46 protein-coding genes and 5 pseudogenes (1 of these 51 cut by a window edge) are annotated in these 52644 nt (G+C 65.3%); 35 read left to right on the plus strand and 16 right to left on the minus strand.

Features of this window, described 5'->3' with window-relative positions:
* The 7 genes and pseudogenes from NG696_RS07235 to NG696_RS07265 form a co-directional block, all read right to left on the minus strand.
* A protein-coding gene (locus NG696_RS07235; protein ID WP_252574929.1) for a ribokinase crosses the window boundary here: on the minus strand, positions 1-798 show its 5' portion. 129 nt of this gene lie to the left of the window's left edge; the window shows 798 of its 927 coding nt (coding positions 1-798); the start codon lies at positions 796-798; its stop codon lies beyond the left edge, outside the window.
* Entirely contained in the window at positions 795-1739 is a 945-nt protein-coding gene (locus tag NG696_RS07240) for a substrate-binding domain-containing protein (RefSeq protein ID WP_252563976.1), read from the minus strand. Before NG696_RS07240 ends, NG696_RS07235 begins: the two co-directional genes overlap by 4 nt.
* Before the next feature lie 61 nt (positions 1740-1800).
* A complete protein-coding gene (locus tag NG696_RS07245; protein ID WP_252563974.1) occupies positions 1801-2772 on the minus strand; it encodes an ABC transporter permease in 972 nt (323 codons plus the stop codon).
* Between the two features lie 62 nt (positions 2773-2834).
* The gene (locus NG696_RS07250) at positions 2835-4388 is read right to left on the minus strand and encodes a sugar ABC transporter ATP-binding protein (protein ID WP_252574931.1); all 1554 of its coding nucleotides are present in this window, start codon (positions 4386-4388) and stop codon (positions 2835-2837) included.
* Position 4389: 1 nt separating this feature from the next.
* Complete coding sequence (locus NG696_RS07255) at positions 4390-5421, minus strand: LacI family DNA-binding transcriptional regulator (RefSeq protein WP_252574933.1); 1032 nt, start codon at positions 5419-5421, stop codon at positions 4390-4392.
* A 213-nt stretch (positions 5422-5634) separates the two neighbouring features.
* Positions 5635-6117 (minus strand): SRPBCC family protein, encoded by a 483-nt coding sequence (locus NG696_RS07260; protein ID WP_252574957.1) that lies wholly within the window; start codon positions 6115-6117, stop codon positions 5635-5637.
* A gap of 6 nt (positions 6118-6123) precedes the next feature.
* Positions 6124-6474 (minus strand): annotated as a pseudogene (locus tag NG696_RS07265) (ArsR/SmtB family transcription factor); the annotation flags it as partial.
* 173 nt (positions 6475-6647) lie between these two features.
* Here NG696_RS07265 and NG696_RS07270 point away from each other — a divergent pair.
* From NG696_RS07270 to NG696_RS07310, 9 genes and pseudogenes are all read left to right on the plus strand, one after another.
* Entirely contained in the window at positions 6648-7052 is a 405-nt protein-coding gene (locus tag NG696_RS07270; RefSeq protein ID WP_252574958.1) for a tautomerase family protein, read from the plus strand.
* 187 nt (positions 7053-7239) lie between these two features.
* Positions 7240-8274, plus strand: a complete 1035-nt coding sequence (gene iolC, locus NG696_RS07275) for a 5-dehydro-2-deoxygluconokinase (RefSeq protein ID WP_058932781.1) — start codon at positions 7240-7242, stop codon at positions 8272-8274.
* The gene (locus NG696_RS07280) at positions 8271-9194 is read left to right on the plus strand and encodes a Cgl0159 family (beta/alpha)8-fold protein (RefSeq protein WP_252563961.1); all 924 of its coding nucleotides are present in this window, start codon (positions 8271-8273) and stop codon (positions 9192-9194) included. The genes iolC and NG696_RS07280 overlap by 4 nt, the downstream gene beginning before the upstream one ends.
* Positions 9195-9228: 34 nt before the next feature.
* On the plus strand, positions 9229-11157 hold the full coding sequence (gene iolD, locus NG696_RS07285; RefSeq protein ID WP_252563958.1) for a 3D-(3,5/4)-trihydroxycyclohexane-1,2-dione acylhydrolase (decyclizing): 1929 nt from the start codon (positions 9229-9231) through the stop codon (positions 11155-11157).
* Positions 11158-11186: 29 nt separating this feature from the next.
* Positions 11187-12695: pseudogene (locus tag NG696_RS07290) on the plus strand (CoA-acylating methylmalonate-semialdehyde dehydrogenase); the annotation flags it as partial.
* Between the two features lie 178 nt (positions 12696-12873).
* Positions 12874-13791, plus strand: a complete 918-nt coding sequence (locus NG696_RS07295) for a sugar phosphate isomerase/epimerase family protein (RefSeq protein ID WP_252574935.1) — start codon at positions 12874-12876, stop codon at positions 13789-13791.
* Between the two features lie 28 nt (positions 13792-13819).
* Positions 13820-14833, plus strand: a complete 1014-nt coding sequence (locus NG696_RS07300; protein ID WP_252563952.1) for a Gfo/Idh/MocA family protein — start codon at positions 13820-13822, stop codon at positions 14831-14833.
* Positions 14834-14947: 114 nt separating this feature from the next.
* Positions 14948-15820: a sugar phosphate isomerase/epimerase family protein gene (locus tag NG696_RS07305; protein ID WP_056346707.1), complete on the plus strand. Its 873-nt coding sequence runs from the start codon at positions 14948-14950 to the stop codon at positions 15818-15820.
* A gap of 32 nt (positions 15821-15852) precedes the next feature.
* Positions 15853-17295, plus strand: coding sequence for a sugar porter family MFS transporter (locus NG696_RS07310; RefSeq protein ID WP_252563950.1), 1443 nt, complete (start codon positions 15853-15855; stop codon positions 17293-17295).
* Between the two features lie 179 nt (positions 17296-17474).
* On the opposite strand, the gene NG696_RS07315 is transcribed toward NG696_RS07310, so the two are convergent.
* The 4 genes and pseudogenes from NG696_RS07315 to NG696_RS07325 form a co-directional block, all read right to left on the minus strand.
* A complete protein-coding gene (locus NG696_RS07315; protein WP_374208643.1) occupies positions 17475-18152 on the minus strand; it encodes a Gfo/Idh/MocA family oxidoreductase in 678 nt (225 codons plus the stop codon).
* Positions 18150-18461, minus strand: a pseudogene (locus NG696_RS21085) (Gfo/Idh/MocA family protein); the annotation flags it as partial. The pseudogene NG696_RS21085 and the gene NG696_RS07315, both read right to left, overlap by 3 nt.
* Before the next feature lie 146 nt (positions 18462-18607).
* Positions 18608-19627 (minus strand): sugar phosphate isomerase/epimerase family protein, encoded by a 1020-nt coding sequence (locus NG696_RS07320; RefSeq protein WP_252563947.1) that lies wholly within the window; start codon positions 19625-19627, stop codon positions 18608-18610.
* The gene (locus NG696_RS07325) at positions 19624-20811 is read right to left on the minus strand and encodes a Gfo/Idh/MocA family protein (RefSeq protein ID WP_252563944.1); all 1188 of its coding nucleotides are present in this window, start codon (positions 20809-20811) and stop codon (positions 19624-19626) included. The genes NG696_RS07320 and NG696_RS07325 overlap by 4 nt, the downstream gene beginning before the upstream one ends.
* 154 nt (positions 20812-20965) lie before the next feature.
* On the opposite strand from NG696_RS07325, the gene NG696_RS07330 reads away from it, so the two are divergent.
* The 8 genes from NG696_RS07330 to NG696_RS07365 all read left to right on the plus strand — a co-directional run bounded on the left by NG696_RS07330 (position 20966) and on the right by NG696_RS07365 (position 29318).
* Positions 20966-21979, plus strand: coding sequence for a LacI family DNA-binding transcriptional regulator (locus tag NG696_RS07330; RefSeq protein ID WP_252574937.1), 1014 nt, complete (start codon positions 20966-20968; stop codon positions 21977-21979).
* Between the two features lie 148 nt (positions 21980-22127).
* Positions 22128-23123: a substrate-binding domain-containing protein gene (locus tag NG696_RS07335; RefSeq protein WP_205630641.1), complete on the plus strand. Its 996-nt coding sequence runs from the start codon at positions 22128-22130 to the stop codon at positions 23121-23123.
* A 64-nt stretch (positions 23124-23187) separates the two neighbouring features.
* Positions 23188-24255 (plus strand): ABC transporter permease, encoded by a 1068-nt coding sequence (locus NG696_RS07340; protein ID WP_058929934.1) that lies wholly within the window; start codon positions 23188-23190, stop codon positions 24253-24255.
* 13 nt (positions 24256-24268) lie between these two features.
* The gene (locus NG696_RS07345; protein ID WP_058929933.1) at positions 24269-25204 is read left to right on the plus strand and encodes an ATP-binding cassette domain-containing protein; all 936 of its coding nucleotides are present in this window, start codon (positions 24269-24271) and stop codon (positions 25202-25204) included.
* A gap of 103 nt (positions 25205-25307) precedes the next feature.
* Positions 25308-26306 carry a Gfo/Idh/MocA family oxidoreductase gene (locus NG696_RS07350; protein WP_252563935.1) on the plus strand — a complete coding sequence of 333 codons (999 nt, stop codon included), beginning with the start codon at positions 25308-25310 and terminating at the stop codon, positions 26304-26306.
* Positions 26303-27364 (plus strand): Gfo/Idh/MocA family protein, encoded by a 1062-nt coding sequence (locus tag NG696_RS07355; protein ID WP_252563932.1) that lies wholly within the window; start codon positions 26303-26305, stop codon positions 27362-27364. Before NG696_RS07350 ends, NG696_RS07355 begins: the two co-directional genes overlap by 4 nt.
* Positions 27365-27402: 38 nt before the next feature.
* Positions 27403-28521, plus strand: coding sequence for a Gfo/Idh/MocA family oxidoreductase (locus tag NG696_RS07360; protein ID WP_252563929.1), 1119 nt, complete (start codon positions 27403-27405; stop codon positions 28519-28521).
* Positions 28521-29318 (plus strand): TIM barrel protein, encoded by a 798-nt coding sequence (locus NG696_RS07365; protein WP_252574939.1) that lies wholly within the window; start codon positions 28521-28523, stop codon positions 29316-29318. The genes NG696_RS07360 and NG696_RS07365 overlap by 1 nt, the downstream gene beginning before the upstream one ends.
* Positions 29319-29327: 9 nt before the next feature.
* Here the strand turns inward: NG696_RS07365 and NG696_RS07370 are convergent, their stop codons facing one another.
* Positions 29328-30350, minus strand: coding sequence for a LacI family DNA-binding transcriptional regulator (locus tag NG696_RS07370; protein WP_252563923.1), 1023 nt, complete (start codon positions 30348-30350; stop codon positions 29328-29330).
* A gap of 134 nt (positions 30351-30484) precedes the next feature.
* On the opposite strand from NG696_RS07370, the gene NG696_RS07375 reads away from it, so the two are divergent.
* Positions 30485-31519, plus strand: a complete 1035-nt coding sequence (locus NG696_RS07375; RefSeq protein ID WP_252563921.1) for a Gfo/Idh/MocA family protein — start codon at positions 30485-30487, stop codon at positions 31517-31519.
* Between the two features lie 77 nt (positions 31520-31596).
* Here NG696_RS07375 and iolB read toward each other — a convergent pair whose 3' ends face one another.
* Both iolB and NG696_RS07385 read right to left on the minus strand, forming a co-directional pair.
* A complete protein-coding gene (iolB, locus tag NG696_RS07380) occupies positions 31597-32490 on the minus strand; it encodes a 5-deoxy-glucuronate isomerase (protein ID WP_252563918.1) in 894 nt (297 codons plus the stop codon).
* 16 nt (positions 32491-32506) lie between these two features.
* A complete protein-coding gene (locus NG696_RS07385) occupies positions 32507-33247 on the minus strand; it encodes a GntR family transcriptional regulator (protein WP_252563916.1) in 741 nt (246 codons plus the stop codon).
* Between the two features lie 184 nt (positions 33248-33431).
* Here NG696_RS07385 and NG696_RS07390 point away from each other — a divergent pair, with 184 nt between their 5' ends.
* The 5 genes from NG696_RS07390 (at position 33432) to NG696_RS07410 (ending at position 38418) form a co-directional block, all read left to right on the plus strand.
* On the plus strand, positions 33432-33920 hold the full coding sequence (locus NG696_RS07390) for an SRPBCC family protein (RefSeq protein WP_252574941.1): 489 nt from the start codon (positions 33432-33434) through the stop codon (positions 33918-33920).
* Positions 33921-34049: 129 nt separating this feature from the next.
* Positions 34050-34757: a FadR/GntR family transcriptional regulator gene (locus NG696_RS07395; RefSeq protein ID WP_104062788.1), complete on the plus strand. Its 708-nt coding sequence runs from the start codon at positions 34050-34052 to the stop codon at positions 34755-34757.
* A 199-nt stretch (positions 34758-34956) separates the two neighbouring features.
* Positions 34957-36342: an MFS transporter gene (locus NG696_RS07400; protein ID WP_252574943.1), complete on the plus strand. Its 1386-nt coding sequence runs from the start codon at positions 34957-34959 to the stop codon at positions 36340-36342.
* 26 nt (positions 36343-36368) lie between these two features.
* On the plus strand, positions 36369-37142 hold the full coding sequence (locus tag NG696_RS07405; RefSeq protein WP_058929921.1) for an SDR family NAD(P)-dependent oxidoreductase: 774 nt from the start codon (positions 36369-36371) through the stop codon (positions 37140-37142).
* 106 nt (positions 37143-37248) lie between these two features.
* Positions 37249-38418, plus strand: coding sequence for an LOG family protein (locus NG696_RS07410; protein ID WP_252574945.1), 1170 nt, complete (start codon positions 37249-37251; stop codon positions 38416-38418).
* Here the strand turns inward: NG696_RS07410 and NG696_RS07415 are convergent.
* Positions 38379-39518 (minus strand): VIT1/CCC1 transporter family protein, encoded by a 1140-nt coding sequence (locus tag NG696_RS07415; protein ID WP_252563905.1) that lies wholly within the window; start codon positions 39516-39518, stop codon positions 38379-38381. The two genes, NG696_RS07410 and NG696_RS07415, sit on opposite strands and share 40 nt — an antisense overlap.
* Before the next feature lie 268 nt (positions 39519-39786).
* Between NG696_RS07415 and NG696_RS07420 the strand changes: the two genes are divergently transcribed.
* Positions 39787-40011, plus strand: a complete 225-nt coding sequence (locus NG696_RS07420; protein ID WP_252563902.1) for a hypothetical protein — start codon at positions 39787-39789, stop codon at positions 40009-40011.
* A 106-nt stretch (positions 40012-40117) separates the two neighbouring features.
* On the opposite strand, the gene NG696_RS07425 is transcribed toward NG696_RS07420, so the two are convergent.
* Positions 40118-41659 (minus strand): sodium:solute symporter family protein, encoded by a 1542-nt coding sequence (locus tag NG696_RS07425; protein WP_252574947.1) that lies wholly within the window; start codon positions 41657-41659, stop codon positions 40118-40120.
* Between the two features lie 284 nt (positions 41660-41943).
* Between NG696_RS07425 and NG696_RS07430 the strand changes: the two genes are divergently transcribed.
* The 11 genes and pseudogenes from NG696_RS07430 (at position 41944) to NG696_RS07480 (ending at position 52535) form a co-directional block, all read left to right on the plus strand.
* Complete coding sequence (locus NG696_RS07430) at positions 41944-42519, plus strand: helix-turn-helix domain-containing protein (RefSeq protein ID WP_058929916.1); 576 nt, start codon at positions 41944-41946, stop codon at positions 42517-42519.
* Between the two features lie 144 nt (positions 42520-42663).
* Positions 42664-43728 (plus strand): agmatinase, encoded by a 1065-nt coding sequence (gene speB, locus NG696_RS07435; RefSeq protein WP_252574949.1) that lies wholly within the window; start codon positions 42664-42666, stop codon positions 43726-43728.
* 5 nt (positions 43729-43733) lie between these two features.
* Complete coding sequence (locus NG696_RS07440) at positions 43734-45440, plus strand: thiamine pyrophosphate-binding protein (RefSeq protein WP_252574951.1); 1707 nt, start codon at positions 43734-43736, stop codon at positions 45438-45440.
* Positions 45441-45561: 121 nt separating this feature from the next.
* A complete protein-coding gene (locus NG696_RS07445) occupies positions 45562-45831 on the plus strand; it encodes a winged helix DNA-binding protein (RefSeq protein ID WP_252574953.1) in 270 nt (89 codons plus the stop codon).
* A 1-nt stretch (position 45832) separates the two neighbouring features.
* Positions 45833-47406, plus strand: a pseudogene (locus tag NG696_RS07450) (MFS transporter); the annotation flags it as partial.
* Between the two features lie 185 nt (positions 47407-47591).
* Positions 47592-47923: pseudogene (locus NG696_RS07455) on the plus strand (ABC transporter transmembrane domain-containing protein); the annotation flags it as partial.
* Positions 47903-48076: a hypothetical protein gene (locus NG696_RS07460; protein WP_252574959.1), complete on the plus strand. Its 174-nt coding sequence runs from the start codon at positions 47903-47905 to the stop codon at positions 48074-48076. The pseudogene NG696_RS07455 and the gene NG696_RS07460, both read left to right, overlap by 21 nt.
* Positions 48077-48123: 47 nt before the next feature.
* The gene (locus NG696_RS07465; RefSeq protein ID WP_252563883.1) at positions 48124-48540 is read left to right on the plus strand and encodes an acyl-CoA thioesterase; all 417 of its coding nucleotides are present in this window, start codon (positions 48124-48126) and stop codon (positions 48538-48540) included.
* A gap of 116 nt (positions 48541-48656) precedes the next feature.
* Complete coding sequence (locus tag NG696_RS07470) at positions 48657-48908, plus strand: PLDc N-terminal domain-containing protein (protein WP_141139620.1); 252 nt, start codon at positions 48657-48659, stop codon at positions 48906-48908.
* 71 nt (positions 48909-48979) lie between these two features.
* Positions 48980-51214: an McrB family protein gene (locus NG696_RS07475; RefSeq protein ID WP_252574955.1), complete on the plus strand. Its 2235-nt coding sequence runs from the start codon at positions 48980-48982 to the stop codon at positions 51212-51214.
* Between the two features lie 31 nt (positions 51215-51245).
* The gene (locus tag NG696_RS07480; protein ID WP_252564104.1) at positions 51246-52535 is read left to right on the plus strand and encodes a 5-methylcytosine restriction system specificity protein McrC; all 1290 of its coding nucleotides are present in this window, start codon (positions 51246-51248) and stop codon (positions 52533-52535) included.
* Positions 52536-52644 lie beyond the last annotated feature (109 nt).

Here is a 52644-nt window from a genome sequence, read left to right on the forward strand (position 1 = left end):
TAGGCGGACGCTGAGGGCGCCGACAAAAGCATCGCCTGCGCCGGAGCTGTCCACAGCGCTGACCCGCGGGGCAGGCACGACGAACGTGCCGGCGTCGTCCGAACAAATGGCGCCACTGGCGCCTCGGGTCAGCACAACTGAAGCTATGCCCTGCGCCCGGAGCGCACTGACCAATGCTTCGTCATCGGCGGGATCTACCGCCTCCGGATCCAGCTGTGAAAGCACCAGCTCGCCCTCGTGTTCATTGACCACCAGGGGATTTGCCGAGCGGATGACGGCAACGTCAATGGACACAACCGGAGCCAGATTCAAGAGCACCCGGCCGGACGCCAACGCGGCCGCTGCAGCGATTCCGTCGGCGGGAATTTCACCCTGCAAAATCACGACGGCGGCTTCCGCTATCTGCGCCGCTGCAGCCTGAACGGCTTGAGCGTCCATCGAGGCGTTGGCGCCGGGGATAACCACGATGGTGTTTTCGCCGCCGTCCGCTACACAGATGAGCGCCAGCCCGGTTGGGCCGTCCACCGTCCTGACACCACCTAGATCCACGCCCGCCTTGCCCAGCAGACTTGTGGCCAGGGCGGCGCTCGCATCGCCTCCCACCGCCCCAACGAGGCTAACAGTGGCCCCCAACTGAGCGGCGGCCACGGCCTGATTTGCGCCTTTGCCGCCGGGCAGCAGCATGATAGAGCTGCCCAGCAGGGTCTCGCCCGGGAGCGGATGGCGCCCTACCCGGACCACCTGATCAATGTTGATGGAACCGACTACGGTGACTTTCCCGGCCTGCTGTTCTGTCACTTGCTGAATTCGCCAACGTTGGCTTTGTTCACGGTGACAACGCTTACCGGTACGGCCGCTTCAACCTTTTCACCTTTGAGGATCTTGGCGATCTGCTCGACTGCCAGCTGCCCCAATTTCGCCGGCTGCTGGGCAATGGTGGCCACGAGGGTGCCCTTCTTGATGGCTGCAAGCCCATCCCTGGTGCCGTCAAAGCCTACGACCTTGACATCGGCACCTGCTTTGGCGCCCAGTGCCTGGACAGCGCCCAAAGCCATTTCGTCATTCTCGGCGAAGACACCGGTGACGCCGGGGTTGGCCTGCAACAGGTTGGTGGTGACATCCAGGGCCGCAGTCCGGTCAAAGTTGGCGGTCTGCTGAGCCACGATCTTGATGTCCGGGAATGCCTTCATGCCCTCAGCGAAACCGGCGCCGCGGTCGCGGCTGGCGGAGGTTCCGGCAACACCCTGGAGGACGATGATGCTGCCCTTGTTGCCCAGTGCGGTGGCGAGTTCAATGGCAGCCTGCTTGCCGCCGGCGACGTTGTCGCTGGCCACGAGCGAGCTCAGGGTCACGCCGTTAACCGTGCGGTCCACGGCCACGACGGGAATGTTTGCTTTGGTCAGGGCCGATACGGATGCCGAAGCGGCGTCTGAATCGACCGGGTTGACGATCACGGCTTTCGCACCGGCCGTCTGGGCGTTGGCCAGCTGATTGGCCTGGGTGGCTGAATCGTTCTGGGCATCAACAACATCCAGCTGGATGTTGGCCGTCTTGGCTGCGGCCAAGGCGCCATCGCGGACCTCAACAAAGAACGGGTTGTTCAAGGTGGAAAGGGCCAGAACTGCTTTGGGATTGCTGCCGGTGGCAGAATCGCCGCCTCGGTTGCAGGCTGTGGTTCCTGTGAGGAGCAATGCGGCAGTGGCTGCAATGGCCACGGTGCGGGGGAGTGAGAGCTTCATTGTTCTTTCCTTTTTCCTGGGAGGTTGTTTGTTGTGAGCAGATGAAAGTCGCGGGAGGTTGCTAACTGGAGCGGGTTTTGCGGCGAAGAACGTCGATGCCGACGGCCAGGGCAATGACCAGGCCGATCACTACTTGCTGCCAGAACGATGTGACGTTCAGCAGGTTCAGGCCATTGCGGATGACCACGAGCACGAGTGCTCCGACGATGGTTCCGGAGATTCTCCCGAGACCACCTGCAAGCGATGCTCCACCAATGACGACGGCGGCAATGGCGTCAAGTTCATAGCCCGCAGCGGCCTGCGGCTGGGCTGAGTCCAAGCGGCCGGCGAGCAGCAGGCCGGCCAAGGCAGCGAACAGCCCGGCCAAGGCGAACACGGTCACGGTGATTTGTTTGACTGGCAGGCCGGAAAGCCGGGCAGCCTCGGCATTGCCGCCAACGGCATACATGGAGCGGCCAATGACCGTTCGGTTCAGGATGAAGGAGGCGACTCCGGCAGCGATGACCATCACAATGATGGGTGTGGGGACAGGGCCAATGCTTCCGCCGAGAAAGGAAACTTCCGGAGCGGTTTTGATCGGCTTTCCGTCCGAGATGACGAGCGTCAGGCCGCGGGCGATGCTGAGCATGGCCAAAGTGGCGATGAACGATGGCAGTTTTCCGTAGGAACTGGCTAGGCCATTGACCATGCCAACCACCAAGCCGGTCAGCAGGCCGATCAGGAGTGCGAGCCCACCAGGGAGTCCCGAGGAAACGAACATGTATCCGGAGACCATGGCGCTGAGGGCTGCCACGGAGCCCACTGAAAGGTCAATCCCGCCGGCCACAATGACGAAGGTCATGCCGAACGCGAGGATGGCAATGGTGGAAACCTGAATGCCAATATTCAGGAGGTTAGGGCCGGTGAGGAAATCCGGGGTGATGATGAACAGTGCGAGGGCCAAGACCAACAGGCCCACCAGAGCGCCATTGTTTGCCAGGAACTTCTTGATCTCGAAGCCCGGCTTAGGCTGGGCCTGGGTGGCTGTTGACATTTTGGGTTTCCTTATCTGGTTTGGCGCGTCTTGTGAGTGCAGTGGGGTTGTTGAGGCCTGGTTCATGGCTTTACATCCGTTTGGGGGTCCATATCCCGCGCGGCGAGTGTCATGACGGCGTCCTGCGTGGCATCGGCGGCTGAGAGTTCGCCGGCAATTTCGCCGTCGCGCATCACAAGAATGCGGTCACTCATTCCGAGTACTTCGGGAAGCTCGCTCGACACCATCACGACGGCGCCGCCGGCAGCCGTGATCTGGTTCATCAGTTCGTAAATTTCCACTTTGGCCCCCACATCGACGCCGCGGGTGGGCTCATCCAGCAGCAGAACCGTGGAGCCGGCCATGATCCAGCGGCCGAAGACAGCTTTCTGTTGGTTGCCGCCGGAGAGGGACCTGATGGGTTGGTCGATGTTGTGCATCCGGATCCGCAGGGTCTTGGCAATCTCCTCGGCCTTGCGTCGCTGTCCGGCAAAGTCCGCCAGGCCCAGCTTCGAGCTGGATTTCAACGTTGCGTAGCCAAGGTTTTCGTTCACGGAGGCGTCCAGTACCAGCCCCTGGACCTTACGGTCTTCGGGAACGTGACCGACGCCGGCAGCAATAGCCGCGCCGACGTCGCCTTTGGGGAGCCTCGTGCCGCGTATGCTCACGGTACCGGCGTCGTGGCGGTCGACGCCGGCGATAGCGCGGATGACCTCCGTTCGCCCTGCTCCGACCAGGCCTGCGATTCCGACGATTTCGCCGGCCTTGACGCTGAAGGAGATATCGCTGAACCGACCCTTCGAGCCCAGTCCTTCGACGCTGAGGACGTTCTGGGCTGCGGCGTCCTCCTCAGCGCGTCGAGGAAACTGCTCGTCGATGCTGCGGCCAACCATCAGCCGGACCAGTTCGGCTTCGGGGGTTGAGCCAGGCACCTCGGCGATGAACTCGCCGTCGCGCAGGACACAGACGGAATCGCCGATCTCGGCAATCTCCTCAAGATGATGGCTGATGAACAGCATGCCCACCTGGTGCGTCCGGAGCTCCTCGACGACCCGGAACAGGTTCTCTGTTTCATGCTTGGTAAGGGCCGCCGTCGGCTCATCCAAAATCAGCACCTGGGCGTCAATACTCAACGCCTTGGCAATTTCCACCAGCTGCTGCTGGGCGATTCCCAATTCACCGACCAAAGTGTCGACGTCAACGTTGAGACCAATCCGGTCCAGGGCAGCCTTGGCTTGGCGGCGCAATTCACGCCGGTCCACCATGCCGTACTTCTTCGGTGTGCGCCCCAGCATGATGTTCTCAGCAATACTCATGCTGGGCACCAGATTCAGTTCCTGGTGGATGGTGGCAATGCCATGAGCTTCTGCCGCACGGGTATTGGGGAGCGTGACAGCCTTGCCGCCAATAAGAATCTGACCGTTATCCGGCTGGTAAACGCCGGCCATGATTTTGATCAGAGTGGATTTTCCTGCGCCGTTTTCACCGAGGAGCACCTGTACTTTGCCTGGATAGACATTGACGGTGACGCCTTTGATGACAGCGACTGGGCCGAAGGACTTGCTGATGTTTTTAAGTGTGACCAGCGGCTGGCCCGGGTTCTGCGCGGCGTTGCGGTTGGCGGATTGACCAGTCATATCAGTTATTCCTCTGGGGGTTCAGCGGAGACGGAAAGCGGTGGGAGGAGGACTCGCGGATGATGAGCTCACTTGGCAGCGAGACGGAAGCAGGTTGGCCGCCGCCGATGACGTTCACCAATAGCTCGACGGCAATCCGGCCCATGTCTTCAACGCTGTGCGAAATGACGCTCAACGGCGGATTGAGCAGAGCAAACCAATCGATATTGTCGAACGCAACGAGGGCAATATCATGGCCGATCCGCAGGCCTATCTCATGCAATTTGGAGACGCAACCGGCAGCCATGGGGCTGTCGGCTGCGAGGATGGCCGTGGGCGGGTAGGTGAGCTGAAGCAGCTGTTCAGTGGCGGCGGCGCCGCTGGCAATCTGGAAGTCTCCGAATACTGTCAGCGCCGGGTCCTCATCCAGTCCAGCCGCACGCAGCGCATCAGCGTATGCGCCATAGCGCTCCCGGCCCGTGGAAATCGATTGCGGTCCGGCGATGTAGCCGATCCGCCGGTGCCCCTGGTCCGCAAGGTGCGCCACAGCCTGCTTTATTCCCTCGCGGCTGTCCGTCGTGACGCTGGGGACATCAACACCCTCCACGCTTCGGTCAATAAAAACCATGGGGATCCCGCGGTTGAGAAGTGAACGGATGGAACTGCTGCCGTCACCTTGAGGTGCCACAATCACACCGTCCACACGCTGATCAATGAGCGTATCGAGGAAGCGGTTCTGCTGGTCTTCGAGTTCGTTGGCGTTGCCGAGCAGGATGACGTACCCCGCTTCAAGAGCTGCCTGCTCAACTGCGTGCGCCAGATCGGCGAAAAAGGGGTTGCGCACGTCCGAGACGAGGAGACCAACAACATTGGTTCTGGTGGATCGGAGGCTGCGGGCCTGGGCGTTGGGGCGGAAGTCCAACTGCTCGATGGCCGCGGTAACCTTTGCTCTGGAATCGCTGGACGTCGAGGGGTGTCCGGACAGCACCCGTGATGCCGTAGCAGGGGAGACTCCGGCCAGGGCAGCGACATCCTTGATGGTGACTGTGGACATCGCAGACACTCCTTCGTGTGGGCCTACCCGGCACTGATTCCTGCCAGGTCGTCCATGGAATCGTTTCCATGGAATGGATTCCATGAGTGTAGATCACGGTCTCAGATAGTGTCAAGCATCACTGAGGCCCATGGGTTTTCCCGGCAACAACGACGGCCGGTTACCTTCTCCGGGAAGGTAGCCGGCCGCCGTCGTACTCGTTTAAGGTCTTTTCTAGACCTTGGCGCCGCTGAGCAGTTCGTCGAGCCGCTCGTAGCCCTCGGTCATGCCGCCTTCCATGCCGGACTGCGCCATGCCGTCGTGGGCCTCCTGCGTGGGGTAGACGGAGTGGCCCCGGACGCGGGATCGGCCTTCGCCGAGATCCTCGAAGGTGAGGAACTCGATGCTGACCACGTCGGGGTAGCCGTCGAATTCGAAGGTCTGGATGGCGAATTCGTTCTCGCGGACGGTGTGATAGACGCCGCTGAATTCGTAGGCGACGCCGTCTGGCCCCGTGTGTACGTAGCTGTAGCTGCCGCCGGTCCGGAAATCGAAGTGGTTGAGTTCCATCTTCATGCCACGCGGGCCGAGCCACTGGACGATGAGGTCCGGGTCCTTGTGAGCGCGGAAGACGTCCGCCACCGGGAAGTCGAACTCCCGCTCGAAGTCGATGAAGGGGAGTCCTTCAGGAATGGTGAGATTCAGCGGATTGCTCATGATGATTTCCTTTAGGTGGTTGCCGCCGGTTGCGGCATTGGATCTGAGCACGGCATCCAGGCTGCGGAACTGCTCTTCGCGGACCAGCCGGTACTGGTCGATCCACGCTGTGAGAGCCTCCGGCCGTGCGGGATCCAGGTGGACGGGCCGGCGCTGGGCTTCCCAGCTGCGGGTGACGAGCCCCGCCTGCTCAAGGACCTGGATGTGCTTCGAGACCGTCTGTTTGGTGATCGCGAAGGGTTCCGCCAATTCGTTAACTGTGGCCTGCCCGCGGCTGAGCCGGGCGATGATCCGCCGCCGCACGGGGTCGGCCAGGGCCATAAAGGCCGAGTCCAGGGTGCCCTCGTCGGGGTTCATCGTGCTGCAGGCCTTTCTTGATCGGTTAATAAACGAATTTATTGATCAACTATCTGGTTGTTTAACCACACTCCCGGCCCTGCCTGCGGGGAAGGGGTGTTTTGGGGATTGTCCTTGCAGGCTATCTCGAAAGTTTGTTAGTATGTCAGGACAAACTTCAGGGAGATGAAAAAATGCCGCTGGTACGAATCGATGTTAATCAAGGGCGCACTGCTGAACAGTTGCAGCGCCTGAGCACGGGAATCCACGATGCCATCCTCGCGGAGTATGCCATCCCGGAGCGCGATTACTTCCACGTGCTCACGGAGCATCCGCAGGGCCAGATTGTCGCCCAGGATGCGGGACTCGGCTTCGAGCGCACCCCCGATGTGGTGATGATCCAGATCTTTACCCAAAGCGGCCGGAGCCAGGCGGCCAAGCAATCGCTGTTTGCGGCGATCGCCGACCGACTGGCGGAACTTGATGTTGCCGGTGAGGACGTGTTTATCGGATATGTGGAGAATGCCGCCGGTGACTGGTCGTTCGGCTTCGGGCGGGCGCAGTACGTCACGGGTGAACTGGCGGTCCCCCGGAAGTGATCCCGAGGGCGTGAATTCAGCGCGTTGTGCAGGTTGTAAATATGTCAGTACAAACCTTTGACAGGACAATGATTCTAGGGCAAGGTAGTGGTTGTGGCCCCGCTCACGGGGGCCCGGCCAGGAACCCGAGCTCTAGCTCTTGCAGTACAGGGGTATGGAGCTCAAACCAGAAAGGTCCGCGATTACCGTGACCCACGAACTGCTCACGATCGGGCGCATCAGCGTTGATATCTACCCGAACGACATCGGGGTGGATCTGGAGGACGTGACGTCCTTCGGAAAGTACCTCGGAGGTTCCCCGTCCAATGTGGCCGTGGCCGCGGCGCGGCATGGCCGCAACGCAGGCGTCATCACGCGCACCGGCGACGACGCCTTCGGAAAATACCTCCACCGTGAACTGCGCAAGTTCAACGTGGACGATACATTCGTTACGCCGGTGAAGGAATGGCCCACCGCGGTGACGTTCTGCGCCATTATGCCGCCGGATGATTTTCCGCTCTACTTTTATGGGCGTTTCCCCACGGCGCCTGACCTGCAGATCAAGGCCGCGGAGCTGGACCTGGTAGCCATCCGCGAGGCCGGGATCTTCTGGTCGACGGTGACTGGTTTGTGCCAGGAGCCCAGCCGCGAGGCCCACCTGGCCGCCCATGCTGCCCGTCCCCGGACCGGTCTCAAGGAAGGCCAGTACACCATCCTGGACCTGGACTACCGGCCCATGTTCTGGGCTTCCGAAGAGGAAGCCCGGGCCGAGGTTGCAAAGATCCTGCCGCACGTCACGGTGGCTATCGGCAACGACAAGGAATGCGCCGTTGCCGTGGGCGAAGGAACCCCTGACGAACAGGCCGACCGGCTGCTGGCCGCCGGCGTCGAGATCGCCGTCGTCAAGCTTGGGCCGGAAGGTGTGATGGCAAAGACCCGCACCGAACGCGTTGTCTCCGCGCCGGTCCCGGTGGAAACCCTCAACGGCCTTGGTGCCGGCGACTCGTTTGGTGGAGCCTTCTGCCACGGACTGCTGTCCGGCTGGCCGCTTGCCCAGGTCCTCGATTACGCCAACGCCGCGGGCGCCATTGTGGCCTCCCGTCTTTCCTGCGCCGACGCCATGCCGACGCCGGAGGAAGTCACCTCGCTGCTGGCCGAACGCGGCCGCCTGGTACCCGCCCTGGCCGGTGCCGCCGCCTCACGCCCGTCCCACACCACAGTTTCCGAAGGAGCAGCGTCTTGAGCGCCAACGATGATCCCCGCCGCTACCAGCACCTGAGCGCCCTCCGGCTCGAAGACCCCGACGCCGTTGCCCGCGCGGCAGCCACCCGCCGGCGCCATCCGGGGCTGAAGTACGGTGTGCAGAACTTCATCGTTGCCGCCGACCACCCCGCCCGCGGAGCCCTCTCCGTGGGGAACGATCCGGTGGCCATGGCGGACCGCCGCGATTTGTTGGACCGCCTGCAGATCGCCCTGGCGAATCCCGCCGTCGACGGTGTCCTCGCGTCCCCGGACATCATGGACGACCTGCTCCTGCTGGGGGCGCTCGAAGGCAAGCTGGTCTTCGGCTCGATGAACCGCGGTGGCCTGGCCGGGCTCGTCAACGAAATCGATGACCGCTTCACCGGCCACACGGCCGCAGCCTTGGAAGCCCTGGGCGCCGACGGCGGCAAGATGCTGACCCGCATCTGCCTCGGCGACCCGGACACCGCCTCCGCCCTGGAAGCCACGGCTCGGGCCGTCGACTCCCTCGCCGCACGCAAGCTGATCGCCATGGTGGAACCGTTCCTCTCGATCTGGCAGAACGGCAAGGTCCGCAACGACCTCAGCCCGGACGGGGTCATCAAGTCCATCGCGATCGCCCAGGGCCTGGGCTCCACGAGCGCCTACACCTGGATGAAGCTGCCCGTAGTGGCCGAGATGGAACGCGTCATGGCGGCCACCACGTTGCCCACCGTGCTCCTCGGCGGGGACCCGGAAGGCACCCAGGACGAGGTCTTCGCCAGCTGGCAGGCCGCCCTGGCCCTGCCCGGCGTCCAGGGCCTCACCGTGGGGCGGACGTTGCTGTACCCGGCCGACGGCGATGTGGCAGGCGCCGTCGCCACCGCCGCCTCGCTGCTCAAGTCGCCGGTGCTGCAGTCATCAGCGAAAGTATCGGAGTAACGTCTCAATGAGTACAGGAACAGCAACACGCAGAATGACAGTCGCCCAGGCCGTCGTCGAGTACCTTTCCCGGCAGTACACGGTCGATTCCATCGGGGGCGCTGAGTACCGGGAACGGCTGATTCCGGGGACGTTCGGCATCTTCGGCCACGGCAACGTTGCCGGCGTCGGCCAGGCGTTGAAGCAGTACCAGCAGCTCGATCCGAGCATCATGCCGTATTACCAGGGCCGCAACGAGCAGGCCCAGGTGCACCAGGCCGTCGGCTACGCACGCCACACCCGGCGCCGCCAGACGTTCGCGATCAGCACCTCCATCGGTCCGGGTTCCTCGAACCTCCTCACCGGCGCCGCGCTGGCCACCACCAACCGCCTGCCGGTGCTGCTGCTGCCGAGTGACACTTTCGCCACCCGCGCCGCGGACCCGGTCCTGCAGCAGCTGGAGCAGCCCTACGCCTACGACATCACGGTCAACGACGCCTTCCGCCCGCTGTCCAAGTTCTTCGACCGGGTCGCCCGCCCGGAACAGCTGTTCTCGGCCTTCCACCACGGCCTGCGCGTCCTGACGGATCCGGCCGAGACCGGTGCCGTGACCATCTCGCTGCCGCAGGACGTCCAGGCCGAGGCCTTCGACGTGCCTGAGGAGTTCCTGGCCGAACGCGAGTGGCGCATCCGCCGCCCCGAGGCCGAAGACGAGGACATCCGCCGCGCCGCTGAGGCCATCCGTGCCGCGAAGCGCCCGCTGATCATCGCCGGCGGCGGCGTCCTCTACGCCTACGCCAACGAGGAGCTGGCGACGTTCGCCGAGCTGACGGGCATCCCGGTGGGCAACACCCAGGCCGGCGTCGGCGTCCTGCCGTGGGACCACAAGTTCTCGCTCGGGGCCATCGGTTCCACCGGCACGACGGCGGCCAACGCCATCGCTGCCGAGGCGGACCTGATCATCGGCATCGGTACGCGCTATGAGGACTTCACCACTGCCTCGCGGACCGCGTTCCAGAACCCCGACGTAAAGTTCATCAACATCAACGTCGCCGCCATCGACGCGTACAAGCATGGCACTTCGCTGCCGATCGTGGCGGACGCCCGCAAGGCACTGGTCAAGCTGAACCAGGCCTTGGGCGGCTACCGTATCGGAGCGGACCTCGAAGCGACGATCGCCGCGGAGAAGAAGCGCTGGGACGCCACGGTGGACGAAGCCTTCGATACCCGCTTCACCCCGCTGCCGGCCCAGAACGAGATCATCGGCGCCACGTCCCGGGCCATGGACGCGGCGGACGTCGTCATCTGCGCCGCAGGCTCCCTGCCCGGTGACCTGCACAAGATGTGGCGCGTCCGGGACCCCTTCGGATACCACGTGGAATACGCGTACTCCTGCATGGGCTACGAAATCCCCGGCGGGCTAGGCGTCAAGCGTGCAGCGCTGGCAGAGGCCGCGCGCGGCGGGGCGCAGCGCGACGTTGTGGTCATGGTGGGGGACGGTTCCTACCTGATGATGCACACCGAACTGGTGACCGCCGTCGCCGAACGGATCAAGCTGATTGTGGTCCTGATCCAGAACCACGGCTACGCCTCCATTGGATCCCTGTCCGAGATGCTGGGTTCGCAGCGGTTCGGCACCCAGTACCGGGCGCTGAACGAGGAGCAGCACAGCTTCGACGAAGGCGAGACCCTGCCGGTGGACCTGGCCCTGAACGCCGAAAGCCTCGGCGTGAAGGTGATCCGGATCGAACCGGGGGAGAAGGTCATTGCCGAACTCGAGCAGGCCATCCGGGACGCCAAGGCCGCGCCTGAACGCAGCGGGCCCATCCTGATCCACGTCGAATCCGATCCGCTGCTGGACGCGCCCAGCTCCGAGTCCTGGTGGGACGTTCCGGTCTCCCAGGTCTCGGACCTCGACTCCACGCAGCAGGCCTTCAAGACCTATACCGACCACAAGAACCGCCAGCGCAAACTGCTCGGTTAGACCCCACAGACCAAAGGAAGTCCAACACCATGTCAACGACGACCGTCACCACCACCATCAACCACTTCATCAACGGGGCAGAGACCGCCGGCGTTGGCACCCGCACCCAGCCGGTCTACAACCCGGCCACGGGCGCCGTCTCCGGCGAGCTGCGGCTGGCCAACCGGGCGGACCTCGATGCCACTGTTGCCGCTGCCCGTGCCGCCGCCGACTCCTGGGGTGACATCTCCCTGGCCAAGCGCACCGCAGTGCTCTTCAAGTTCCGCGAGCTCGTCGCGTCCCATGTTGGCGAGCTCGCCGAGCTGATCACCGCCGAGCACGGCAAGGTCCTCTCCGACGCCAAGGGCGAGATCGGCCGCGGCCTGGAGGTCATCGAGTTCGCCTGCGGCATTCCGCAACTGCTCAAGGGCGACTACTCCGACCAGGTCTCCACCGGCATCGACGTCTTCTCGTTCCGCGAGCCCCTGGGCGTCGTCGCCGGCATCACCCCGTTCAACTTCCCGGTCATGGTGCCGCTGTGGATGGCGCCGATGGCCATCGCCACCGGCAATGCCTTCATCCTCAAGCCCTCCGAGCGGGACCCCTCCGCGTCGATGCTACTGGCCAAGCTGTGGAAGCAGGCAGGCCTGCCCGACGGCGTCTTCCAGGTCCTGCACGGCGACAAGGAAACCGTCGAGGGTCTCCTGACCCACCCTGACGTGGATGGCATCTCCTTCGTGGGTTCCACCCCGATCGCCCAGTACGTCCACGAGACCGCCACCAAGCACGGCAAGCGCGTCCAGGCCCTGGGCGGCGCGAAGAACCACGCCATCATCATGCCCGACGCCGACCTGGACAACGCGGCAGACCACCTCGCCGCCGCAGCGTTCGGCTCCGCCGGGGAGCGCTGCATGGCCATCTCCGTGGCCGTCGCCGTCGGTGACGCCGCAGACCTGATCGTGAAAAAGGTCGAGGAGCGCGCGCTCGCCGTCAAGGTCAACAACGGCACCGCTCCCGACGCCGAAATGGGCCCGGTCATCACCCCGGCCTCCAAGGAACGCATCGTCCGGATCGTCACCGAAGCCGAAGCTGCGGGAGCGGCGATGGTGGTGGACGGCCGCGACCTGGTGGTCCCCGGCCACAAGGAAGGCTTCTGGGTCGGCCCCACCGTCCTGGACCACGTCAAGACCGAAATGACCGCCTACACGGAGGAAATCTTCGGACCGGTCCTCGTCGTGGTCCGGGTGGAGGACCTGGACGCAGGCATCGCCCTGATCAACGCCAACCCCTACGGCAACGGCACCGCCATCTTCACCTCCTCCGGCGCCAACGCCCGCAAATTCCAGCGCTCCGTCACCGTCGGCATGATCGGCATCAACGTGCCCCTGCCCGTACCGGTCGCCTACCACTCCTTCGGCGGCTGGAAAGCCTCACTCTTCGGCGACAAGCACATCTACGGCCCCGAAGGCGTCTCCTTCTACACCCGCGGCAAAGTCATCACGTCACGCTGGCCTGAAGCCAGCCACGCCTCCGGCGCCTCCTACAACTTTCCCTCCCACGCCGACGACAGCCACCAAGTCCGGCACGATGGAATCGCGGAGGGACTCCCTGACGAGCTGGCCGTAGGAGAGGACGCCGTCCCTGGACGGGCCGACGATGCTTCCGAAGGGCGCGGACGGCGGGACTGACCCACGCCCGACCCTACCGGCCCGACAACACAGAAAAGACAACGCTGTCATGACAGACAAAGAGAACAAACTCATCATCGGCACCGCGCCGGACTCCTGGGGCGTCTGGTTCGCCGACGACCCCAAGCAGACCCCGTGGGAACGGTTCCTCGACGAAGTGGCCGAATCCGGCTACAAGTGGATCGAACTGGGCCCCTACGGCTACCTGCCGAACGATCCCACGCGGCTGGCCGAGGAGCTCAAGGCCCGCGATCTGAAGGTCACCGCAGGGACGGTCTTCACGGCATTCCACCGCGGCGCCAAGCAATATGACGAAGCCTGGGAGCCGGCCCGCAAGGTGGCCGAACTGACGGCAGCCATGGGCGGCGAGCACATTGTGGTCATTCCCGCCATGTGGCGCGACGATGTCACCGGTGAGGCAGTGGAGAACGGCGAGCTCTCACAGGAACAGTGGGCTGACCTCTTCGCCGGCCACAACCGCATGGGCAAAGTCCTGCTGGAGGACTTCGGCCTGAAGCAGCAGTTCCACTCACACGCCGATTCGCACGTTGGCGCGCAGCAGGACATCGAGACCCTGCTGGCCTCAACGGACCCCGAATACCTGAATCTGTGCCTGGACAGCGGCCACGCCGAGTACTGCGGAGCGTCCAGCCTTGAGCTGATCAAGAACTACCCGGACCGCATCGGCTACCTGCACCTGAAGCAGATCAACCCGGACATCCTCAAGAAGGTCAATGCGGAAAACATGACGTGGGCCGCTGCCAACCTGGCCGGCGTCATGACCGAACCGCCCAACGGTCTTCCGGACCTGCGTGCGGTCATCGAGGCGGTCGAAGGACTCAACCGTCCGATCTTCGGCATCGTGGAACAGGACATGTACCCAGTGGCCTTCGACGTCCCGATGCCCATTGCCAAGCGCACCCGCAACTACCTGCTCTCGTGCGGCTCCCGCACCAGGGTCAGCTAGTACCCCCTGATACCTAAAGGACAGAACAATGACTGATACTCTCCGCGTTGCCGTTATCGGCGCGGGCCGCATGGGCGCCGACCACATCAAGCGGCTCAGCACCCGCATCCACGGCGCCGAAGTGGCCGCCGTCGTCGACGTCGACCTCTCCCGGGCGCAGGCCGCCATCGAAGGGATCGACGGCGCCGTGGCCCTGGCCAGCGCCGACGAGGCACTGAACAACGGCGACGTCAACGCCGTGCTGATCGCCACGCCGGGCTTCCTCCACGAGGAAATCTTGTACAAGGCACTGGAGAAGGGCTTCCCGATCCTGTGCGAAAAGCCGCTCACCCCTGACGCCGAAAGTGCGTGGAAAGTTGTCCAGGCCGAAACGGCGCTGGGACACAAGCGCATCCAGGTGGGCTTCATGCGCCGCTTCGACGCCGAATACGCCGCCCTGGGCTCCGTCATCCGCGACGGCGAACTGGGCGAGCTGCTGATGCTCCACCACCAGCACCGCAACCCCACCACGCCTGCCGGCTTCACCAACGAGATGCTGATCAACGACTCCGTGGTCCACGAGTTCGACGCCATCCGCTTCTTCACCGGCGAGGAAATCACCTCCGTGCAGGTCCGCCTGGGCAAGGCCACCCGCAACGCCCCGAGCGGCCAGCACGATCCGCAGCACGTACTGCTCGAAACCGAATCCGGCGTCCTGGCCGACGTCGAGATCTACGTCAACGCCAAGTTCGGCTACGAAGTGGCCACCCAGGCCTCGTTCGAGGACGGCATCGTTAGCATCGGCGGGGACAAAGGACCCTACACCCGCAGCGCCGGCCGCTGGGGCGGGAACGTCACCCCCGGCTTCGAGGAGCGCTTCGGCGCAGCGTACGACGTCGAGGTCCAGGCCTGGGCGGACGCTGCCCGCCGCGGCGAAATCGGCGGCCCCACCGCCTGGGACGGCTACGCCACCGCAGCCTGCTGCGAGGCCGGCGTCGAGGCCCAGAAGTCGGGCGAAAAGGTCAAGGTCCAGCTGAACGCTAAGCCGGACCTTTACAGCTAAAGCCCCGCCCGCTCCCGTAGTTTTTGTCCAGATAATGCGACTTTGAGGCCCTTTCGGCGCATTATCTGGACAAAAACTCAGTTAGATCACTGACTCATTCACAAAGGAGTGACCATGAAAATCGCCCTGGACCCCACCCCGTTCCACCACAGCCACAGCCTGCTGGAATTTCCGCGCGTGGCCGCCGATCTCGGTTACAAGTACCTGCAGCTGACTCCGCACGCGGACATGATCCCGTTTTACAACCACCCCAAAGCCGACGATGAGCTTGTGGCCCAGATGAACAAGGCCTGCAAGGATGCCGGCGTCGAAATCGCGTCGGTGCTTCCCGTGCTGCGCTGGTCGGGTCCGGACGAGGATGCCCGCGAGGCAGCGGTCCGCTACTGGAAGCGCGCCATCCAAATTGCCGTGGACCTTGGCGTCAGCACCATGAACACCGAATTCAGCGGCCGCCCCGAAAAGGCCGAAGAATCCGAGCGCGCATTCTACCGCTCCATGGAAGAGCTGCTGCCGATCATCGAGCGGGAGGGCCTGGATGTCCTGATCGACCCGCACCCGGACGACTTCGTCGAAGACGGCCTGGCCGCCATCCGCGTCATCCGTGGCATCAACTCGCCCAACATCGGCATGGTCTATGTTGCCTCGCACTCGTTCCACATGGGCAACAAGCCCCTTGAAATCATGCGGGCAGCGGGGGACAGGCTGCGCCTGGTCCACGTCTCGGACACCATGGACCATCACGCCTCCCACGGCCTGCGCTACATCACGAATCCGCCCGGAAACGCCGTGCGGGTGCACCAGCACCTGAAGATCGGCGACGGCGACGTGAACTGGGACGAGTTCTTCGGCGGGCTCAAGGAAATCGGCTTCCTGGACAAGGACAACACCGTCATGGTGTCCAGTGTCTTCGCCGAAGACGACAACGCCGAGGACGTGTCCCGCTACCAGCTGGAGACAATGCGCAACTACGTCGCTCAGGCCAAGTAGTGGTGGGGAAGACGGACCAAAGCAACGGAACCATGACGAATCCCGGCACAGTCCAATCCGACGCGCCCGGCACCACCAAGCCGAACAACCCGGCCAAACCGGCAAATCCGAAGAAGTTCATGCGGAAGGTGGCGCTCTTCTCCACGTTCGGCGGGCTCCTGTTCGGCTACGACACCGGCGTCATCAACGGCGCCTTGCCGTTTATGCAGCGGGACCTCGGACTGACGCCGCTCACCGAAGGGCTGGTCACGTCCACGCTCCTGTTCGGCGCGGCCTTCGGCGCCATCAGCGCAGGCCGGCTCTCGGACCGCTTCGGCCGGCGTAAGACCATCATGGGACTGGCCCTTATCTTCGTCATGGCCACCATCGCCTGCACCATCTCGCCGAACACGGAGCTGCTCATCGCGGCCCGGACATTCCTGGGCCTGGCCGTGGGCGGCGCCTCCGTGATTGTCCCCGTGTACCTCGCGGAAATGTCCCCGGCGGCCCAACGCGGCCGCATCGTCACCCAAAACGAGCTGATGATCGTCACGGGCCAGTTCCTGGCCTTCACCTTCAATGCAGTACTCGGCAACGCTTTCCCCGAAGAAACGCACGTGTGGCGCTGGATGCTGGTTATCGCCACGCTCCCGGCCGTGGTCCTGTGGTTCGGCATGCTGGTCCTGCCGGAGAGCCCGCGCTGGCTGGCGTCGGCCGGCCGCTTCGGGGCCGTCCTTGAGGTGCTGCGCTCCACCCGCGCCGCCGGCGACGTCTCCGCGGAGTTCGACGAGGTGCGGCAGGCAGCCCGGGAGGATTACCAGGCCAGGATGGGCACGTTCAAGGATCTCACCGTTCCGTGGATCCGCAGGATCTTCGTGGTGGGCCTGGGCATGGCGATCATCAACCAGATCAGCGGCGTCAACGCCATCATGTACTACGGGACGTCCATCCTGTCCTCGTCCGGATTCGGCGACCAAGGCGCCCTGATTGCCAACGTCCTCAACGGCGTCACGTCGGTGGCGGCCGTCGTCGTTGGCATGTATCTGATGACGCGGGTGCCCCGCAAGCCCATGCTGATCGTGGGACTGTGCGGCACGGCGTCGTCCCTGACGGCCATCGCGCTCGTCTCCATGCTCCTGCCGGAGAGCACGTTGCGCGGCTACCTAGTGCTGCTGTTCATGGTGACATTCCTGGCTTCCATGCAGGGCTGCATCGGCACTGTCACCTGGCTCACCATGTCCGAGATATTCCCCATGCACGTCCGCGGCATCGCGATGGGCATCTGCGTCTTTGTGCTTTGGATGATCAACTTCCTGATCGGGTTCTTCTTCCCGCAGATGGTCTCGTGGATCGGGGTTTCGGCGACGTTCTTCATCTTCGTGGCACTGCAGCTGAGTGCCATTGTCTGGGTCAAGCGCGTCGTTCCGGAGACCAAGGATAAGTCCCTGGAGGAGCTCGAGCACCTGTTCAAGCAGCGCTCAGGCGTGTCTGTCTAAGGTGACGCCGCACCCCAAGGTGACGCAAAAACGCCCGACGCCGGCCGGCGTCGGGCGTTTTTACGTCCAGCGGGTGCGGGGCCATGGACGCTCTCTCACTTCCTGCAGGAAAATCCGGATCCCTCTCTCACCAGGTGAGAGAGGGATCCGGGAAAACGCGCAGGAAGTGAGAGAGGGTGCTAGAGCGCGACCACCGCGTTCTCCAGCGCACTGCGGCGGGCCGCATCCAGCACTTCCAGGGTGCGGATTCCTTCGGTTGCCGGTACGGGCTCGGGTCCGTCGCCGCGGACTGCGCGGGCGAACTCTGTATAAAAGCCGGCATAGTTCCCCTGTGCCGAGGCAATGGCCTCGCGGCCGTCCCTCGTGGACAGCATGCCCCAGTTTTCGGCCGAGTCGATGCCCCACGTTGCCGGTTCCTCGATCGGACGGCGTCCCGACATCAGGGCGTCCGCCTGAACGTCGGCGCCGGAGGCGACGTAGCTGCCCCTGCTGCCGTAGGCCCGCAGCTCCCGCGTGGTGGAATGGTTGAGTTTGCTGGCGGACACCGTGGAGACGGTTCCCGACGCATGCGTCATGGTGACAACAAAGCCGCAGTCCGTCCGTTCGCCGAAACGATCGGTCCAGTCCAGGGTCGCGTGCACGTGGCTCGCTGGCCCCAGCAGCCACAGCATCTGGTCAACCAGGTGGCTGCCCAGGTCCCGCAGGAGACCGCCGCTGGCACCAAGTTCAAGGCTGTCAGCGTTGTCCTGGTCCATGGTCGAATGCACCCGCCACGTCTCACCGAGTTCCCCTGAGGCCAGCACGTTTGCGAGTGTGAGGATATCCGCGTCGCGGCGCCGGTTGTGGTAGACGTTCAGGACAACGCCGGCCCGCGTGGCGGCCTCGGCGAGTTCACGCGCAGCCTCCGCATTCGGGGCGAAGGGTTTGTCGGCCACAACGTGCACGCCCGCTGTGATGGCTTCCATAACCAGGTCACGGCGGGTGTGGGGCGGCGTGGTGATGGTCACCGCGTCCACGCCGGCGTCGAGCAACTCGGCCAGACTCCCATAAACAGGCAGGCCCGGGAAGTCCGCTTCCGCCTGCGCCCGTTTCGCTTCCGAACGGGCCACAATGCCCACCAGCTCGACTCCCTCGGCCGCTTCAATGAACGGGGCATGGAAGTACCTGCCGCCTGCTCCCTATCCGACAATGCCAATACGCATGTTCGTTTCCTTCTCTTTTAGGGATGGCCTGCCTCCGGTCACAGCAAGGGGGCGACGCATATGCGCCGCCCCCTTGCTGTTCACAGGCCTTTGCCTGACGAATTGGTTGGCTAAGCCGTCAGGTTCAGCGAAGACCTGAGCGCGGCGTCAGCATCCCGCAGCACCTTGGCCGCCACCTGCAGGCCCTCGATCCGGCCCAGTGAGACGTCCTCGTGCTCGATGTTGACCAGCATCTCCGGGTCTACCTCGTGCAGGGCCCGGAGGAACTCTGTCCAATAGGCGGTGTTATGCCCGCGGCCCAGAGCCACGAAGTCCCAGGCAGAGTTCTTGGGCCACTCGTTGGCCCACTCGTCGCCGCCGAGGTTGGTGCGGTTTTCCTCCGGCGCGAGCCGGCGGAAGCTGTTGTCCAGCACGCCGTACAGCGCAGCGTTTTCGGTGTTAACACGGACATCTTTCGCCGCCGCCTGAAAGACGAGCGGTCCGAGTTCGCGCACGACGGCAACCGGGTCCATCTGCTGCCAGAACAGGTGGGAGGCATCCAGTTCGACGCCGACATGCGTTGCGTTGGTCAGCTCGATCAGCTTGTGGACGTCGGCGGTGTTGAAGACGAGGTTCTGCGGGTGCAGTTCGAGAGCCACCTTGACGCCGTGGTCAGCGGCCAGGCGGTCGGTTTCCTTCCAAAACGCTGCGGCCACGCCCCACTGGTAGTCCAAGACGTCCAATGCTGCCGAGTTCCAGGCGTTGACCACCCAGTTGACGGTGGTGGCTCCGGGCTCTCCGCCGGGCAGGCCGGACATCGTAACTACCCGGTCCTGGCCGAGGCGGCTGGCCAGACGGATGGAGCGACGAATATCTTCGGCGTGCTTCTCGCCGATCTCACGGTTGGGGTGCAGCGGGTTGCCGTTGCAGTTGAGTCCTGCGATGGAAACTCCGGTGCCCTCGAAAAGGGCCAGGTAGTCGTCGCGGGCGGCGTCGCTTTCCAGGATCTGGTCCATGGTGGGGACGTGCACGGCGGGGAGAAAGCCGCCAGTGTTGATCTCGATACCGGTGAGGCCAAGCTCGGCAATGACCTTCAGTGCTTCGGGAAGTGGCCGGTCATGCAGGACTGCGTTGTAGATACCGAGCCTCATAGCGTGATCTTCTTTCCGTTGTTGAGGGCGGATTCGGCCACTGCGCCGAGCAGTTCCATGTTGCGCACGCCTTCGTCGAACGTGGCGCAGCGGGGGAGGGACTCTTCTTCGCTGAGACCGGCGACCTCTTCGAGGAACGCGCGGGCCTGGTAGCCGAAGGCGTCGTTCTGGCCGAAGCCGACTTCGGGGGCGTCCATGGCAAGACCCCCGGCGATGTAGGGGTGCCCCGGGCCGAGGATGACCTGGCGGTAACCGTTCTCGTTGCCGGAACCGTCGTTGAGGAACAGCTGGATCTCGGCCGGGCGGCGCTGGTCAAATTTGGCGGCACCGTTCTCGCAGAACACCTCGAACTGCAGGCTGTTGGCGTGCCCGGCCGCAACCCGGGAGACCTCAAAACTGCCGGCGCCGGTTCCGAACTCCGCGTTGAAGGCTGCGTAGTCGTCGTTCTCGACGGCTTCGAAGGTGTCGCTGACGGCAGCATGGTCGTGGCCCATAACGGCCGCGAGCGGCAGGGGCCGCTTGTCGATCACGGTGCTGAGGCTGCCGCCGGTGATCGACTTGATGTCGCCACAGAGGAACTCGGAAATGTACGTCAGGTGGCTTCCAACATCGGCGAGCGCACCGGAGCCGGGGCCGCCCTTGTAGCGCCAGCTCATGGGAGCGGAGGGGCTGAAGCCGTAATCGGTCCAGTAGCGGCCGCTGAAGTGCAGGACATTACCGAGGACGCCGTTGCGGATCAGGTCCCGGATGTAGGCGATGCCGGGGGTGCGGCGGAACGTGAAGCCAATACGGGCGATCGTTCCGCCGGCCTCGGCCGCGCGGGCTGCCTCGGCCATGGCGCGGGCGTCTGCCAGGGAGTCGCTCAGCGGCTTTTCGCACAGCACGTGCTTGCCAGCCGCGAGCAGGCCCTCCACCACTTCGCGGTGGAGCGAGTTGGCGATGACCACGCTGACGACGTCGATGTCATCGGCTTCGGCGATTGCCTGCCATGACGTGTCGTTGCGTTCGTATCCGAAACGGCGGGCGGCCAACGAGCCGAATTCGGCGTTGACGTCGCCGATCGAGACCAGGCGCACCGGGGGAAGTACCGGGCTGTAGAGGGCAGACGCGGTGCGGTATGCAGCAGCGTGGGCTTTGCCGGCCATGCCTGCACCGATGACGGCGACGCCTAGGCTTTCAGCCATTGATTTCTCCTTTGAAATTCAGCCGCGGCGGGAAGTTCCAACGGCATTTTGTAGCGCTACAATTTAGTGCACTGGATCTGAGCGTATCCATGTATGTATGTCCTGTCAATCAACTGGCGGATATCCTCAAGGGCAGACACGAAAGGCACCTCCGATGACGTTGCACAGCCCCAAGGCACGACGCCCGACGATCTATGACGTGGCGAAGCAGGCGGGCGTCTCGCCGTCGCTGGTTTCACTCGTACTGCAGAATCCCGCGAGGGTGAGCGACAAGCGCCGCGAAGCCGTCCAGGCGGCCATCTCGGACCTCGGGTACCGCCCCAGCCGCGCCGCCACTACGCTTGCCAGCAGTCGCACGAAGAGCATTGGGCTGGTGATTGACGACTACCGGAACCTGTGGTTCGTCGATCTGCTGCGGGGGATGGAGTCTGCGCTGACGGAACATGGCTACCAGGTCATGCTGGCTGATTCCCGCCCCGGGGAGAACCGCATCCAGGAAGCTGCCGACGGTTTGCTTGCCATGCACGTTGACGGGCTGGTGATAGCGGCGGAGCCAAGCGCGTCAATGTTGGCTGGGGCGGGGGTTCCGACGGTCGTGGCTGGGTGGCGCGATGGTGTGCCGGCCGGCGCTGATCTGATTACCAACGACGACGACGGTGGCGGCGGCATGGCGGCCAGCCACCTTCTGGGGCTCGGCCACATCCGGATAGGCCACCTTTCCGGAGCCGGCGGTGCCGCTGCGCACCGGCGCGCGGGCTTCCTCAGCCGGCTCCGGGAGTCCGGCGCCGAACTTCGGATTGCGGGGGAGGCCGGTGGCACGTCCGAGGAGGATGGCTACGCCTCGACGTGCTGGCTGCTGGACCACTATCCGGACACCACTGCCATCTTCGCCGCCAATGACACCATGGCCTTGGGTGCCTTGGGTGCCATCAAGGCGCGCGGGCTTGCGGTCCCGGCGGACATCTCCGTGATCGGATACGACAATTCAACCCTGGCAAAGTCGCGGTATCTGGAGCTGACCTCAGTAGACAACCGAAGCGATCTGGTGGGCGTGGATGTGGCCAAGGCGCTGCTTGCACGCATTCGCGACGCCGCGGTTGGCCCGCAACGCAAGCTGATTGAGCCGGCCCTGGTTGTTCGCGGGACCACGGCGCGGCCGGCATTTTAGGGCGGCCGCAGTAGGCTCCTAACGTAAAAACATCCTAATGTCAGGACAAACTATTGACATTCGTGAGTTGAATCACCATGATCGAGGTAGACAGTGCTCCGGCAGTTGCAGAGTGGCAGCCCGGACCCTGAGATCAAAGGAGATTAACGTGGCTAATTTTTCTTGGCGCAAGGCGGCTCTCGTGGCGGCAGTTGTTCCCATGATGGCACTCAGCGCCTGCTCCAGCACGGGCGGGAAGCCGGTTGAGGGCGGCGGCGCCGCCGGCGGCGGTCAGGTGGCCACCACAGACCGCATGAAGGTGGCTCTCATCACCCACGCCGCGGCAGGCGACACCTTCTGGGACATAGTCCGCAAGGGTGCCGAGGAGGCCTCAGCGAAAGACAACGTGGAACTGCTCTACACCAGTGACCCGGAGGCCGGACGCCAGGCCCAGCTCGTCCAGCAGGCCATCGATCAGAAAGTCGACGGCATCGCCGTTACCCTCGCAACCCCGGAGGCCCTGAAGGACGTCCTGAAGAAGGCCACCGATGCCGGCATTCCGGTGGTCAGCCTCAACGCCGGCGAGTCCGTGTCGGCGCAGCTCGGCGCATTTACGCACTTCGGCTCGAATGAGCAGCTTGCCGGCCAGGCGGTGGGCACCAAGCTCGCCGAACAGGGCTTCAAGCACCCGGTCTGCGTCATTCAGCAGCAGGGCCACGTTGGCCTAGAAGCACGGTGCGCAGGCGTCAAGGCCAAGGTTCCGGGTGCGGAGATTCTCTACGTCGACGGCAAGGACATGACCGGCGTCCAGTCCACCGCCACCGCGAAGCTCCAGGCAGCCAAGGATGCAGACGTCATCATTGGCCTCGGCGCACCGATCACCCTCACGCTGCTCAAGTCCGTCGCGGACGCCGGCAGCTCTGCGAAGGTTGCCAGCTTCGACCTGAACGCAGAGCTCGCCCAGAAGATCGTGGATGGTGACGTGATCTTCACCGTGGACCAGCAGCCGTGGGCCCAGGGCTACATGTCGGTCGACTCGCTGTGGCAGGCCAAGCGTGGCGGCTTCAAGCTTGGCGGCGGCCAGCCGGTCTTGACCGGTCCCACCATCGTTGACCAGTCCAACGCTTCCGACGTTCTCAAATTCGCCCAGCAGGGCGTCCGCTAGATCCGGGACTCAGGCCGTGCGGCGGGCAACCGCCGCACGGCCTGACCAACAAGGAGTTCTTCCTATGGCAAAAACAGCAACCCTGCCCCCGGCACCGGCTTCAGCAGCCGGGCCACGTGGCGATGAGAGAATTGGGCGGCGGAACCCGCTCCAGACGCTCCTGGGCCGTCCCGAAGTCGGCGCGCTCGTAGGAGCGGTGGTCCTGTTCGTCTTCTTCGCGTTGGTTTCCCCGACGTTTACCCAGCCCAATGCCTTGGCGACCATTCTGTACGGCAGTTCCACGATCGGCATCATGGCGGTGGGGGTTTCCTTGCTGATGATCGGCGGGGAGTTCGATCTTTCCACCGGTGTCGCGGTGATCTCATCGGCACTGACGGCGTCGATGTTCAGCTGGTACTTCAGCACGAATATCTGGGTCGGGGTTCTCCTGGCCCTGGTGGTCTCCGTGGGCATCGGTTATATCAATGGCTGGATTTTGATGAAGACCAAGCTGCCCAGCTTTATCGTCACCCTGGCCACGTTCCTTATGCTGACCGGCCTGAACCTGGGCCTGACCCGGCTGATCGGCGGCTCCGTGTCGTCGCCGTCGATCTCCAGCATGGACGGCTTCGCCTCCGCCCGCGCGGTGTTCGCGTCCTCGGTCTCCATTGGCGGCATCGATGTCAAGATCACGGTGTTCATCTGGATCGCGCTGGTCGCCGTGGCCACCTGGGTGCTGATGCGGACCCGGGTGGGGAACTGGATCTTCGCCGTCGGCGGGGACGAGAATGCGGCCCGCGCCGTGGGTGTGCCGGTCAAGGCTACGAAGATCGGATTGTTCATGGGCGTGGGCTTCTGCGGCTGGATCCTGGGCATGCACAACCTCTTCGCTTTCGATACGGTGCAGTCCGGTGAGGGTGTGGGCAACGAGTTCCTGTACATCATCGCCGCGGTGATCGGCGGGTGCCTCCTGACCGGCGGCTATGGTTCGGCGGTGGGCGGCGCGATCGGCGCGTTCATCTTCGGCATGGCCAACAAGGGCATCGTCTATGCCCAGTGGAACCCCGACTGGTTCAAGTTCTTCCTGGGCCTGATGCTGCTGCTGGCCACCATCATCAACCTCATCGTCAAGCGCCGCGCGGAACTCAAGTAAAGGGGCCGGAGAAATGAACGCCAAAGAGATCGACCAACAGACCCTGCTCAAGGATGAAAAAGATCCCCTCACCCACACCCCCGTCCACTTGCTCTCCCTCGACGGAGTAGGCAAGCACTACGGCAACATCATCGCCCTCTCCGATGTGACCATGGCCGTGGACAACGGCCGTGTCACCTGCGTACTGGGCGATAACGGTGCGGGCAAGTCCACCCTGATCAAGATCATCGCCGGACTGCACCAGCACGACGCCGGGGTGCTGAACATCATGGGCGAGGAACGGAAGTTTGGTTCGCCCCGTGACGCCCTTGACGTGGGCATCGCCACCGTCTACCAGGACCTCGCGGTGGTGCCCCTGATGCCCATCTGGCGGAACTTCTTCCTCGGTTCGGAGCTGACCAGCGGTTTCGGCCCGTTCAAAAGCATGGACGTCGAGAAGATGAAGGCCATCACGCTCAAGGAACTTGCCGAGATGGGCATCGACCTCCGCGACGTGGAACAGCCCATCGGCCAGCTGTCCGGCGGTGAGCGCCAGTGTGTCGCGATCGCCCGCGCCGTGTACTTCGGCGCAAAGGTCCTGATCCTGGACGAACCGACGGCGGCGCTGGGCGTCAAGCAGTCCGGCGTCGTGCTCCGCTACATCCTGCAGGCTCGCGACCGGGGACTCGGCGTCATCTTCATCACGCACAACCCGCACCACGCCTTCCCTGTCGGGGACCGGTTCCTCCTGCTCAAGCGCGGCAAGTCGATCGGCTACTACGACAAGAAGGACATCACCCTGGACGAGCTCACCGCCCAGATGGCCGGCGGTGCGGAACTGGCGGAACTGGCCCACGAGCTCGAGCAGCTCGGCGGACACGGCGACGTGGTCAAGGAAGTGCAGGCAGAGGTCGCTGACGTTACTCACAACCGAGAGACGTCAACGGAAAGCAGCCCCCGGCACGTGTAACAGGACCGAGGCGGGGCCCGCCGGAAAACCGGACGGGCCCCGCCCGCCGTGCCACGGCGCGAAGGTCACGGCAAAGATAGCGAAAAGTAGACGGGAAGACAGTATGCCGATCCGGGTAGGCGTCATCGGCGCCGGAATCATGGGTGCCGACCACATCAGGAACCTCTCCGGTACCATCGGCGGCGCCGAGGTGACCTTCGTGGCAGACCTCGACGCCGGACGTGCCGCAGCAGCTGCGCCGCCGGCCGCCCGCATCACCACGGAACCGTCGGAGCTGATCAACTCCAGCGAGGTGGACGCCGTCGTTATTGCTTCGCAAGACTCCACGCACGCCGGACTTGTGCTGGAGTGCTTCGAGGCGATGACGCCCGTGCTGTGTGAAAAGCCGCTGGCTCCCACCCTGCTGGAAAGCCGGGAGGTTGTGGCGGCCGACGCCGACATCGTCGCCGCCACCGGGGCGTCCCTGCTGTCGCTAGGCTTCATGCGGCGCTTCGACCCTGGCTACGTGGCGCTGCGCCAGTCTGTGCAGGGCCGCGCCCAGGGGGAACCGCTGATGGTCCACTGCACCAGCCGCAATGCTGCCGCCGGCCCGGGTACCACTGCCGAATCGGCCATCACCAACTCGGCCATCCACGAGCTGGACATCATTCCCTGGCTGCTGGGCTCTCCCATCACGGAAGTCTCATGGCAGGCGGGGCAGAGTTCCCGCAACGCTGAAGGCGGCCTGCAGGATCCAGCCTTCATGCTGCTCCGCACCGCCGACGGGACCCTGACCACCCTGGAGCTGTTCCTGAACGCCCAATACGGTTACACGACGCGCTGCGAAGTCGTCTCCGAACGCGGTGTCACCGGGCTGATGGACGCGGCTCTGCTGGGTGTCAAAGAGGATGGCATCCGGCGGACCGCCGTGCCCGCGGACTGGCGGCCGCGGTTTGCCGATGCGTACAGGCTGCAGCTGCAGGCGTGGATCACGGCGCTCGGCCAGGGTGGTCAGCCGCCGCTGGCCGGGGCAATGGATGGCCTCCACGCCTCGCTCGTGGCGCACGCAATGATCCGCTCCATGCACGGCGACGGCGCCTACACCAAGGTCAGCTACGCGTGAGCGTCCGGAACCTGCCGGCGTCCGCCGTGCCCGCCTCCCGGGATGCCCCGGTGCTGCGCTGGGGAATCATGGGGCCCGGTTGGATTGCCGAACGGTTCACCGAGTCGGTCCAGGCGCACACGGACCAGGTGATCGCCGCCGTCGCGTCCCGCTCGCTCAGCCGCGCCAAGGCCTTCGCCGAATCCTTCGGCATTCCGACGGCCTACGGCAGCTACGAGGAGTTGACGGCCGATCCGGGCATCGACATCGTCTACGTGTGTACTCCGCACACCGGACACCACCAGGCGGCGGTCCTGGCACTCGACGCTGGCAAGCACGTGCTGATCGAGAAGCCCATCGCACTCAACGCCGTACAGGCACGGGACATCGCCGCTCGTGCCGAAGAGGCGGGCGTTTTTGCCGCCGAGGCCATGTGGAGCTTTTTCCTGCCAAAGTTCGATGTGATCCGGCAGGTCCTGGACGCCGGGACCCTGGGCGCCATCACCACGGTAGTCGCGGAATACGGTGAATACTTCGAGCCCACCCACCGCATCTTCGACCGGGAACTGGCGGGCGGCCCCCTGCTGGACCTCGGCACGTACCCGCTGGCCCTGGTCACCGAGGTCCTGGGCCGGCCCGAACGGCTGTACGCCATCGGACAGCCGCACCCGTCCGGGGTCAACGCCCAGCTCTCTGCCGTGATGCAGTTCGCCAGCGGCGCCCAGGCCGTAGTCAACACCCATGTCCACAACTTCACACCCACCGGCGCCACGATCGTAGGATCCGACGCCACGCTGACCATCGACGGACCCTTCAACATGCCGGGCGGCTTCGACATCCGCTACCCGGACGGGACCCGGGTGCGGTACGAGGAAGCGGACGGTGCGCACTTTGAGGGCCTGCACTATGAGGCCGCCGCGGTGGCGCGCGCCGTGGCCGCCGGCCGCACCCAGGCCAGCCAACGGACCCTGGCGGCCTCCATCCGCACCCTGGAGGTTGCCGATGAGATCCGCCGGCAGCTAGGCGTGGTTTTCCCCGGAGAAGCTGCCCTGCCGGGCGAAGCCGCTGCCCGACCCTGATTCATCCATCTGCATACAACTACCGAAAGGACCGGCTCATGGCCTACCTTACTCAAAACCCCGCTGGTGTTCCTGCGCCCGTCCGGATCGGGCTCATCGGCTCCGGCTGGATGGGGGCGTTCCATGCCGAAAGCATTGCCCGCCGCGTCCCCGGCGCTATCCTGGCGGCCATCGCCGACCCCAATGTGGAATCCGCGCAGGCCCTTGCCCAATCGCTGGGCACCGGAAAGGTCACGGCCGACGCCGCAGACATCCTGGCCGATCCGGAGATCGACGCCGTGGTGATCGCGAGCCCGGCCCGCTTCCATTCCGCCCTGATCACCCAGGCTGCCGTCGCGGGCAAGCACGTCTTCTGCGAGAAGCCCGCGGGCCAAGGCCTGGACGAACTCGACGCCGCGCTGGCCGCCGTTGAAAAAGCGGGGGTGCATTTCCAGATCGGCTTCAACCGACGCTACGCGGATGACTTCCAGGCCGCCAAGAAAGACCTAGCGGCCGGCATCGCCGGCCAGCCCCAGCTCCTGCGCTCACTGACCCGCGATCCGGGCAACGGAAGCATCCCGAACGCGGCCAGAGTCCCCGCGTGGACTGTCTTTCTGGAGACCCTGATCCACGACTTCGACACCCTCAACTGGTTCAACGAAGGTGCCGAGCCCGTAGAGGTCTACGCCGTGGCGGACGCCCTCGTGGAACCGGAGCTGCGCGATCAGGGCTTCCTGGACACAGCGGTGGTGACCATCCGCTACAGCAACGGCGCCATCGCCGTGGCGGAAGCAAACTTCAGCGCCCTCTATGGCTACGACATCCGCGGAGAGGTTTTCGGTTCCAAGGGCATGGTCCAGGCCGGCCGTGCCACCGAGACGGCGGCCCGGCGTTACACGGCGGAGGGACTGTCCGCGGACACCCCTCGCCTCAACGTGGAACTCTTCCGGCAGGCCTACACGGACGAACTCGCCGATTTCGCCGCCACGGTTCGTGCGCAGCGGGACGGCACACCGCCGCCGTCGGGCGCTTTCACCCTCACCCCCGGCGCCGCAGACGCCCGCCGCGCGCTGGCCATGGCGCTGGCGTGCATCGAATCGGTCAAACAGGGCGGTCCGGTGGCTGTGGCTGCTGCCCCTGTACCGGCGCTCCGTGACCACACCCGGACCGGCGTCTGATGCGGCTGGCCGTCTGCGCGGAAATGGTCTTCACGGACCTGCCGTTTGTGGAACGGGTGCAGCGGATCCACGACGCCGGATTCGACGTCGAGATGTGGGACTCCAGGGGCAAGGACCTGGCCGCGCTCAAGGCCACCGGCGCGGTGTTCTCCTCCATGACCGGGTACACCTCCGGAAGCCTCGTGGACCCCGACACGGCCGACGACGTGGTGCGGACGGCCGAGTCTCTGATTCCCACAGCCCTGGAGCTCGGCGTCAGCCGCATGGTGGTGCACTCCGCGGAGCTCATCGATGGCCAGGCGGCCCGCCCCCTCTACCGGTCCACCGGCCGCATGTGGAGCACCGGGGCGCGGACCCTGGAACGGCTGGGCAGGCTGGGCGGGAAATACGGCGTGACGTTCTGCCTGGAGAACCTCAACACGATCCTGGACCACCCCGGCATCCCGCTCGCCCGTGCCAAGGACACCCTGGCGCTCGTGGAAGCAGCCGGGCACCCCAACGTGAAGCTCATGCTGGACCTGTACCACGCACAGCTGGGGGAGGGGAACCTCATCGAGCTTGTGCGGACCGCCCTACCGCACATCGGCGAAGTCCAGGTGGCCGACGTCCCGGGGCGGTGCGAACCCGGAACCGGGGAGATCAACTACCGGGCCGTGGCCAGGGCGCTCGCCGACGCAGGCTACGAGGGGACGGTGGGTATGGAAGCCTGGGCCAGCGGTGACGACGAGGAAGCCCTGGCGGCCTTCCGGGCGGCGTTCACGGTGCAGGACGCCAGCGTCCAGATCGCCTCGGCATAGGCGTGCCGTTCAGGCGTGAGGGGCGGCGGTGCTGCCCCTCACTTCCAGCGTCGGCACCAACAGTTCGTCTGGGGGCAGCGTGCTACCGGGCTCCAGCCGTGCGATCAGGAGTTCGGCCGCCCGCTGCCCTGCGGCAAAACTGGCCGTGTCCACGGAAGTCAGGCTGATCCGGCGCAACCGCGCCAGCGGGGTGTTGTCGTAGCCGGCCACCGAAAGATCGGCAGGAACGGCGAGCCTGCATTCCTCGGCAGCCGAGAGAACCCCAAGTGCCGCCATGTCGTTGACAGCGAACACCGCTGTGGGCCGGTCGCCACCTGACAGCAGCTCGAGGGCGGCACGGTGGCCGCCCTCTTCGCTCAGGTCTCCCGGCACCGTCCGGATGAACTCCGCCAGGCCGGCGGCCCTCATCTCAGCCTCATAGCCCCGACGGCGGGCAATCCCGACTGCGGTGGCCGGTGCCCCCACATGGGCGATGCGGCGGTGCCCCAGCGCAATCAGGTGAGCCACCGCGAGGCGCGCCCCGGCGTCGTCGTCGTTGGTCACGACGGTGACGTTGGCACCCGGGCCGGTGGGCGCTCCCAGCGCGATGGTTGGCACCTGCAAGGCTGCTGCCGTCAGGCCGGGGCTCTCCGGCATGGTCCCCACCAGCACCAGGGCCTCGATGTTCATCTCCAGAAGTTTCTTCAGCAGGGATTCGCCGCTGCGGCTGTCCAGGCGGAAGTCGCCCATCAGCATCTGCAGGCCGCGCTCGTTGAGGGTGCTGTTGAGCCCTTCCACCGCGCTGACGAACCAGGGGTTCCGCATGTCGTTGAGTACCACGCCCACGGTGCGGCTCCGCGATTCGCCGAGGGCCCGGGCGGCCGCGTTCGGCCGGTAGCCGAGTTCCAGGACAGCATGCTCGACGGCGGTGCGCTTGGCCGCGCTGACGTAGCCCGTACCACGCAGCACGAGGGATACCACCGATTTGGACACACCCGCGGCGGCGGCCACGTCCAGGATGGTGGCCGCACGTTTGCGTTCAGGGGCAGTCACAGCGTCCTCCAGTTTGTTAATACAAAGTCTTGACTCCGAATGCGGATTTACCTACTCTAGCAAGACAATGATGGAACGTTCCAACATTGTTTGTCTGCCCGGATTCCGGGGCCGCTACTGCATGCGAGGGAACTATGAAGGACGTCATTCTCGGTCTGGTCGGAGTGGGGCGCATCGGCGTGATGCACGCGAACAACATCGCCGCGCTCAACGGAGTTCTCAACCCGGAGGGCATCAACGTCAGGCTTCTGCTCACCGACGTCGCCGAGGACCACGCCAAGGGCATTGCGGCCGGCCTCGGTGCCGGCTTCCTGCCCTCGGTGGAGGACCTCATCGCCGCCGGCGTGGACGGACTCGTCATCGCCACGGGGACCGCAACCCACCCCGAACTGATCAAGGCGGGCGTGGACGCCGGAATCCCGGTCTTCTGCGAAAAACCGGTGGCCATGAACGTGGCGGACGCACTGCCGGTGCTGGACTATATCCGCGACAACAACGGCGTGGTGCAGATCGGCCACCAGCGCCGCTTTGACCACGGCTACCTTGAGGCCAAGCGTGCCTACCAAGCGGGCGAGCTGGGCTGGATCCACTCCCTGCGCGCCGTCACCTGCGACATGGCGCCGCCGCCCGTGGAGTTCCTCGCCAGTTCCGGCGGCCTGTTCCGCGACTGCTCCGTCCACGACTTCGACATCCTCCGCTGGCTGACCGGCCGCGAGATCGTGGAGGTCTACGCCAAGGGCTCCAACAACGGAGACCCGGCCATCGGCGCAGTGGGAGACGTGGACACGGCGCTGGCACTGATCACGTTCGACGACGGCACGGTCGGTACCGTCTCAGCCACCCGCTACAACGGCGCCGGCCACGACGTCCGCCTGGAAATCCAAGGCTCCAGCCGTTCGCTGATGGTTGGGCTCGATGAGCACACGGCCATGGCGTCGGCCGAAGCCGTGATTGATTTCCCCGCCGGAGAACCCCACAGGACCTTCGCCGAACGCTTCGACCAGGCGTACCGATCCGAAATGGCCGCGTTTGTGGAGCTGATCCTGGGCCGCCGGGAGAATCCGTGCACCCCGGAGGACGCCGTGGCCGCCTCCCGCGTGGCGGACGCCGCCCAGGAATCACTGGCCACAGGCGTCCCCGTCAGGGTGGCCATCAGCCTAGCCAGGTGAGCATACCGCTGCCATGAAAAATGCCCCTCCGGAATCCGTTCCGGAGGGGCATTTTCTTGATCTCTAGCGCTTGCTCTCTAAGCGCCGAACGGCAGCCGGGGATCAATGTCCTGGCCGTCCCAGCTTTGGCGGACCCAGCCGTGGTGCGGGTCGTCGCTGATGAGCCATTCACGGACCGGGCCGGGTCCGGCCATCACGTTCAGGTAGTACAGGTCGTAGCCCGGGGCCGCCATGGCGGGGCCATGCCACCCGTAGGGGACCAGCACAACGTCGCCCGTGCGGACCTCGGCGGCAACGTCGATGGGACGCTCATCCGAGGCGTAGACGCGCTGGTAGCCGATGGCGTCGGCGTCGGCGGGTGCCCCGGATCCCGCAGCCACCTGCGTCTCGAAGTAATAGATCTCCTCGAGGTTCGTTTCGCCGTCCTTTTCCTCATCGTGCTTGTGCGGCGGGTAGGAGGACCAGTTTCCGGCGGGCGTGAGGACTTCACACACGATGAAACGGTCAGCCTCAAGGGCCGCCGGCGTGCCGAAGTTATGGACCTGGCGGGAGCAATTGCCGGCCCCGCGCAGTTCCACAGGTGTCTCCGCCGCCGTGACCAGGCGCGTGGGATAGGAGGCCTTGGCCGGAGCTGTGGCAACGGCAAACCTGCCGCCGTCCGCAGAGCTGATGGTGACGGACTTGCCGGTGCCCGAATACAGGACATCGCTGGGGCCGTGGAACACGGACGCCCGCCCCTTCAGGACATAGTCTTCACCGTCCACGGATACGGTGAAGGAGCCGTTGAGCGGGACCACTATCCGCTCCTCTTCCGCTGCCGGGAGGACGACGGCGGCACCTGCAGTTAAGGTAGCCACCTTCAGGCCCGTATGGGCCCAGCCGTCCACGGCCAGGGTTGAATCGGAGGTTCCGAGCGAGATATCCCAGTCGCCGTCGTTGGCGGTTCCCTGTGGGTAGACCCAGTTAGTCATTGATGTATTCCTTGCGCTATCGCTGTACGAGTGTCATTTCAAAGCTGTACGAATCCGCCCGGTACACGTGGTGTCCGGTTTCCACCCGTCGGCCGGCGTCGTCTGTTGCGGTGCGCTCCATGGTGACCAGGGCGGAACTGACCTCGGCCTCCAGCAGGCGCGCCTGGTAGTCGTTGGCGATCATCGCGCCGATTCTTTGCGAGGCCAGGCGGAAGTTGACGCCGCCGCGGCGGAGAATGGCGTAGAGGCCCTCAGCGGCGAGCATGGCTTCGTCCATGCTAGCGATGTCGTCCCGGACCCAGTTCTCCATCAGGGCAAGGGGCTTGCCACCCACTTTCCGCAGGCGGGTGAAGTGGTAGACCTTGGAGCCGGCAGGCAATTCGAGGGTGGCGAGCGTCGCTGCGTCGGCCTCCACGTGGGAGAAGGTCAACACCTGGGTGGTGGGCTTCTTGCCGTTATTGGAGAGGTCATCGAACAGGCTGGAGAGCTCCAGGGGGCGGCGGACCTGGCTGGAGACCACCTGGGTGCCCACGCCGCGCTTGCGGACCAGCAGCCCCGAGCGGACCAGTTCATCCATGGCTTTGCGCATGGTGGGCCGGGACAGGTTCAGCTGGGCCGCGAGATCGATTTCGTTTTCCAGCCGGCTGCCGGGTTCCAGGATTCCGCTGTGAATGGCAGCCTCGATACCCTGTACCACCTGGTGGTACAGGGGCACCGGCGAGGAGCGGTCGATGATGAGACCAAGTTGATTCGCCACTAGATATTCCTCGTTCCGTGCCGGAAGCTGGTGCCCGCCCGAGGCCCGGGAGGGAATCCATGTCCTACTATGTTCGCTTGATAGGACATACTGCCTTTGTTGATAATATCAGCCGAACTTTAGCGGTCAAGGCTGCCACTGGCGGGCGCACCGCCATTCGTGCCCGTGGTCCTAGGCTGGGGGGATGAACAACCGATACCTCGTGTCCCGCGAACGCTTCATCGCTGCCCCGCCCGAAGTGATCTTTGAAGTCCTGGCCACTCCGGCGCTGCACAGTGCGATCGACGGTTCCGGCACCGTGAAGGGCGCCCAGCCGCGCGGCCCGGAACGGCTGAGCCTCGGAGCCCGCTTTGGCATGGAAATGAACATGGCCGTGGACTACAAGATCCTGAACACGGTCTCCGAATTCGAGGAAGGCCGGCGCATTGCCTGGCGCCATTTCTATGGCCACATCTGGCGCTACATCCTGGAACCGGCCACCGGCGCCGACGGTACTGCCGGCACGCGCGTGACCGAACAATGGGACGCTAGGGCGGTCCGTGGGAAGTTTTTCCTTCGGCTGGCAGGTTACTTGCGCCGCCACCCCGCCAGCATCGAAAAGACCTTGGCCAATCTTGAGGCCTACGTTGCGGCCTCCGGTCGGCGCGAGGCCGGCAACACAGGCATTTCCTGAGACGCCGCTTCTTTCTTGAGACGCCGCTTCACCGGGCGGTGAGGATGGCGGGGGTCCCGGTCCGTACGGCGGCTTCTGTAATGTGGATGGCACCCGGAGTACGGGGTAAGACTAAAGGTGGGAAGCGCGATGGGCCGCAGGACACTTGTTGACGACCTTGTCGACGGCCTGCTCGAAGATATCCTGGACGGCAAACTGCAGCCCCACGTAGCCTTACCGCCCGAAGCCGACATCGCCAAAGCCTACGACGTCAGCCGCCTCACGGTGCGCGAGGCACTCAAGGCCCTGCGGGCACAGAACATCCTCTACGTTAAAGCCGGCCGCGGGACCTTCGTCAACCCGACCGACAACTGGACCGGTCTGGATGCGATCTTCAAGGCCGCTTCGCACGACAATGGGGCGGAGCAGGTCGCAGTGGGGTTGATCGAGATGCGGCGCATGGTGGAAACCGGGGCCGCTGCGCTCGCGGCCAAACGCCATACACCCGAGCATGCGCAGCAGATGCGCGAGTGCATTGCGGACATGAAGCGCTTCCATGATTCCGGCGACCTCGATGCCTTCGTGGCGGCAGACATCGCCTTCCACGACGCAGTGTTGAAGGCTTCCGGCAATCCATTTGTCCGGGCGCTGTTCGCGCAGCTAGGTCAGCTCCTTTACGTAAAACGGCGTGAAACGTCCGCCGTCGAAGAGATCCAACTGCACGCCATTGAGTACCACCAAAAGGTCATGGAAAGCATCCTCAGCGGCGAGGCCGAGCTGGCCCGCCGCACCATGGACGAGCATATGGACCAGACATACCGGGACTACGAACGCTACGTGCACCACGCAGCATCCTGACGTTGCAGTCCGCACCAAACAGGTCTTGACGTAATCCGCATCACTAATCTATGCTTTTTCTCAGTTGTTCGATCAGATGTCTGACATCTGACTCAAATCGCATTGATCCCGTTCCCATTTGGACTGGGCCTCCCAAGATATCCGCACGGATTCCCGCCACCACCGCCGGTGCCGGACTCCGTTAGACAGAAGGTCGAAGATGACTTCACTCTCCTTAAAATCCGCAGGGCTCGGCGAGCTTGGCGAACGTACGCTCCGCAAGGTCCGCCGCCGGGTTATGCCACTGATTGTCCTGCTCTATTTCGTTGCCTACCTTGACCGCAACAACGTGGGCTTCGCCAAGCTCACCATGAGCGAGGACATCGGCCTGAATGCCGCAGCTTACGGTCTCGGCGCCGGCATCTTCTTCCTCGGCTATGCGCTCCTCGAGGTGCCCAGCAACGCAGGCATGTACCGGTTCGGCGCACGCAAGTGGCTGGCTCGGATCCTGATTACGTGGGGCATCTTCGCCACGGCCATGTGCCTGGTGAACGGTGAAACCACCTACTACATCATCCGTTTCCTGTTGGGGGCGGCAGAGGCTGGATTCTTCCCGGCCATCCTCTTCTACCTGACGCTGTGGTTCCCCGCCGCTCAGCGCGTCACGGTACTGGGCATCTTCATCCTCGCCCAGCCCATCTCCAACGCCCTCGGCGCCCCGGTCTCCGGACTGCTGCTCCAGATGGACGGCGTCATGGGCCTGCAGGGCTGGCAGTGGCTGTACATCATCGAAGGTATCCCGGCCATCATCCTTGGCCTGCTCACCCCCATCCTCATGACCGACCGCCCGCGGGATGCCAAGTGGCTCAACCCGGACGAGCGCGAATGGCTTGCCACCACCATGGACAAAGAGTTGGCCGTCAAGTCCAGTTCCGGCAGCCACAACTTCCTATCCGGCCTCAAGGACAAGCGCACCCTGACCTACTCGGCCCTGTACTTCGGCCTGGTCTGCGGCATCTACGGACTGGGTCTCTGGATGCCCACCATCGTCGCCGCCTTGGGCAAGTTCTCCACCGCCCAGGTCGGGTTCATCGTCCTCATTCCCTACTCCGTGGCTGCAGTCTTTGTGTACTTCTGGAGCAGGCGTGCGGACAAGACCGGAAAGCGGGCCTGGCACAGTGCGGTCAGCATGGTCCTTGCCGGCATGGGCCTCCTTGCCGCAGGCTACATGCTCCCGGTCAACCCCATACTGGCCCTCATTGCCCTGACCGCCGCGGCCATGGGTATCTACGGCGCCATCGCGCCGTTCCTGTCCATGCCGTCCGCGGCGCTCACCGGGGCAGCTGCTGCTTCCGGCCTCGCCCTGATCAACTCACTGGGTAACCTCGGCGGTTTTGTGGCCCCCTACGCTGTCGGCCTGCTGAACGACGCCACGGGCAACAACCAGAGCGGCCTGCTGTTCCTGTCCTTCTGCCTCTGCGTCACGGCGGTTGCCACCTACCTTTACGCACGCAAGCGCCCCGAAGGCGATGCCGCGCTGGATCCCGCAGTTGCCGCGACTACCGCTGTGACCCCTGATTCCACGCAGCCCGCCAAAATCTCCTGATCTCGAAATCACTGAAGGAAAACCCCATGACTACCAGCAACTTCCCCTCCGAACGCACAGTTGTCCTGACCGGCGCCGCGTCGGCCCGCGGCATCGGCCGCGCCGCCGCTGACCGGATGGCCAGCGAGGGATGGTCAATCGCCATCCTCGACATCAACGCGGAGGACGCCAAGGCCGCCGCCGCGGAGATCGGCTCCAACCGTGCCGTCAAGGCCATTGGCGTCGGAGCCGACGTGTCCGACGAGGCGTCCGTGGACCGGGCCATCACCGAGATCGAAGACGCGCTTCCCCCGATTGTTGCGCTCGCCAACCTCGCCGGGATCAGCTCCCCGACGACGTTCATGGAAACCACCGTGGCGGAGTGGGACAACGTCTTCGCCATCAACATGCGCGGTACCTTCATCGTTTCCCAGCGGGTCCTCAAGGGCATGATCGAGCGAAAGCTCGGGCGCATCGTGAGCATCTCGTCCATCTCCGCCCAGCGCGGCGGCGGAACGTTCTCGAAGGTTGCCTACAGCGCCACCAAAGCCGGAATCCTCGGGTTTACCCGCGCCCTGGCCCGCGAAGTCGGCGAGTTCGGCATCACGGTCAATGCGATTGCCCCCGGCCCGATCGACACCGACATCATGGGTGGAACCCTCACCGATGAGCGCAAAGCGCAGCTGTCCGAGGGCATCATGATGGGCCGCGTGGGCACCCGCGAGGAAGTGGCAGCCTTGATCGCCTTCCTGTTGGGCCAGGACTCGGGCTACATCACCGCCGCCACCTACGACATCAACGGCGGCCTCCAGGTTTCCTGACCGGGAACCAGACCCAGGCACGGGCACCCCTCCGGTTTTCCGGCGGGGGTGCCCTCGTGCCGTGCCGTGCCGTGCCGGAGCCTCGGCCGAAGTCTAGGCTGGCACTATGAACCCCTCCGGCGGCCTGGTCCCCAGCCCTCGGACCCTTGAGGTTGAGAGCCTGGACGCCTTCGACCGACTGGTCGCCGCCGGCGCGGTGGCCATGCACGGCTGGCACGCCCAGTCACTGGACCTGCGCGGCCGCAAGGCAGCGCTTGAGACGCTGGACGTGGAGGGTGCCATTTTCCTGGGCTGCACCTTCGACCGGGGCGTTGAAGACGGGCTTCGTCGCCGCGGCGCACTGATCTTCCCCAGGCTGCAGGGTGTGCCGTTCGATCCCTACCGGGCCCGGCTCTATACACCGCAGGAACTGTACGCCGGCCTGGAAAACTCACCCTATGAGGAGCTGCCTGACGCCCTGGTGTACCAGTGGAGCATCCGCCCGGGGCAACGCAACCGGCTGGACGCCACACTGGCCTCGGCGCTGCATGACCACGCCATCGGCGACGCCCTGGACGAGTTCACACACTCGGACCCCTACGCCGGCCGCACCGCCGTGGGCGTGATGGGCGGGCATGCCGCCCTGCGGGGAACCCCGGACTTCGCTCAGGCAGCCGAGCTGGGCAGGCTCCTGGCGCAGAGCGGGCGGATCGTGGCAACCGGCGGCGGCCCGGGTGCCATGGAAGCGGCAAACCTCGGCGCGTATCTGAGCCGCGTTCCGCACGCCGAGTTCACGGCGGCGCTCGCCGGCCTTGGAGCCGTCCCCGGATTCCGCCCCTCGGTGTCCGCGTGGGCACGCGAGGCGGCCGCCGTCGTCGAACGCCATCCGGGCGGAGCGCCGTCGCTGGGCATCCCCACGTGGTTCTACGGGCATGAGCCGCCGAACTACTTTGCCACCCACATCGCCAAGTACTTCGCCAACGCCATCCGGGAGGCGATCCTGCTGGAACTGTGCGACGGCGGCATCATCTTCCTGCCGGGAGCGGCCGGTACCGTGCAGGAAATTTTCCAGGACGCCTGCGAGAACTACTACAGCGCCCGCGAAGCCGTGACGCCGATGGTGCTGGTGGGACGGCAGCACTGGGAGCACGAGTATCCCGCGTGGCCCATGCTCCGGCGGCTGGCTGCCGGACGGGCCATGGAGGACCGGATCTTCCTGGTGGACAGTGTGGACGAGGCGCTCGCGGTGCTGGGCGGTTACCCCACCACGGTGCCGAAGGCCAGGCCCAGTACATAGGTTACGGCGGCGGCGCCCAGGCCGATGCCCAGCTGGCGCAGCCCGCGCGTCAGCGGCGACGTCCCGGACAGCAGGCCCACGATTCCGCCGGTCGCCAACAGCGCCAGCCCCACCAGCACCGCTGCCACCACCAGGGCGGTCACCCCGGTCAGGCCGAACAGGAACGGCAGGATGGGGACCACGGCGCCGGACGCGAAAAAGCAGAAGCTGGACAGCGCCGCCCCCCACGCGGTGCCCACGGCCTCGTGCTGGTCCTCTGCCTCCGGCAGCTCGGGCTGGAGCGACAGGCTGGGATCGCAGTCGCAGCTCAGCAGCCCCATGCGTTCGGCCACACGGTGTGCGGCCGCTTCGTGGGACATCCCGCGCGCCAGGTAGACGAGCATCAGTTCGTTGTGTTCGATGTCCAGTTTCGGGGCGGCCGCGAGGGTGATCTGGGTGGGACGCGTGGCTGCCAGGAGCTCGCGCTGGGACCGCACGGAGACAAACTCGCCCGCGGCCATGGACATGGCACCGGCGAGAAGCCCTGCCACACCGCTGAGCAGCACCACACCGCTTGCCACTCCGGAAGCGGCCATGCCCACCACGAGTGAGAGGTTGCTTACCAGGCCATCGTTGGCGCCAAAAACAGCGGCACGGAACGTCCCGGCGAGCCGGTTGCGGCCACGGGTTGCCAGGCCTCGGACCACTTCCTCATGGATCTGTTCATCCGCCGCCATGGCGTCCGTGGCGTTGGGTTCCAAGGCGTAGGGGGAGCGGCCTTCAGCGCGCTGGGCGAGGGCCAGGACGAAAACGGAGCCGAAGTGGCGGGCCAGGAAGCCCAGGAACTGGCTGCGGAGGGACGCCGGCCGGGACTTTTGGGCGTGGTCGCCGAGGAGGCGCAGCCAGTGGGCCTCGTGCCGCCCCTCGGCTTCGGCGAGGGCCAGCAGGATGGCACGTTCTTCGCCGTCGCGGTTCTGGGCGAGATCGCGGTAGACGGCGGCCTCTGCCCGTTCGTCCGCCAAGTACTGGCGCCACCGGCGGATGTCGGCCTGTGTGGGCTGCGGCGCGGATGGATTGGGTTCCGCGGGCCGGGCTTGGCTGGGATTGGGGTGCTGAGACACGCAAGGCTCCTGTGCTGGATGGGCATGGTTCGGCCCCATTGCACCGCCCAGCCTACCGCGGAATTCCGCGGATTTTCGGCTGGCTGCCCTCACTGCGGAGTTTAGGTTTCCCTCAAAATTCGGCGGTCTGCCGCGTGTGCCCGGACGGGTTGCGCCGGCTCTTGACCGGGCCCAACGGCGGTGCTGTGATGAAGGAGTGGGGTCCGCCCGCGCCCACCGCCGGCGCCCATGGACAATGCACGTCAGGCGAACAAACGGAGGTCGAATCATGAGCACCACCGGACAGCACCCGGACATGCCGCACCTGGAATCTGTTGAATCGGATCCCGCCTACGACTACGCCGAGGACGTCCCCATCAACGTGGACGACTGGGACGCCGAAGACGAATTCCTGGACGCCGAAAAGGTGGTGGTTCCCACGCCACCGGTGGCAGTCGACGCCGAGGAGCGCGTGGTTCCACTCGATGAGGACGAGTTCCGCGGAACCGAATAGAACGAACGACGGCGGCACTCCGGTTCGCGGGGAAGCGAAGGGGAGTGCCGCCGTCGTACTCTCTGGTGACCGAGCCTGTTATCTTCGGTGATCGGGCCTGTCGAGATTAGCGGCTCGGGTGGCTGGCGACCGGGTGGGCCTCCATGGGCAGCTCTTCGGTGACCGCTCCTGCGACCCGCTTTTCCCAGGCCTCGCGGACCTCGGGGTCCGTGGGAGGCGTGAGCAGCGAGATCACGATGTACGAAGCCAGCGAGGCGCCGAGGCCCCAGTAGATGGGTTCGTTGGCGTAGACGCCGTCAACGCTGGGGATGACTCCGACGGCGTACATGATCAGCAGGGCCAGGGTCAGGACCGAGCCAACGGCCATGGACCAGGCGGCTGCGATGCCGGTGCCGCGCTTCCAGACCAGGCCGCCGAGGATGGCCACCAGCAGGCCGCCCACCAGGATGTCGTAGGCGATGGTCAGTGCCACGACGACGTCCTGTGCCGCCATGGAGATCAGCACGGCCACGATGCCCAGGCCAAGGACCCAGTAACGGTTGGCCTTGACGTCGTGCTCGGGGTTTTCGGTGTCGTCGGTGTTGATCGTCTTGCCGAACCAGCTGGCCACGAACGGCACCACGTCGGCGCGGGCCACCGTGGCGGCTGCGATGAGGGCGCCGGAGGCGGTGGACATCATGGCGGCGACTGCGGCGGCCATGACCAGGCCGCCGATGCCGATCGGCAGGATCTGGGTGGCGACTTCGGCGTAGACAACGTCCTTGCCGAGGTTGGCGACGTCGATGTCGGGCAGGGCCACGCGGGCGGCCAGGCCGATCAGGGCACCGGCGACGCCGTACAGGATGCAGTAGACGCCGGCCGTTGCGCCGCCCCAGCGGGCCACGGTGGGGGTCTTGGCGGTAAAGACGCGCTGCCAGATGTCCTGGCCGATGAACAGGCCGAGGGTGTAGACCACGAAGTACGTGATGATGGTCTGCATCCCGATGCCATCAAGCTGGAAGAAGCTGGCGTCAACGCGGCTGCGGATGCCGTCGAAGCCGCCGGCGGCGTTGAGCGTGAACGGCAGCATCAGGGCGAAGATGCCCACGGTCTTGATGATGAACTGCACCTGGTCGGCCAGGGTGATGGACCACATGCCGCCGATGGTGGAGTAGACCAGGACGATGGCGCCGCCGACTGCGATGGCGAGCCAGCGCTCCCAGTCGAACAGGACCACGAAGATAGTGGCGTAGGCGCCGGTGGAGGTGGCGCAGAGCATCAGGGTGTAGGCCAGCATCACGATGCCGGAGGTCTGGGTGGCGCGCTGGCCGTAGCGCAGGCTGAGCATCTGGGAGACCGTGTAGATCTTCAGCCGCTGGATGGTGCCGGCGAAGAGCAGGCTCAGGAGGAGCACACCCGCGCCGATGGCGACCACCAACCACATGCCGGAGATGCCGAACTTGTAGCCCAAGCCGACGCCGCCGACGGTGGAGGCACCGCCCAGGACGACGGCGGCCATGGTGCCGGTGTAGAGCAGCGGGCCGAGGCGGCGGCCGGCAACCAGGAAGTCGCTGTTGTTCTTGGTGCGGGACTTGCCCCACCAGCCGAAGGCCAGCATGGCGATGAGGTACACCACCACGATGGCGATGTTGACGAAGTTAGCGTCCATTTGGGGCTCCTTGGAGCTGATCTGCAGTGTGTCTGGAATCCCGGCGGCGCTGCTGGGGAAGCCGGTATTCCGCTGCTCTTGTGGAATGGGGAGGAAGAGTTCCTCAAATATTGCCTCACAGGCAACACTTGTTGCCGGGAAGCGTATGCTGTGACTGACGCAACAGTCAAGGTCGGCCGTCCTATCTGTTGTTCGCCGCGGCGCCCGCCACGTCACGCGGGTCGGCTGGCCATTAGGATTGCTCCAGAGATGGGGCCGCACCGCCGGCCACGAAAGGTCTGCACATGAAGGCACTGCCAGTTGAGCCGAGCAATGTTCCCGTTGCCATCGGTTCCCGAATCCGTGCCGCCCGGCAGTCGCAGCGGCTCACCATCGAGCAGGTTGCCGACGCCACCGGCCTGACTAAGGGCTTCCTCAGCCGCGTGGAACGTGACCTTACGTCGCCGTCGGTGGCGTCCCTGGTGACGCTGTGCCAGGTCCTGTCCATCTCGATCGGCGACTTGTTTGTGGCCCCGGAAACCCACCTGACCAAGCGGGACGAAGGCCCACGGATCTCCCTGGGCGGCGAAGGCATCGTGGAGCGGCTGCTGACTGCCCGTTCCGAACGGCGCATCCAGATCATCCAGGCCGTCATCGAGCCGCATGGCCGCGGCGAGGCTGAGCTTTACGCCGTGGACTGCGACGTGGACGTGCTCCATGTGATCAAGGGGCGCATCCGGCTGATCCTGACCAACGAGGAATACGAGCTCAGTACCGGCGACACCGTGACATTCCCGGGCCGCGAACCGCATACGTGGGTCAATCCCACCGACGAGGCCGTCGAAGTTCTCTGGGTCCTGGTCCCCGCCGCCAGCCGGTAGGTTGCTGCTCCCCACTCGCTAGCGTTGCTGCGTTCCTTCCCGGTTGATGGGTGGCTGTTTTGTAAACAACTGATGCGCATAAGAAAACTTCAGGCTATGATGGCTGTCACACCCGCCGATCAATCCTCGAAGGAGAGGCTCATCTTGAAAGAGCTGCGCATCGAAGCCAACGGCAACATTGGCCCCATCGATTCATCCCGTATCCCGCGCTATGCCGGCGCTGCAACCTACGCCCGCCTGCCGCGCCTGGACCAGGTGGCAAAGGCTGACGTAACGGTGGTGGGCGTGCCCTTCGACTCCGGCGTTTCGTACCGCCCGGGTGCCCGGTTCGGCTCCAACCACATCCGCGAGGCCAGCCGCCTGCTGCGCCCGTACAACCCCGCCTGGGACGTCAGCCCGTTCGAAAACGTCCAGGTGGCTGACGCCGGCGACATGGCGGTCAACCCGTTCAACATCAACGAAGCCATCGAAACCATCCAGCAGAACGCCCTGGACCTCACCGCGGCCGGCAGCAAGCTGGTGACGCTCGGCGGGGACCACACCATCGCCCTGCCATTGCTCCGCGCGGCTGCCGAGCGGGCCGGCGGACCCATTGCCATGCTGCACTTCGATGCCCACCTGGACACGTGGGACACCTACTTCGGCGCCGAATACACGCACGGCACCCCGTTCCGCCGGGCTGTTGAAGAAGGCATCCTGGACACGGAAGCCATCAGCCACATCGGCACCCGCGGCCCGCTGTACGGCAAAAAGGATCTCGACGACGACCACCGCTTCGGGTTCGGCATCGTCACCTCCGCTGACGTCTACTACCAGGGCGTCCTGGAGACCGTAGCCAAGGTCCGTGACCGGATCGGCAACCGCCCGCTCTACATTTCCGTGGACATCGACGTCCTGGACCCCGCACATGCGCCCGGTACCGGAACCCCGGAGGCCGGCGGCATCACCAGCCGCGAGCTCCTGGAGATCATCCGGGGCTTCCGCGGCATGAACCTGGTGGGCGCCGACGTCGTCGAGGTTGCCCCCGCCTACGACCACGCCGAAATCACCGGCGTGGCAGCCAGCCATGTGGCCTATGAACTGATGACCCTGATGGCGGACAATGCTGTTGAAGGCGACCGGTTCGGGGCCGCCAACGGCTACGCCGCGCAAGCTCTCGGCCAGGAAGCCCGCCAACCTGCCGGTTTCGCCGCCGGAACCAAGGAGTAGCCACGATGATTGATTTCGATCCGGGCACGGCAACTGAGGCCGCAGGGGACAGCAGACGGACCAGCCAGCGCAACGGTGGGGACCTCGTCGTCGAAACCCTTGAAGCGCTCGGCGCCAAGACCGTCTTCGGCATCCCGGGCCAGCACGCGCTCGGCCTGTTTGACGCCATGGGCCGCGGCAACCTGCACTTCGTGTCCTCGCGTGTGGAGAACAACAGCGCCTTCGCTGCGGACGGGTATTCCCGCGCCACCGGGGAAGTGGGCGTGCTGTTCCTGTCCACCGGACCCGGTGCGCTGACGTCCCTCGCCGGCTTGCAGGAGGCCTACGCCACGGGTGTGCCCATGGTGGTAGTGGCCAGCCAGATCCCGCTCGAGGGACTGGGCGCCCGCCGCAAGGGCATGCTCCACCAGCTCGATGACCAGAAGGCCTCGGCCGCGAACGTCACCAAGAGCCAGCGCCTGATCCAGCACGCGTCCGGTATCCCGTCGGCCATCCAGGATGCCTGGACTGAAGCCATCTCGTCGCCGCAGGGCCCGGTCTGGCTGGAAATCCCGCAGAACGTGCTGCTGGATCCCATCATGGTGCCCCCGGTGGAGGACGCGCTCGCCGAGGCAGCGGACAACCCGCCGCGCGTGGAGTTGGTCCGGGAAGCGGTGAAATGGCTGTCGACGGCGGAACGTCCCGCCATCATCGCCGGTGGCGGTACCCGGCGGGGCCGGGCCGAAAAATCGCTGCTCTCGATTGCCGAAAAGCTGCGGGCACCGGTTATCTGCACGCCTGGCGGCAACGGCGCCTTCCCGTGGACCCATGAGCTCTCGCTGCAGTCCTGGATCGAGGACCGCCACATGACGGACCTCATGGAGGATGCCGACGTCCTGATTGTCATCGGCTCGTCCCTCGGTGAAGTCACCTCCAACTACTTCACGTTCGCGCCCCGCGGCCGCATCATCCAGATCGACGCCGAACCGCGCGTCCTCGAATCGAACAGTCCTGGCCTGGGCATCCGCGCCGACGCCGGCCAGGCCCTCGCCGCCCTCGACGAGGCCCTGGTGGCGCCCGTCGACACCGCCCGCAGCTGGCATGGGACGACCCCGGAGGACCTGGTGAAGGACTCGCTCGCCAAGGTCAAGGCAAGGCTCGAATCCCAGGACCTGGGCAAAGAGCTGAAGTTCATGTCCGACATCCGCGAAGCCGTCCCCGCGGACATGCAGACCTTCTGGGACATGACCATCTCCGCGTACTGGGGCTGGAGCTGCTGGGATGCCCGGCAGGGCCAGTTCCACTCCGCCCAGGGCGCCGGCGGCCTGGGCTATGGCTTCCCCGCAGCCATCGGCGGTGCCGTCGGCCTGGAAACAGTCGGCAAGCCCGGCCGGGTCCTCGCCGTGTCCGGTGACGGTTCATCCATGTACTCCATCTCCGAGCTCGCCACCGCAAAGCAGCACAACATCCCGGTCACCTGGCTGATCGTGGACGACGGCGGCTACGGCATCCTGCGCGAATACATGGTGGGCGCGTTCGGCAAGGCCACGGCCACCGAGCTCGCGCGCCCCGACTTCGTAAAGCTCGCCGAAGCTTTCGGTGTGCCGGCCACGCGGGTGGCCCCCGAGGATGTCGGGGACGCGCTCAAGGCGGGCTTCGCGGCGGACGGACCCAACGTCGTCGTCGTCGAAACCCTGCTCAAGATGTTCGGCCCCACCCACCTGGACGGCTGAACACCCAGCACCAAAGCACCCGCTCCACCACAGCCCCCGCTCCACCACAGCGCGAGAGGACACTTGAGGCCCCATTCCAAAGGGCCCCAAGTGTCCTCTCGCGCTTTAAGAGCTGGGTTACGTGATCCGGCGGCAGGATCCCGACGACGGCCGCGCCCAGTTGGTTGCCCTGTCGCCAGCCGGCGTGGACAAGCTCCGGAGGATCGAGGAGCACCGCACGGCCACGCTGCAGGACTACCTCAGCGATTGGAGCCAGGAGGATGCCGAGGACACGGCACGGATCCTGACGAAACTCTCCGAGTCCCTCAAGCATTCAACCCGGGCACATGCTGTCCCGGCACTTCCAACCGCGATAACAGCCGCCGCAACCCAGAACCTGCAGGAGCACTGATATGTCGAGCCAGCCCGCCGCACCGCCCTTGGCGATGACCCACCGCCAGATCATGGAAGCCCTGACCGGGCTCCTCGCGGCGTTCTTCACCGCCATCCTCAGCAGCACCATTGTGGCCAACGCGTTGCCCACCATCATGTCCGATCTGCACGGCACCCAAACCGACTTCGCCTGGGTGATCACGGCTGCCCTGCTGGCCAACGCCGTCACCACCCCCATCTGGGGCAAGCTGTCCGACCTCTTCAACAAGAAGCTGCTGGTCCAGCTGAGCATTGTCATCTTCGTGGCCGGCTCCGTGATGGCCGGACTCTCCGAAACCATCCCGCTGCTGCTCACCGCACGCGTGATCCAGGGAGCGGCCATGGGCGGGCTCACCGCGTTGGCGCAGGCCATCATCGGCACCATGATCCCGCCGCGGGACCGCGGCAAATACTCCGGCTACATGGGCGCCGTGATGGCGGTGGGCACTGCCGGCGGCCCGCTGCTGGGCGGTTTCATCGTGGACAGCCCGCTGGGCTGGCGCTGGACCTTCTTCGTCTGCGTGCCGCTCGCCGTCGTCGCGCTCATCCTGCTCCAGATCACCCTGAAAATCGAGCACGTCAAGCGCCCGGCCAAGATCGACTGGCTTGGCTCCATCCTGCTGACCTCCGGCGTCAGCCTGCTCCTGATCTGGGTTTCCTTCGCCGGAAACCCTGCCTACTACGACTGGGTTTCCTGGCAGTCGGCCGCCATGGTGGGCGGCGGCGTGGTGCTGCTGGCCCTGCTGGTGGTGGTGGAGTCCAAGGTGGAGCAGCCCATCATCCCGCTGAAGATCATCTCCGAACGCACCACCGCATTGGCCATCATCGCTTCAGTGGCTGTGGGCATTGCGATGTTCGGTTCAACCACCTTCCTGGGCCAGTACTTCCAGGTGGCCCGCGGCGCCACGCCTACCGAAGCCGGGCTCCTGACGCTGCCGATGATCGCCGGCAACCTGGCCGGTTCGGTCGTTTCCGGTCTGCTGATCAGCCGCACCGGCAAGTGGAAGGGCTACCTGGTCGGCGGGTCCATCCTGCTGATCGGCGGCCTCGGCCTGGCCGGCACCATGGACCACACCACCGAACTGTGGCAGGCCGGGATCTTCACGGCAATCCTCGGTGTGGGCCTCGGCATGCTGATGCAGAACCTGGTCCTGGCAGTGCAGAACACGGTCCGGGCGTCAGATATCGGCTCGGCCAGCGCGTCGGTTGCCTTCTTCCGTTCGGTGGGCGGCGCGATCGGTGTGTCCGTGCTCGGCGTCGTCCTCAGCAGCCGGGTCAGCGAACTCGCCACGCAGGGCCTGGCTGCGGCCGGCATCCCCGTGGCGGGGACCTCGTTGACATGCCCGCACCGGTGCGCGAGATCATGCGCGCTGCCTACGGCGACGCCACCGCAGAGGTCTTCCTGATCTCCGCCGGCGTTGCGGTGATAGCCCTGATCTCGGTCCTGTTCATCAAGGAGCGCCCGCTGCGGCGCACCGTTGACATCCAGCCGGAGGCCGAACCAGGGGCAGGGGCCGAGGCAAACGCCAACGCTGAAAGCACGACGCCGGAACTCGCCTCCGCGAGTCGCTAACCTGAGCGCGAACGGCTGGCGGAGTACGCCGATCGGATGATATTTTCCGTGGATGTTTCGCCCGGGCAACGGATTTCGTAGAGTGGGTAGGCTGAGAAATGTCAGCCCCGTCTGTTACTACTTATCATCATCATCACTTCGCGCTCCCTTCCTAAGGATTCACGGGCATGCTCCTCACCCTCATACGGCGCTATTCCAAACCGTATATGCCATACATCGTGGCCGTCGTAGTGTTCCAACTGGCGTCCACCATCGCAGGCGTCTACTACGGCTCAAAAACGGCCATGGCCGTGGGCCGCGATCTGCGCCGCGGGGTGTTCCGCAACGTCACGGGTTTCTCCGCCAAGGACGTGAACACGTTCGGCGCGCCCACCCTCATCACGCGCGGCACCAACGACGTCCAGCAGGTCCAGATGCTGGTGCTGAAGGGACTGAACTTCATGGTGGCCACCCCATCATGTGCATCGGCGGCATCATCATGGCGCTGCGCGAGGACATCCTGGTGATGGAGAACGGCAAGATCGTGGAGCAGGGCAACCACAAGACGCTGCTGGCGGCTGAAGGTGCCTACTACCGGCTGTACATGTCCCAGTTCGCCGGTTCCGATGTTGAGGAAACCGTTGTGGACGATTCGACGGCGGTCCACAGCTGAGCGCGCTGGGAACCGGAGCCGCCCGGCGCATCGAGGTCCTGGTCCCGATGCGCTGGGGCGACATGGACGCTTATGGGCACATCAACAACGTCCAGATTGTCAGGATGCTCGAGGAGGCCCGGATCGCAGCGTTCGGGCCTCCCCGGGGTGCCGGCCTGCCCGGCATCGAACCGGAAGTGTCGCTCTTCAACGACGTTCCGGAGGGAACCCTGGCGCTGGTGGTGGACCACAGGATCCGCTACGTCAGGACGTTGGAATACCGCAACGTCCCGGCTGTGGTCCAGGTGTGGATTGGCGCGGTGAAGGGCGCCAGCTTCGACATCCACTACGTAGTTCAGGACCCGGTCACCCGGGAGGAGTGCGTCCGGGCCAGCAGCCATCTGGCGTTTGTGGACGAGGCTTCCGGCCGCGTCCTTCGCCTGACGCCGGAGCAGAAGGAGCGGCTGGCGCCGTTCACCGTTTGAGCCGTTCACCGTTTGAGCCGTTCGCGTTTTGAACCATACGGCGCCGCGCCCGCACACCCGTTGCGCAGGCACGGCGCACACCGGAAACTGGAAATACCCACTAAGGAGCGTTGACCATGGCCAAGAAAAACAAAAAGACCTGGAAAGAGATGTCACCGGCGGCACGGGCGGGATTCGTGGTCATCGGGATAGGGCAGGTGGCGCTGATGCTGGCCGCCCAGCGTGACATCTCCAAGCGTCCGGCGGCGCAAATCAATGGGCCAAAGGCAGCCTGGCGGGTGGCCGCCCTGATCAATTTCATCGGGCCGATGGGCTACTTCATTCTGGGGCGCAAGCGGCCCGGAGCCGGACTCGGGGCAGTCAAATAGCAGGCCTCGGATCTGCACACCGCCAGGGTCTTCGGAGCAGGCATCCAGTTTGAGCCTGTAAATTTGAATCCATGACCCCGAATCCTAAGACTGCCATGCACCGCGCCCTCGGTGTCTCAAAGGAGATCGAGGACGCGGCCTGGTTTGTGCTGGGACCGGGCCTGCAGGGCAAGCCGTCGGCCCTGGACGGGAACACCCTGACCTGGACAGCGGAGGCTGCGGCGGAGCTGCTGGAGCGCCTGGACCGGGGAGCCGCGGACGCCAAGGCGCCCATGATGACCAACCTCCGGCAGAACCTCGAGGACGCCTCCCGGGAGGCCAAGCAGCTGGCCGTGGAGCTGCTCTTCCTGCAGTCACTGCCCCTGGCGCACGAGGTCAAGTCGCTGAAGGTCAAGCGCGCCCGGGTGGCGGAGGCTGCGTCCTGGTTGGAGCCACCGCTGGAGCTGCCCGAGGAACTCTACAAGGGCATGACGGACCACGGCGTGATCAGGGACCGCACCGCCGAATTCAACTGGACCATCTGGGACCACCTGAAGTGGCTCTGCCGGTTTGTGCAGCATGTGGACCAGCAGGTTCCGGTGGCCATCGCGAAGGCGCTGAAGGACCCGCTGAAGTTCCACGAGCTCGCCGCGGGCACCCCGGCGGACCAGCCCGCCATCCGCCGCAGCATCGAGTACCTTGCCTGGCCCAGCTACTTCGAGCCGGTAGTGGCGGACGTGGAGCGGCAGGAAATCCGCGACGCCTTCGCCTCGCTGGTGGGCGGGGCCAAGGGCGATTCCGACGAGGAAATCACCGCGGACATTAACCGCATCCGCCTGCACCTGGATGAACAGGCGGGCCAGCGCATCGACTGGTACGCCCGCCAGCTGGTCAGCCAGTGGCGCAAAGTGGGGGACCCCGGCCGACGCGCGTGGCTGCTGCGTACCCACAGCGACAACGCTGAACTCCTCACCGCGTGGCAGGACGAGGAGAAGGTGACGCTCGACGTCGAACATCTCCGCCACCTCGACCCCGGCGTGACCGCGGGGCTGGTGCAGCACGCCGTGGACGAGGACTACAAGCATCTCGGCTACGTCGAGCGGGAGGACACCAAAACGGCGGTGTTTGCCTTCCTCACGGTCATGAAGCCGGGCGACCTGGTTCTGTTCCAGCACGCCGGCACCGTGCGGCTGGGCGTGGTGCTGGGCGAGCCCGAGCACAACGACGATAACCGCCGGCTGCGGCGCAAGGTGCGCTGGCTGGACGACGACGGCCACGCCACCGCAGACCTGCCGCGCCACGTCCAGCGGCAGCTGGCCACCTCGGGGATCGTTGTTGACGTGACCAGGGTGGTGCAGGCGCTCCAGGCGCTCGTGCCGGCCGAGGCGGAACCGGATGACGACGACGCCGACGCACCGGCCGCCGTCGTCCCCCCTGTGCAGGAGGGCTTCCGCCCGCTGAGCCGCGACTTCGCGGACTCGCTGCACATGGACCTGGAGCCGCTGCAGGAGATCGCGGAACTGCTGGAGGAGAACCGCCAGCTGGTCCTGTACGGGCCGCCCGGAACGGGCAAGACGTACCTGGCCAAGCACCTCGCGGCGGAACTGGCCCAGGACAGCACGGACGAGCGGGTGAAGCTGGTGCAGTTCCACCCGTCGTACGCGTATGAGGACTTTTTTGAGGGCTACCGGCCGGACAAGACGGACGAGGGCCAGGTGGCCTTCAAGCTCGTGGCGGGGCCGCTGCGCCGGCTGGCCGAGGAAGCCGCCAAGCCCGGGAACGAAAAGAAGCCCTATTTCCTGATCATTGACGAGATGAACCGCGCCAACCTGGCCAAGGTGTTCGGCGAGCTCTATTTCCTGCTGGAGTACCGCGATGACCGGATCTACCTGCAGTACAGCCCGAACGAGCCGTTTACGCTGCCGGACAACCTGTACATCATCGGCACCATGAACACCGCGGACCGGTCCATCGCCATGATGGATGCCGCCATCCGACGCCGGTTCGCGTTCATCGAGCTGCATCCGCAGACGGAGCCCGTGAAGGGGTCGCTGCTGCGGTTCCTGCAGGCGCGGGACCTGGACACCACGCCGGCGCTGCTGCTTGACGCGCTCAACGCCGCCATCGACGAGTGGGACCGGGACCTGATGATCGGCCCGTCGTACTTCATGAAAACAGCCGCCCAGACGCCGGCAGGTCTCCGCCGGATCTGGAAGTACGAGCTGATGCCGCTGCTGGAAGAGCACTACCACGGCCAGCTGACCCGGGCGCAGCTGGAGGAGCGGTTCGGGCTGGAGCAGCTGCTGGGACGCCTTGTTACCAGCTAAGCCAACCCACACTCCCGCGCACGGCGGCGCGGTGCACGGCGGTGCAGCGCAGCGCGGGCGGGCGCCGGCAGCGCGCCATCTGGTCCTCGACGAGCTGTCCAAGGGCATCGTGGAACGCCTGGATGCCGCCAGCGCGGCCTTCGTGAACGCCAGCGGGCTCGCCAAGGCCTCCCCGATGGGCATGGGTTTGTACCGGATCGAGCCCGCGGGCAAGGTGGGTTCGGTCCGCACGGCCACCGTGCAGCTGGATGTGCGCCCCAAGGACCGGCTGGGCCTGAGCCGGCTGCTCTTCCTCCTCAGCTACGCCGGCAACCAGGGCTTCCGGCCCGATTCCGTGGCGGCAGCGGAGGACCGCGAACTCTGGAGCGCGCTGGCGGAATCCCTCGCCCAACTGGCAGAGCGTGCCTTGGGACGAGGCGTGTTGCAGGGCTACCTGACCGTTGATGAATCGCTCCGCACGGTCAAGGGCCGCATCCGGATTTCCGACCAGATCTCCCGGCGCCCCGGCATGCTGGTGCCGCTGGAAGTGTCCTACGACGAGTTCACCGAGGACATCGCCGAGAACCGGATCCTGCGGGCCGCGCTGGAGCGCATGGGCAAGGTGCCGGGGGTCCGCCCCGAAGTGCTGAGCCGCCTGCGGCAGCTGAAGGGAAAACTCGACGCCGTCACCCGCCTTCCTTCCGGTGCGCCCCTGCCGCCGTGGACGCCGAGCAGGATGAATATCCGCTACCAGTCAGTGCTGCGCCTCGCTGAGCTGATCCTGAAGAATGCCTCGGCGGAGGCGGGGGAGGGGAAGCAACAGACGGCATCGTTTGTGGTGGACATGGCCCAGGTGTTCGAGGATTTTGTGGGCACGGCGCTCCGCGAGGCCATGGCAGCGTATCCGGGCGAGATGCGGCTGCAGTACAACGTGCTCCTCAGCGAAGCTGTCCATGATGCCGACCGGCTCTCCGTTCGCCCGGACGCCGTGCACCTCTTGGGCGGCCGGCCGATTGTGGTCTACAACGCAAAGTACAAGACCGCCACGGACCTGGGCGCTTCCCTGACCGCCGACCACTACCAGATGCTTGCCCACTCCACTGCCCTGGGTGTGCCCACCGCGTGGCTGATCTATGCGGGGGCGGGCGAGATGAAGCTGCGGCGGATCCTGAACACTGACATCGACATTGTGGAGTTTCCGCTGGATCTGTCGCTGCCGCCGTCGGGCATTCTGGCAGCTGTGGCGGACCTGGCGCGGCAGTCCTGGGGCGAAGTGGTCCCCACCCGCCCCCTAACCTCGCAAGCTCGGCCAGGGAACCCGGCGGGCGTGGGCCCAGCCTAGGCCGGGAGGCTAAACCTCGATCCACCGATCCGCCTGGGCGGATGAGCTGAATTCGGTTTCGGCTCGTTGTGCGGGCGAAGGGCGTGCTGGGGTGCCGGGCCTCGCTGCC

The organism is Pseudarthrobacter cellobiosi (genome assembly GCF_023913755.1).
GTDB lineage: Bacteria > Actinomycetota > Actinomycetes > Actinomycetales > Micrococcaceae > Arthrobacter > Arthrobacter cellobiosi.

Coding starts and splice junctions, on each gene's coding strand:
- NG696_RS07425 (WP_252574947.1), bottom strand. CDS start 41,659: ATGGACGCTAACTTCGTCAACATCGCCATCGTGGTGGTGTACCTCATC.
- NG696_RS07330 (WP_252574937.1), top strand. CDS start 20,966: ATGACGTTGCACAGCCCCAAGGCACGACGCCCGACGATCTATGACGTG.
- NG696_RS07405 (WP_058929921.1), top strand. CDS start 36,369: ATGACTACCAGCAACTTCCCCTCCGAACGCACAGTTGTCCTGACCGGC.
- NG696_RS07310 (WP_252563950.1), top strand. CDS start 15,853: ATGACGAATCCCGGCACAGTCCAATCCGACGCGCCCGGCACCACCAAG.
- NG696_RS07340 (WP_058929934.1), top strand. CDS start 23,188: ATGGCAAAAACAGCAACCCTGCCCCCGGCACCGGCTTCAGCAGCCGGG.
- NG696_RS07250 (WP_252574931.1), bottom strand. CDS start 4,388: ATGACTGGTCAATCCGCCAACCGCAACGCCGCGCAGAACCCGGGCCAG.
- NG696_RS07320 (WP_252563947.1), bottom strand. CDS start 19,627: ATGAGGCTCGGTATCTACAACGCAGTCCTGCATGACCGGCCACTTCCC.
- NG696_RS07475 (WP_252574955.1), top strand. CDS start 48,980: ATGACCCCGAATCCTAAGACTGCCATGCACCGCGCCCTCGGTGTCTCA.
- NG696_RS07395 (WP_104062788.1), top strand. CDS start 34,050: ATGGGCCGCAGGACACTTGTTGACGACCTTGTCGACGGCCTGCTCGAA.
- NG696_RS07245 (WP_252563974.1), bottom strand. CDS start 2,772: ATGTCAACAGCCACCCAGGCCCAGCCTAAGCCGGGCTTCGAGATCAAG.
- NG696_RS07350 (WP_252563935.1), top strand. CDS start 25,308: ATGCCGATCCGGGTAGGCGTCATCGGCGCCGGAATCATGGGTGCCGAC.
- NG696_RS07240 (WP_252563976.1), bottom strand. CDS start 1,739: ATGAAGCTCTCACTCCCCCGCACCGTGGCCATTGCAGCCACTGCCGCA.
- NG696_RS07300 (WP_252563952.1), top strand. CDS start 13,820: ATGACTGATACTCTCCGCGTTGCCGTTATCGGCGCGGGCCGCATGGGC.
- NG696_RS07305 (WP_056346707.1), top strand. CDS start 14,948: ATGAAAATCGCCCTGGACCCCACCCCGTTCCACCACAGCCACAGCCTG.
- NG696_RS07375 (WP_252563921.1), top strand. CDS start 30,485: ATGAAGGACGTCATTCTCGGTCTGGTCGGAGTGGGGCGCATCGGCGTG.
- iolB (WP_252563918.1), bottom strand. CDS start 32,490: ATGACTAACTGGGTCTACCCACAGGGAACCGCCAACGACGGCGACTGG.
- NG696_RS07400 (WP_252574943.1), top strand. CDS start 34,957: ATGACTTCACTCTCCTTAAAATCCGCAGGGCTCGGCGAGCTTGGCGAA.
- NG696_RS07410 (WP_252574945.1), top strand. CDS start 37,249: ATGAACCCCTCCGGCGGCCTGGTCCCCAGCCCTCGGACCCTTGAGGTT.
- NG696_RS07430 (WP_058929916.1), top strand. CDS start 41,944: ATGAAGGCACTGCCAGTTGAGCCGAGCAATGTTCCCGTTGCCATCGGT.
- NG696_RS07295 (WP_252574935.1), top strand. CDS start 12,874: ATGACAGACAAAGAGAACAAACTCATCATCGGCACCGCGCCGGACTCC.
- NG696_RS07270 (WP_252574958.1), top strand. CDS start 6,648: ATGCCGCTGGTACGAATCGATGTTAATCAAGGGCGCACTGCTGAACAG.
- NG696_RS07420 (WP_252563902.1), top strand. CDS start 39,787: ATGAGCACCACCGGACAGCACCCGGACATGCCGCACCTGGAATCTGTT.
- NG696_RS07345 (WP_058929933.1), top strand. CDS start 24,269: ATGAACGCCAAAGAGATCGACCAACAGACCCTGCTCAAGGATGAAAAA.
- iolD (WP_252563958.1), top strand. CDS start 9,229: ATGACAGTCGCCCAGGCCGTCGTCGAGTACCTTTCCCGGCAGTACACG.
- NG696_RS07360 (WP_252563929.1), top strand. CDS start 27,403: ATGGCCTACCTTACTCAAAACCCCGCTGGTGTTCCTGCGCCCGTCCGG.
- NG696_RS07465 (WP_252563883.1), top strand. CDS start 48,124: ATGCGCTGGGGCGACATGGACGCTTATGGGCACATCAACAACGTCCAG.
- NG696_RS07255 (WP_252574933.1), bottom strand. CDS start 5,421: ATGTCCACAGTCACCATCAAGGATGTCGCTGCCCTGGCCGGAGTCTCC.
- NG696_RS07460 (WP_252574959.1), top strand. CDS start 47,903: ATGGCGCTGCGCGAGGACATCCTGGTGATGGAGAACGGCAAGATCGTG.
- NG696_RS07365 (WP_252574939.1), top strand. CDS start 28,521: ATGCGGCTGGCCGTCTGCGCGGAAATGGTCTTCACGGACCTGCCGTTT.
- NG696_RS07470 (WP_141139620.1), top strand. CDS start 48,657: ATGGCCAAGAAAAACAAAAAGACCTGGAAAGAGATGTCACCGGCGGCA.
- NG696_RS07325 (WP_252563944.1), bottom strand. CDS start 20,811: ATGGCTGAAAGCCTAGGCGTCGCCGTCATCGGTGCAGGCATGGCCGGC.
- NG696_RS07390 (WP_252574941.1), top strand. CDS start 33,432: ATGAACAACCGATACCTCGTGTCCCGCGAACGCTTCATCGCTGCCCCG.
- NG696_RS07260 (WP_252574957.1), bottom strand. CDS start 6,117: ATGAGCAATCCGCTGAATCTCACCATTCCTGAAGGACTCCCCTTCATC.
- NG696_RS07440 (WP_252574951.1), top strand. CDS start 43,734: ATGATTGATTTCGATCCGGGCACGGCAACTGAGGCCGCAGGGGACAGC.